This window comes from Photorhabdus sp. S10-54 (assembly GCF_963878145.1).
Classification (GTDB): domain Bacteria; phylum Pseudomonadota; class Gammaproteobacteria; order Enterobacterales; family Enterobacteriaceae; genus Photorhabdus; species Photorhabdus kayaii.
The window spans coordinates 1-51607 of the sequence record NZ_CAWNXG010000036.1 but is presented as its reverse complement, the minus strand read 5'-3'; the positions used below and the strand labels follow the sequence as shown (position 1 = coordinate 51607).

The 51607-nt window shown below is 43.4% G+C and carries 46 protein-coding genes and 3 pseudogenes; 24 read left to right on the top strand and 25 right to left on the bottom strand.

Annotated elements, in window-relative coordinates:
* The first annotated feature begins 546 nt into the window (after positions 1–546).
* A pseudogene (locus AACQ83_RS17630) lies at positions 547–1026 on the top strand (Hcp family type VI secretion system effector).
* A 23-nt stretch (positions 1027–1049) separates the two neighbouring features.
* Here AACQ83_RS17630 and AACQ83_RS17625 read toward each other — a convergent pair.
* From AACQ83_RS17625 to glnA, 6 genes are all read right to left on the bottom strand, one after another.
* Complete coding sequence (locus tag AACQ83_RS17625) at positions 1050–1274, bottom strand: hypothetical protein (protein ID WP_049583998.1); 225 nt, start codon at positions 1272–1274, stop codon at positions 1050–1052.
* A gap of 8 nt (positions 1275–1282) precedes the next feature.
* Complete coding sequence (locus tag AACQ83_RS17620; RefSeq protein ID WP_112878930.1) at positions 1283–2035, bottom strand: hypothetical protein; 753 nt, start codon at positions 2033–2035, stop codon at positions 1283–1285.
* A gap of 526 nt (positions 2036–2561) precedes the next feature.
* Positions 2562–2882, bottom strand: a complete 321-nt coding sequence (locus AACQ83_RS17615) for a hypothetical protein (RefSeq protein WP_240000848.1) — start codon at positions 2880–2882, stop codon at positions 2562–2564.
* Positions 2883–3557: 675 nt separating this feature from the next.
* Positions 3558–5012 carry a nitrogen regulation protein NR(I) gene (gene glnG, locus AACQ83_RS17610; RefSeq protein WP_112878927.1) on the bottom strand — a complete coding sequence of 485 codons (1455 nt, stop codon included), beginning with the start codon at positions 5010–5012 and terminating at the stop codon, positions 3558–3560.
* Between the two features lie 9 nt (positions 5013–5021).
* Positions 5022–6071 carry a nitrogen regulation protein NR(II) gene (glnL, locus tag AACQ83_RS17605; protein ID WP_112878926.1) on the bottom strand — a complete coding sequence of 350 codons (1050 nt, stop codon included), beginning with the start codon at positions 6069–6071 and terminating at the stop codon, positions 5022–5024.
* Between the two features lie 153 nt (positions 6072–6224).
* Positions 6225–7634 (bottom strand): glutamate--ammonia ligase, encoded by a 1410-nt coding sequence (glnA, locus tag AACQ83_RS17600; RefSeq protein WP_112878925.1) that lies wholly within the window; start codon positions 7632–7634, stop codon positions 6225–6227.
* Between the two features lie 560 nt (positions 7635–8194).
* On the opposite strand from glnA, the gene typA reads away from it, so the two are divergent.
* Positions 8195–10033 (top strand): ribosome-dependent GTPase TypA, encoded by a 1839-nt coding sequence (gene typA / locus AACQ83_RS17595; RefSeq protein WP_112878924.1) that lies wholly within the window; start codon positions 8195–8197, stop codon positions 10031–10033.
* Between the two features lie 85 nt (positions 10034–10118).
* On the opposite strand, the gene AACQ83_RS17590 is transcribed toward typA, so the two are convergent.
* The 3 genes from AACQ83_RS17590 to AACQ83_RS17580 all read right to left on the bottom strand — a co-directional run bounded on the left by AACQ83_RS17590 (position 10119) and on the right by AACQ83_RS17580 (position 13061).
* Entirely contained in the window at positions 10119–10688 is a 570-nt protein-coding gene (locus AACQ83_RS17590) for a disulfide bond formation protein B (RefSeq protein WP_112878923.1), read from the bottom strand.
* A 14-nt stretch (positions 10689–10702) separates the two neighbouring features.
* Positions 10703–10855 (bottom strand): DUF5993 family protein, encoded by a 153-nt coding sequence (locus AACQ83_RS17585; protein ID WP_041380504.1) that lies wholly within the window; start codon positions 10853–10855, stop codon positions 10703–10705.
* 751 nt (positions 10856–11606) lie between these two features.
* Positions 11607–13061 carry a carbon starvation CstA family protein gene (locus tag AACQ83_RS17580; protein ID WP_112878922.1) on the bottom strand — a complete coding sequence of 485 codons (1455 nt, stop codon included), beginning with the start codon at positions 13059–13061 and terminating at the stop codon, positions 11607–11609.
* A 156-nt stretch (positions 13062–13217) separates the two neighbouring features.
* Here AACQ83_RS17580 and yihX point away from each other — a divergent pair, with 156 nt between their 5' ends.
* The 3 genes from yihX to fabY all read left to right on the top strand — a co-directional run bounded on the left by yihX (position 13218) and on the right by fabY (position 15315).
* Positions 13218–13844, top strand: coding sequence for a glucose-1-phosphatase (gene yihX, locus AACQ83_RS17575; RefSeq protein WP_112878921.1), 627 nt, complete (start codon positions 13218–13220; stop codon positions 13842–13844).
* A 44-nt stretch (positions 13845–13888) separates the two neighbouring features.
* Positions 13889–14326 (top strand): D-aminoacyl-tRNA deacylase, encoded by a 438-nt coding sequence (gene dtd / locus AACQ83_RS17570; protein WP_112878920.1) that lies wholly within the window; start codon positions 13889–13891, stop codon positions 14324–14326.
* 71 nt (positions 14327–14397) lie between these two features.
* Positions 14398–15315 (top strand): fatty acid biosynthesis protein FabY, encoded by a 918-nt coding sequence (gene fabY, locus AACQ83_RS17565; protein ID WP_112878919.1) that lies wholly within the window; start codon positions 14398–14400, stop codon positions 15313–15315.
* A gap of 301 nt (positions 15316–15616) precedes the next feature.
* On the opposite strand, the gene AACQ83_RS17560 is transcribed toward fabY, so the two are convergent.
* Positions 15617–15832, bottom strand: coding sequence for an NUDIX hydrolase (locus AACQ83_RS17560; protein WP_240000847.1), 216 nt, complete (start codon positions 15830–15832; stop codon positions 15617–15619).
* A 170-nt stretch (positions 15833–16002) separates the two neighbouring features.
* Positions 16003–17712: an AsmA family protein gene (locus AACQ83_RS17555; RefSeq protein ID WP_240000846.1), complete on the bottom strand. Its 1710-nt coding sequence runs from the start codon at positions 17710–17712 to the stop codon at positions 16003–16005.
* Positions 17713–18379: 667 nt separating this feature from the next.
* Between AACQ83_RS17555 and AACQ83_RS17550 the strand changes: the two genes are divergently transcribed.
* On the top strand, positions 18380–19933 hold the full coding sequence (locus AACQ83_RS17550) for a 4-hydroxyphenylacetate 3-hydroxylase family protein (RefSeq protein ID WP_112878917.1): 1554 nt from the start codon (positions 18380–18382) through the stop codon (positions 19931–19933).
* Between the two features lie 90 nt (positions 19934–20023).
* Here AACQ83_RS17550 and AACQ83_RS17545 read toward each other — a convergent pair.
* A pseudogene (locus AACQ83_RS17545) lies at positions 20024–20185 on the bottom strand (xanthine permease XanP); the annotation flags it as partial.
* 350 nt (positions 20186–20535) lie between these two features.
* Between AACQ83_RS17545 and gltS the strand changes: the two are divergent.
* Together gltS and AACQ83_RS17535 are read left to right on the top strand one after the other, a co-directional pair.
* Positions 20536–21744: a sodium/glutamate symporter gene (gene gltS, locus AACQ83_RS17540; RefSeq protein ID WP_112878916.1), complete on the top strand. Its 1209-nt coding sequence runs from the start codon at positions 20536–20538 to the stop codon at positions 21742–21744.
* 513 nt (positions 21745–22257) lie between these two features.
* Positions 22258–22995, top strand: a complete 738-nt coding sequence (locus AACQ83_RS17535; protein ID WP_112878915.1) for a class I SAM-dependent DNA methyltransferase — start codon at positions 22258–22260, stop codon at positions 22993–22995.
* 348 nt (positions 22996–23343) lie between these two features.
* On the opposite strand, the gene AACQ83_RS17530 is transcribed toward AACQ83_RS17535, so the two are convergent.
* A complete protein-coding gene (locus tag AACQ83_RS17530) occupies positions 23344–23637 on the bottom strand; it encodes a type II toxin-antitoxin system RelE/ParE family toxin (RefSeq protein WP_112878914.1) in 294 nt (97 codons plus the stop codon).
* Positions 23638–23639: 2 nt separating this feature from the next.
* Positions 23640–23909, bottom strand: a complete 270-nt coding sequence (locus AACQ83_RS17525) for a type II toxin-antitoxin system Phd/YefM family antitoxin (protein ID WP_112878913.1) — start codon at positions 23907–23909, stop codon at positions 23640–23642.
* 117 nt (positions 23910–24026) lie between these two features.
* Between AACQ83_RS17525 and AACQ83_RS17520 the strand changes: the two genes are divergently transcribed.
* Entirely contained in the window at positions 24027–24428 is a 402-nt protein-coding gene (locus AACQ83_RS17520; RefSeq protein WP_112878912.1) for a hypothetical protein, read from the top strand.
* A 581-nt stretch (positions 24429–25009) separates the two neighbouring features.
* On the opposite strand, the gene AACQ83_RS17515 is transcribed toward AACQ83_RS17520, so the two are convergent.
* From AACQ83_RS17515 to recG, 3 genes are all read right to left on the bottom strand, one after another.
* Positions 25010–25270, bottom strand: a complete 261-nt coding sequence (locus AACQ83_RS17515) for a hypothetical protein (RefSeq protein ID WP_112878911.1) — start codon at positions 25268–25270, stop codon at positions 25010–25012.
* Positions 25271–25367: 97 nt separating this feature from the next.
* Positions 25368–25646, bottom strand: coding sequence for a hypothetical protein (locus AACQ83_RS17510; protein WP_112878910.1), 279 nt, complete (start codon positions 25644–25646; stop codon positions 25368–25370).
* A gap of 636 nt (positions 25647–26282) precedes the next feature.
* Positions 26283–28364, bottom strand: coding sequence for an ATP-dependent DNA helicase RecG (gene recG / locus AACQ83_RS17505; RefSeq protein ID WP_112878909.1), 2082 nt, complete (start codon positions 28362–28364; stop codon positions 26283–26285).
* Between the two features lie 467 nt (positions 28365–28831).
* On the opposite strand from recG, the gene AACQ83_RS17500 reads away from it, so the two are divergent.
* From AACQ83_RS17500 to AACQ83_RS17445, 12 genes are all read left to right on the top strand, one after another.
* The gene (locus tag AACQ83_RS17500; protein ID WP_049584031.1) at positions 28832–29398 is read left to right on the top strand and encodes a tyrosine-type DNA invertase; all 567 of its coding nucleotides are present in this window, start codon (positions 28832–28834) and stop codon (positions 29396–29398) included.
* Between the two features lie 424 nt (positions 29399–29822).
* Positions 29823–30440: a fimbrial protein gene (locus tag AACQ83_RS17495; protein WP_146747917.1), complete on the top strand. Its 618-nt coding sequence runs from the start codon at positions 29823–29825 to the stop codon at positions 30438–30440.
* A 188-nt stretch (positions 30441–30628) separates the two neighbouring features.
* Positions 30629–31309 carry a fimbrial biogenesis chaperone gene (locus AACQ83_RS17490; RefSeq protein ID WP_240000845.1) on the top strand — a complete coding sequence of 227 codons (681 nt, stop codon included), beginning with the start codon at positions 30629–30631 and terminating at the stop codon, positions 31307–31309.
* Complete coding sequence (locus AACQ83_RS17485) at positions 31293–31919, top strand: fimbrial protein (protein ID WP_240000844.1); 627 nt, start codon at positions 31293–31295, stop codon at positions 31917–31919. The genes AACQ83_RS17490 and AACQ83_RS17485 overlap by 17 nt, the downstream gene beginning before the upstream one ends.
* Positions 31920–31986: 67 nt before the next feature.
* The gene (locus tag AACQ83_RS17480) at positions 31987–32700 is read left to right on the top strand and encodes a fimbrial protein (protein ID WP_112878906.1); all 714 of its coding nucleotides are present in this window, start codon (positions 31987–31989) and stop codon (positions 32698–32700) included.
* Positions 32701–32750: 50 nt separating this feature from the next.
* The gene (locus AACQ83_RS17475) at positions 32751–33452 is read left to right on the top strand and encodes a fimbrial protein (RefSeq protein WP_036846193.1); all 702 of its coding nucleotides are present in this window, start codon (positions 32751–32753) and stop codon (positions 33450–33452) included.
* 62 nt (positions 33453–33514) lie between these two features.
* On the top strand, positions 33515–34252 hold the full coding sequence (locus AACQ83_RS17470; protein ID WP_228956793.1) for a fimbrial biogenesis chaperone: 738 nt from the start codon (positions 33515–33517) through the stop codon (positions 34250–34252).
* Positions 34253–34288: 36 nt separating this feature from the next.
* Positions 34289–35083, top strand: coding sequence for a fimbrial biogenesis chaperone (locus AACQ83_RS17465; protein WP_112878905.1), 795 nt, complete (start codon positions 34289–34291; stop codon positions 35081–35083).
* Between the two features lie 75 nt (positions 35084–35158).
* Positions 35159–37897, top strand: coding sequence for a fimbria/pilus outer membrane usher protein (locus AACQ83_RS17460; RefSeq protein ID WP_240000843.1), 2739 nt, complete (start codon positions 35159–35161; stop codon positions 37895–37897).
* Between the two features lie 168 nt (positions 37898–38065).
* A complete protein-coding gene (locus AACQ83_RS17455; protein WP_146747916.1) occupies positions 38066–39367 on the top strand; it encodes a hypothetical protein in 1302 nt (433 codons plus the stop codon).
* Between the two features lie 131 nt (positions 39368–39498).
* Positions 39499–39990 carry a CaiF/GrlA family transcriptional regulator gene (locus tag AACQ83_RS17450; RefSeq protein ID WP_112878902.1) on the top strand — a complete coding sequence of 164 codons (492 nt, stop codon included), beginning with the start codon at positions 39499–39501 and terminating at the stop codon, positions 39988–39990.
* 35 nt (positions 39991–40025) lie between these two features.
* Positions 40026–40487: a hypothetical protein gene (locus AACQ83_RS17445; RefSeq protein WP_146747915.1), complete on the top strand. Its 462-nt coding sequence runs from the start codon at positions 40026–40028 to the stop codon at positions 40485–40487.
* Here AACQ83_RS17445 and spoT read toward each other — a convergent pair.
* The 3 genes from spoT to gmk are packed head-to-tail and all read right to left on the bottom strand — an operon-like array spanning position 40419 to position 43507.
* Entirely contained in the window at positions 40419–42536 is a 2118-nt protein-coding gene (spoT, locus tag AACQ83_RS17440) for a bifunctional GTP diphosphokinase/guanosine-3',5'-bis pyrophosphate 3'-pyrophosphohydrolase (RefSeq protein ID WP_112878900.1), read from the bottom strand. The two genes, AACQ83_RS17445 and spoT, sit on opposite strands and share 69 nt — an antisense overlap.
* A gap of 17 nt (positions 42537–42553) precedes the next feature.
* Complete coding sequence (gene rpoZ, locus AACQ83_RS17435) at positions 42554–42829, bottom strand: DNA-directed RNA polymerase subunit omega (RefSeq protein WP_011144672.1); 276 nt, start codon at positions 42827–42829, stop codon at positions 42554–42556.
* 54 nt (positions 42830–42883) lie between these two features.
* Positions 42884–43507, bottom strand: a complete 624-nt coding sequence (gmk, locus tag AACQ83_RS17430) for a guanylate kinase (protein ID WP_112878899.1) — start codon at positions 43505–43507, stop codon at positions 42884–42886.
* A 278-nt stretch (positions 43508–43785) separates the two neighbouring features.
* Between gmk and AACQ83_RS17425 the strand changes: the two genes are divergently transcribed.
* The 3 genes and pseudogenes from AACQ83_RS17425 to AACQ83_RS17415 all read left to right on the top strand — a co-directional run.
* Positions 43786–43968 carry a type II toxin-antitoxin system HicA family toxin gene (locus AACQ83_RS17425; protein ID WP_036778383.1) on the top strand — a complete coding sequence of 61 codons (183 nt, stop codon included), beginning with the start codon at positions 43786–43788 and terminating at the stop codon, positions 43966–43968.
* Positions 43969–43985: 17 nt separating this feature from the next.
* Positions 43986–44414: a hypothetical protein gene (locus AACQ83_RS17420; protein ID WP_112878898.1), complete on the top strand. Its 429-nt coding sequence runs from the start codon at positions 43986–43988 to the stop codon at positions 44412–44414.
* Positions 44415–44554: 140 nt separating this feature from the next.
* Positions 44555–44716, top strand: a pseudogene (locus AACQ83_RS17415) (zinc ribbon domain-containing protein); the annotation flags it as partial.
* A gap of 78 nt (positions 44717–44794) precedes the next feature.
* On the opposite strand, the gene AACQ83_RS17410 reads toward AACQ83_RS17415, so the two are convergent.
* The 5 genes from AACQ83_RS17410 to AACQ83_RS17390 form a co-directional block, all read right to left on the bottom strand.
* Positions 44795–45970 (bottom strand): RCC1 domain-containing protein, encoded by a 1176-nt coding sequence (locus AACQ83_RS17410; RefSeq protein WP_112878897.1) that lies wholly within the window; start codon positions 45968–45970, stop codon positions 44795–44797.
* A gap of 235 nt (positions 45971–46205) precedes the next feature.
* Complete coding sequence (locus AACQ83_RS17405) at positions 46206–47465, bottom strand: RCC1 domain-containing protein (RefSeq protein ID WP_112878896.1); 1260 nt, start codon at positions 47463–47465, stop codon at positions 46206–46208.
* 604 nt (positions 47466–48069) lie between these two features.
* A complete protein-coding gene (locus AACQ83_RS17400) occupies positions 48070–48759 on the bottom strand; it encodes a hypothetical protein (protein ID WP_112878895.1) in 690 nt (229 codons plus the stop codon).
* A 538-nt stretch (positions 48760–49297) separates the two neighbouring features.
* A complete protein-coding gene (locus AACQ83_RS17395) occupies positions 49298–50191 on the bottom strand; it encodes a hypothetical protein (protein ID WP_240000842.1) in 894 nt (297 codons plus the stop codon).
* 430 nt (positions 50192–50621) lie between these two features.
* The gene (locus AACQ83_RS17390) at positions 50622–51506 is read right to left on the bottom strand and encodes an IS982 family transposase (protein WP_112879929.1); all 885 of its coding nucleotides are present in this window, start codon (positions 51504–51506) and stop codon (positions 50622–50624) included.
* Positions 51507–51607: the final 101 nt, after the last annotated feature.

The following is a 51607-nucleotide window of genomic DNA, read 5'->3' as shown; positions in this document are numbered from 1 at the left end:
TCACGGCAGGTGTGATGGAGGTGTTCAAGTTCGGCTTTTTGTTCATCGGTAATGAATATTTTCATGACGGATACCCTGAACCTCATTTGGGCGAAAATCAAGCAGTTTCAATGAGCACAGGTATATATCTATTTAAATAAAAGGGCAATTATACAAAATCGTAAATAGAGTTCTCCTTGCAAAACATGTTCGAGTGAGCCTCGGAAGAAAACGTCACGTTGTTGAAACAAGTCGATTACTTAAACAATTGTGTGACCGAATGGACAGCGCAGCTCCAACAGTTTGAGAGTTTTTACAAACAGAACAAGCGATAAGGTAGCAGAAGTTAGAGCAACCGGCGCTGAAAAATAAACCTTATCGTAATTATGGGCCGAGTATGTGATTTTAACTGCTCGTGAGCTATGTTTTGGAGGGAAACACAGTTAACTTTTCACTGAAAAAATCCTTCCGGTATTCATAAGTTTTTTTATATGTTAAGTTACTTTTTTCTTTAGCCCAAATATCGAGTTAACATCATTTGAATAAAAAACTAGGATGGTAATCTTTATGTCATACATGATTTATCTAACATTAAATGGTAAGAAACAAGGCTTAATATCAGCTGGATGCTCAACCCTCGATTCTATAGGGAATCGATACCAAAAAGGACATGAAGATCAAATACAGGTACTCAGTCTAAATCACGCAATAACTCGTAACTAGAACGTAAGTCATCATCCCATACAATTTATCAAGCCTATTGATAAATCATCCCCATTGTTGGCTATGGCTATAGATTCTAACGAATCATTGAATGGTGTTTTTATTTTTTATAGGACAAGTCAGACAGGGCAGTCAGAGATTTTTTATGAAGTAAAAATTACAGAAGCAACTATTGTTGATATTTCCTGTACTTATCCAAATTCAATTAATAGTAATGAGTTAATGCCGTATGAGAAAATTTTTCTTAAATATAAATCCATTACATGGAACCATGTAACAGCAGGAACATCAGCCTATAGTATATGGGATGAACGAATTTATTAAAAATTAAAGCTAAGCATATATGCTTAGCTTTTTTTTCTTTCACTTAAATATGTGAGAACAAGAAATAGAACAACAATTACAATACTTCCTATTAAAGATGCAATCCACCATTCATCGGGGAAGAAATACACTGATACAATCCCCCATATAAAAATGGCTACAACGGGCATATTTGACCACAATAATTCTTTAATAAATACATAAAAAAGATTTTTGAACCACCCTTTACTAAATGTTTTATTTTTCATATATAAATTCAATCACCCATCATATGTGCAAGTACACGTGCAACTTCTTCTTCGCTGACCTGCTTATTCCTAAATCCTTCTATTAAATAAATTCCTTTTTCTAATTCAGGTTCAACTATAAAATATAACATTTCCAGTTTTTGAAAATACAAAGCCCAATAGAGTTGTGGACATGTTATTTTAAGTCTATTTGCTGATATTGATGCTTTCTCATAATATCCATAAAATTGGGCAATATTTAATAATCCACTTATAAATCGCTTGGCTACATTTTTCACTATGGTTTTTTTAATTAAATTTAAATATATGGCTTCTGCTATTATAGCTGATACACTTAATTTAATTGATTTACCTATTGTCACTTTAGCGGAAAATTTTAATATTTTTCCATATATTCTTTCTTTTTCCTTTTCTTCATTACCTTTAAATACTTCATCAACATATATTTCTGTTATTCTCGAAATGAATTTTCTTTTATTTTCATTTTTAAGATCCATCAGATTTAATTTCATTCTGTGATCTTCTTCTTTTATCCTTCCGTATACATCTTCATAACCGTCAAAAAAATATGAAAGTTGCCAGAGCTTACGTCTCATACCTAAGCCTATAGTATCTACGACCTCTTCACCTAATTCTATAGTGTCATTTACTGCCCTTTCGAGACTGAGGCCCGCTACACGCTTAGCTTCTTCTATTCTCCAAAGCAAATCATTTTGCCGATCTACCTCTTTCCAGAGGTCATTTTCGATACTAGATTCCATACATAAGCTCCAAATCAATGATTAATTAAATTTTCTTCGAATTTCAGTGTTAATACCCTACCATCAGAGATATGCATATTAACTTCATCTGTATTTGTAGATGATAATAATTGAAAGCAGAATATCATCATTACAGTTAGTTTGTCCTCAGCTATAACTGAGCTATTAACTAGAGCATTATTTATTTGTTGCATTAATGTACCTCTGTCATCCATATGTTATCTTAATTAATAAAAATTAAGATAACATATTTATATAAAAATAACTATATCAATCAAGTAACAAAAATTCACTAAAAAAGTACAATGTCAGATATTGGTTTCCGTAAAATAAAATATAAATTCCAAATATTTTGATTTATTCTATAAAAAATAATCAACATGTGTAATGAAGTTCCGTTATTCTTTGTAGCCAGCTCCAGTGTGAGATTGTATTTTTTCTGATAATTACAATACTGAGAAATAGTATGATTTAAGCTTTTCTATGAATGTATTGTCTGTTGGGAAAGAGAATTATGGTTGTAGTACTAGTCTGATGTATTATATTTCAGGCTTTTGGTTAGTACGCAATAAGACAAGACAACAATAACCGGCCAAATAAGTATAAGGATCGAAATCCATAATGACCAATGCCATACATTTACCACCATAACCAAGCTACATATAAAAATAACAATAATAAGAGGCAAAAACTTAACAAGTAGAACAAAAACGTAAAGAGAGGCTATAGCAGCGGCCACTTTGGCTGGAATTTTCCACCAGCCAAAATAATCATGAAAAACATAAAAATTAAGCGACAATACTTGCATCATACCAACGAAAAGAGAATAAAACAAAATAACTGCCATAATAATCCGACACCATTTCATTATTTTAAACCAACCCTATAATTACTGGTTTGAATCTAAATCACAACCGAGGTTGTGGTTTTTTTAAATTAGGTTATTACTCAATATACCCCTGTAACTTTGGTCAGGGTTAAGTTAGCTGCATATAACTACGTTGGTAGTGCGTCACACATTCTCAATGAGGTACATCAGGATTTCTGAGGTTATTGGGTTTCTCCTTATCAGGAAGCGCTATTCTTTCAGATACGCCGTTTCTTGGACAAAATTGTCGTCTTCAACTGGAAGGTGATAGATACTGCTCAATCTTGCCTTTTGTCGATTCTATTATCTCGATTGATCGTAAATTAATCACGCTTGATACTGGTTTTATCAGATATAATACAGCTAGTCAATCAGTTATAACGATCCCTAAAATTTTATATCAAGTGGTTTTACTGTCTGCATTTCAACACTGGTTTGATTAATCAATCTAAAAACTTTGTCAACGTCGCTTTTTTATTCCAGCGGTATTACCCGTGCCAGGAATAATAGTGACATCGGCTTTAGTGTAGTATTGTGTCCTTGTCTGAATGGATAGTATAAAGTGTGATCGAGATCGGTTATTTAATCCTGCTAATGGGGAATCTGATATATTAAATTCCACAAAATGGTTATAGGGATGGAGATATTATCTCCTTACTCCAACCCAAGTTCTTTTAACTTCCGTGTAATAGTATTGCGTCCCCAACCTAGCAATCGTGCTGCCTCTTGTTTATGGCCTTTGGTATGCTTAAGGGCACAATCAAGTAAGGTACGCTCCAATAACGGTAATGCTTCGGATAGCAGATCCTGCTGACCGTTTTCCAAGGCGCTTGTTGCCCACTGGGCAAGTAGCTGCGGCCAGTTTTCCGGTGTTGTATTTGTAGCTGTCGTATTTGCCGGTACGGTATTTACAGATGTTGTTGTGTCGATTTCGGTATGATGAGTTTCAAATAATTCAGGCGGCAAATCTTGTACCAGTACCTCTTGGCTTGCTGCCATGACTGTCAGCCAACGGCAGATATTTTCCAACTGGCGAACATTGCCCGGCCAGGGTAAGCGCATTAAGGCCATTTCTGCGTCAGGATGGAGAATCTTTGTTTCTACGCCCAACTCTTTGGCGGTCTGTTGTAGGAAATGGCGGGTCAGGCGAGGGATATCCTCTACTCTGTCACGTAAAGGCGGTAATTGCATACGAATAACATTGAGGCGGTGATAGAGATCTTCACGGAATTTACTTTGCTCTACCAAACGTTCCAGATCCTGATGGGTTGCCGCGATAATTCTCACATCCACTTTTACGGGAGCATAACCGCCAACTCGGTAGAACTGGCCTTCCGCCAATACCCGTAACAGACGGGTCTGAATGTCCAGAGGCATATCACCAATTTCATCAAGAAACAGTGAACCGCGATTAGCCTGTTCAAACCGCCCATGACGTACTTGATTAGCGCCGGTGAAAGCCCCTTTTTCATGACCAAACAACTCTGACTCAATTAAATCTTTAGGGATGGCTGCCATGTTAAGGGCAATAAATGGCTCATTGGCCCGTGGGCTGTGACGGTGCAGCGCATGGGCCACCAGCTCTTTTCCGGTACCGGATTCGCCATTAATCAGGACGCTGATAGAGGAACGGGAGAGGCGGCCGATAATGCGGTAAACGTCCTGCATGGCAGGCGCCTCTCCTATCATGTCAGAAACGGGTGTGACGACCTGCGGGTTTTTAGTTGGCTGATTCTGATCGCGGGAGTGGCTAAGTGCTCGTTCCAGCAAGGCAACGGCTTCATCAATATCAAAGGGTTTTGGTAAGTAGTCAAAAGCCCCTTGCTGATAAGCACTGACCGCAGCATCCAGATCAGAATGAGCGGTCATAATGATGACTGGCAGCAACGGGTTGCTCTGTTTGATATTATTCAATAGGTTTAGCCCATTCATTCCCGGCATACGGATATCCGAAATCAGTACATCAGGCGTGTTTTGGGCTAGTGCGGTCAGGGCGCTATCCGCGTCTGCAAAACTGGTACATTCCATCCCCGCGTTACTTAACGCCCGCTCCAGTACCCAGCGGATTGAACTGTCATCATCAACGATCCAGATTTTTCCCTGTTGCATCGTTATCCTCTATTTCTTAATTGGTAAGTAGATAGAAAATGCTGTGTGCCCCGGCCAACTGGTAAATTCTATTTTGCCGGAGTGTTGGTCTATTAAATTGTGAGCAATGGATAGACCAAGACCTGTTCCGCCTTCATGCGCACTGACCATTGGGTAAAACAAGGTGTCCTGAATTTGTGGCGGGATACCTGGCCCGTTATCTTCCACGTCAATTCTGGCAGCCAGACGATAGCGCTTGCCATGCAAGGTAATTTGAAAAGCAGTACGAGTGCGGAGGGTAATGGTTCCCCCCTGTTTTTCTAGCGCTTGTAAGGCGTTACGGGTGATATTTAGCAATACCTGTTCAATTTGATCAGGATAGTGGGCCAGTTCTGGCAAACTGGGATCATAATCTTTTACCAGTGTGACGTTATCCGGCATTTCCAGCGAGACTAATTGGGAGACCCGTTCAGCAACATAATGAATGCTTTGTTTAATTCGTTCACCCGGATGTTGTGGGCCAAGCAATCTGTCTACCAGATGGCGCAATCGGTCGGCTTGTTCAATAATCACTTGGGTGTATTCCTGCAAAGCAGGATCAGGCAGTGCTTTTGACAGTAATTGTGCGGCTCCTCTCAACCCACCAAGGGGGTTTTTGATTTCATGTGCCAGCCCCCGAACCAATTCCCGTGCGGCTATCTGCTGAGCTTGTTGTACCTGCTCTTGGCTTAACCGGCGTTGACTATCCATAGGTGCCAGTTCCAGCAAGATGAACTGCTCGGAAATTGGTTGGGCACTGAGCGACATAATGTGAAAGCGGTTCTCAACCACTAATGTTACTTCGTTATCAGTAAAACTCTGGCCACTGACCAGACTAGAGCGCATCAATTCTGTATCCAGTGAAAAATAGCTGAACAGTACTGGAAGAGGTGTACCGAATAATTTACGGGCACTCTGAGCGAATAATTGTAGTGCTGCGTGGTTGGCATAGCGGATGACGAGATCAGTATCCAGTACCAGTACACTGTTAATGAGCGAATTTAATATTTGCCCGCTATCGGGCAGATTTTCCGTTTTCATCCACACTCCTGCACTTTTTTGGTGCACTGTATCATGTTCGAGCGTAAAACCTAGTCAAAGCCTGAAATTTAGATGGTAGGAAAAGGGCCCATCCGAAGATGGGCTAAAGGTTTCACGGCAACAAAAAATGATCAGCGGAAACGGCGCTGCTAATTACACACTGTAATAGAGTTCAAATTCCAGTGGATGTGGTGTCAGACGGACACGCTCTATTTCACTGTTTTTCAAGTCAATATAAGCATCAATGGCGTCATCGGTGAATACTCCGCCACGGGTCAAGAATTCGCGATCGGCATCCAGCGCTGCCAGTGCTTCATCCAGAGAAGAGGCGACAGTGGGGATCTCTTTGGCTTCTTCCGGTGGTAGGTCATACAGGTTTTTATCCATCGCATCACCGGGATGGATTTTATTGATGATGCCGTCAAGGCCAGCCATCAATTGAGCGGCGAATGCCAGATAAGGGTTAGCTGCCGGATCAGGGAAACGTACTTCAATACGGCGAGCTTTGGTGCTGGCGACAACGGGAATACGGATAGATGCTGAACGGTTACGGGCAGAGTAGGCCAGCATCACCGGTGCTTCATAGCCCGGAACCAAACGTTTATAAGAGTTGGTTGTTGGGTTGGTAAACGCGTTCAGCGCACGAGCATGTTTGATAATACCGCCAATGTAGAATAGCGCTAGTTCAGATAGACCGCCGTATTTGTCACCGGCAAACAAGTTAGTACCGTTTTTAGACAGAGACATATGGCAGTGCATACCGGAGCCATTATCACCAACCAGTGGTTTTGGCATAAAGGTTGCGGTTTTGCCAAAATTGTGCGCGACATTATGTACGACGTATTTATAAATCTGGGTTTCGTCCGCTTTTTTGGTCATAGTGTTAAAGCGGGTAGCGATTTCATTTTGGCCTGCTGTTCCTACTTCATGATGGTGAGCCTCTACAACCAACCCCATCTCTTCCATCGTCAGGCACATCGCTGAACGTAAATCCTGCGAAGAATCAACCGGAGGCAGCGGAGCATAACCGCCTTTTACCGCAGGCCGATGGCCTTTGTTACCGCCTTCGTATTGCGTCCCGGAATTCCATGCAGCTTCGATATCATCGATGTAATAGTAAGAATGAGACATGGCACTGCCGAAGCGCACATCATCAAACAGGAAAAACTCAGGTTCTGGTCCACACAGGACAGTATCGGCAATTCCGCTTGAACGCAGGAAGTTTTCAGCACGTTTGGAGATGGAACGGGGATCACGATCATAACCTTGCATGGTGCCTGGTTCTAGAATGTCACAACGTAGGATCAATGTGGCATCGTCAAAGAAGGGATCAAGCATAGCTGTACTTGAGTCTGGCATCAGTACCATGTCAGATTCGTTAATCCCTTTCCAACCGCTGATTGAAGATCCGTCAAACATTTTGCCATCTTCAAAGAAGTCTGCATTAACCTGATGAGCAGGAATGGTCATATGTTGTTCTTTGCCTTTGGTATCAGTGAAACGCAAATCAATAAACTTCACCTGATGCTCTTCAATCATGGTTAAAACATGTTCAACGGACATACTCGGTTTCTCCTGGTTTGTGTCGGTCTTGATAAAATGGTCGTGGTTAAGACTAAAGAAAACACAGTCACATCGTTTTACCTTAACAAGGCTATTTACACGTTTGCAAACTTATATACGCGTTATCTTTCAAGTTACCTCTTTGTTGGCTGCACTTGCTCACCCCGGTCAAGTTACCTATGCTCCCGGGGATTCGCTCCCTTGCCGTCGCGATGCATCTTGAAATCCATAGGGTATCGTTGTGAAAGTCAAATAGTTGTGAAAATCAATTCAATCACGAAAGCATTTGCGAAAAGCGTGCCAACTTTTTAACGCCTTGCCATATACTGTGTTGTGAGTATACCCGTGATGGGATACCTTGATATTAGGGAATGTTGCACTAAATTGGTGCAATTATGTTACTGCGAAGCACAATATTAGTGCATTTGTGCCGAAAGTGCGTCTGTTTATAGGCGTGAAAGGGATCACAATTTCATTGTTATCAAGTTGTTAAGCATAGATTATTGTGATCCTGTTTAGTCCTTCGACCAATGTGTGTACAATAGCGCGCCATTTATAAAATGCCTGAGGCAAAGTTTGTGATCGAAAAATTGCGTAATATCGCCATCATCGCGCACGTTGACCATGGTAAAACTACCCTGGTTGACAAGCTGCTGCAACAATCCGGTACTTTCGGTGACCGTGCGACAGCGACAGAGCGTGTGATGGACTCCAATGATTTGGAGAAAGAGCGGGGAATTACTATTCTCGCAAAAAATACCGCCATTAAATGGAATGACTACCGTATTAATATCGTAGACACTCCGGGACATGCCGATTTCGGCGGTGAAGTAGAACGTGTTATGTCTATGGTTGACAGTGTACTGTTGCTGGTCGATGCTATGGACGGGCCAATGCCTCAGACCCGTTTTGTGACACAGAAAGCGTTCGCTCATGGTTTGAAACCGATTGTGGTCATTAACAAAGTTGACCGTCCTGGCGCACGTCCTGATTGGGTTGTGGATCAGGTGTTTGACCTGTTTGTCAATCTGGGTGCGACTGATGAGCAACTGGACTTCCCCATTATCTATGCATCGGCATTGATGGGAATTGCCGGTACTGATCATGATGATATGGCGGAAGATATGACGCCGTTGTATCAGGCGATTGTCGATCATGTAGAGCCACCGAAAGTTGACCTTAATGGTTCATTCCAGATGCAGATTTCTCAGCTTGACTATAATAATTATGTCGGTGTTATCGGCATTGGTCGTATCAAGCGCGGTACTGTTAAGCCAAACCAGAACGTTACGATTGTTGATAGCGAAGGTAAAACCCGGAACGGTAAAATCGGTAAGGTACTGGGCCATCTGGGGTTGGAGCGTATTGAGAGTGAGCAAGCGGAAGCGGGCGACATCGTTGCGATTACCGGCTTGGGTGAGCTGAATATCTCCGATACGCTGTGTGATACTAATGCTGTTGAAGCGCTGCCGCCGCTGGCTGTTGATGAGCCGACGGTAAGCATGTATTTCTGTGTTAACACCTCCCCTTTCTGTGGACGTGAAGGCAAATATGTCACTTCACGTCAAATTCTTGAGCGTCTAAAGAAAGAGTTGGTTCACAATGTCGCCCTGCGTGTCGAAGAAACAGAAGATCCGGATGCGTTCCGTGTTTCTGGCCGTGGTGAATTGCACTTATCTGTTCTGATTGAGAACATGCGCCGTGAAGGTTTTGAACTGGCGGTATCCCGTCCGAAAGTTATCTTCCGTGAGATCGATGGCCGTAAGCAAGAACCCTTCGAGCAAGTAACGCTGGATATTGAAGAGCAGCATCAGGGAGATGTGATGCGGGCCTTGGGTGAGCGTAAAGCAGATCTGCGCGATATGCTGCCAGACGGTAAAGGCCGTGTGCGCCTTGATTATGTTATTCCAAGCCGTGGTCTGATTGGCTTCCGTACTGAGTTCCTGACGATGACCTCCGGTACCGGTCTGCTGTATGCAACATTCAGCCACTATGATGATATTCGTCCGGGTGAAATCGGTCGCCGTCAGAACGGCGTGATGATTTCCAATGGTCAGGGTAAAGCGGTTGCTTATGCACTTTACAGCTTACAGGATCGCGGTAAGTTGTTCCTTGGTCATGGTGCAGAAGTGTATGAAGGCCAGGTGATCGGTATTCATTCTCGTTCTAATGACCTGACAGTTAACTGTCTGACAGGTAAGAAACTGACTAACGTCCGTGCATCTGGTACTGACGAAGCGACAACCCTGTCTCCACATATTAAGAAAACCCTGGAGCAGGCTTTGGAGTTTATTGATGATGACGAGCTGGTGGAAGTGACCCCGGTATCTATTCGTCTGCGTAAACGCCATTTGACGGAAAACGAACGCCGTCGTGCGTATCGCAGTAAAGAAGCATAATCTTTCCTGCAATACCAATGCTTAGGGCGCCAATGGCGCCCTGAGTTTTCTGGGATTTGTCTGTTCAAATTGAACAAATCGAAGATTATTTACCGAGCAATTGATAGAACGTTGGGTTGTCATCACACTGCCCACCGCCACACTCCAAAATAGTGGAGATTAAATTTGCGGTAATTAATATGACAAATAATCCGATAACAATCTGACCGATGGCAGACGTCTTTTGCTTTTCTTCGGTTGTTTTTTCCAGGCTTTTCAATATCAGCATGACTGATATGCCGATAATCGCGATAACTGAGCAGATAAGGGCCCAAGTATAGAAATGTATACCAAAAAGCGCGGAACCATAACCGAGATCACCGGGCGTGATATGTAAAAATACTTGTCGGATCGCAACAATGCCAGTTACGACACAGCCGATAAGAGATAAGCCATAGTGCGCGCTTTTGATACCAAAACACAGATTAAACAGAAAACCAAACCCTATCATGATCATGCCTGCTCGCTGTAGCAGACATAATGGACAAGGGAGTTCGGAAAGGACCAATTGATAATAGAAAGCAAGGGTTAGAACAGCACTGATAGCAAATAACCCAATGAGGTTAAATATCATGCCGACGCTGATCTGTTGTTTTGTTGCTAATACCTGATTCATCAGATTGTCTCCCGTTAAAAAGATAGATTTAACGAATCGGTTGCATGATGGATAAACCAAGCTACAGTCGTCACCGAAAGAAGACCCCATAGGGTATAACTCGTTTTATACTTTCCATATAGGGTGGTGATAACCGCAAATAATGCGAGTAAAAAAGGTAAAAACATATACATGGTTGATTCTCCTGTTTTCTAAAAACATTCAAGACCTTTCCCTGTAGTAGATTGCTTTCTTCAGGGTAGGGAATTTATCGAACTCAGTTTAGGATCGTTTACTTCGATACAAGCGATCAATTATCCAAAGACAAGTTGTCCATTAAAAGAAGAGCTTTGGTGCCATTAATGGGTGTCGTTCTCTTTGGTATCGCATTTGAAAACGTACAAACCTACATTTATTAAAGCAAAGTTTTAGTATTCGAATGGTGTATGATTTAACACACTATACGTAGTGTGCTGCGAATAACAATTGTAGTCAATCTTGTTTATGTTTGCCACCATTCAGCAGGATTAGCGTGATTATCATTTGGCGAGAGTTTCAATGAGTTGTTTTTTATTTAATAGTTAAGCAGGAAACGATTAAAAACGACAAATCGTATCTTTGTCTGGAAACTTCCCAATTTAACGACTATTCGTAGGTTTGCTTTTAAATGGCCTAATCTATCCAATTTTCTACAATTAATCCTCTACCCAGATGAATTCTTTTTCATTGTTTGTCACGATAATGAGCCGTGTGCTTCTGGCATAACTTGCAATATGTAGACACTCATTGTTCTGGCTGTAACGCTTAAATTATCAATATCCATGTGATATCTCGTCTGATATTTTCAGGAGGAATAAATGTTTTTTATCACGGGCAATTAAAACCCCTCAACTTTTTATCGTGAGGGGCTGTTGTGATATTTAATCTCTTCTTGGGTTTTTACTCATTTAATGCTTTGGCTTTTATATTATCGGAAGCTAATTGAGAGCGGACTTTTGCAAAGAAAGCAATTGTGACAACCGCCATTGCTGCCAGGCCGATAACAACAGAGATATTCCAGTTTAGCGCAAAACCTTCTGGTGCAAATGCCAGATAGGTGAAGCACACCGCGGTCATAAACATGGCTGGTAGGGTGGTAATCCAATGGAATTTATTACGGCGCAGCAGCCATGCGGAAGCAGCCCATAACATGACCATTGCTGTGGTTTGGTTCGCCCAACCGAAATAACGCCAGATGATATTGAAATCGGTTTTGGTAATCAGATAACCGACAATAAACATTGGCACACTTAATAACAGACGTTTGGTCATTTGTTGCTGAGGGATATTCAGGAATTCAGCAATAATAAGCCGGGCAGAACGGAATGCAGTATCGCCAGAAGTAATTGGCAAAATCACCACACCGAGGATTGCCAGAATACCGCCGACAGTACCTAACAGAGACGTGGACACTTCGTGAACAACCAGAGAGGCCGTACCTTGATCAATCACGGCCTGTAATGCGTTAGTATCTTCATAGAAGCTCAGGCCCAATGTACACCAGATTAGCGCGATAATACCTTCACCAATCATTGCGCCGTAGAAAACGAAACGGCCATTTTTTTCATTCCGCATACAACGTGCCATCAGCGGAGATTGAGTGGCGTGGAAACCTGAAATAGCGCCACAAGCAATCGTGACAAACAGCAATGGCCAGACAGGCAGATCTTTCGGGTTAAAGTTAGTGGTGAAATCTAATCCTTGTGAATAGAAAGGCTTATCGCTCATCGCTAAACCGACCATCAGCGCAACAGACATAAACAGCAGCAATGCACCAAACAGTGGGTAAAGGCGACCGATGATTTTATCAATAGGCACCAGCGTTGCGAGAATATAGTAAGCAAAGATAACACCGACCCAGATAGCAATGTTATCCCAACCCATTGCCTCTTTCAGCAAGTTATTCAGTAAGCCGGCTGGACTCAAAACAAAGACGACTCCAACTAGCATCAGTAGAATAACCGCAAATATGTTCATGAAATGCTTCATCGCTTTGCCCAGTTCGTTACCAACGATAACGGGCACGGATGCACCGCGGGCACGCACACTGAGCATACCGGAGAAGTAATCGTGTACTGCACCGGCAAAGATACAGCCGAATACAATCCACAGCATGGCAAGCGGGCCATAGAGGGCACCAAGAATTGGGCCGAAAATAGGACCAACGCCGGCAATATTTAGTAACTGAATTAACCAAACTTTTGGGGTGGACATAGCAACGTAATCAACACCATCAGCCATAGAAAGAGCAGGGGTTTTTCTTTCTGGTCGAATAGTGAATATCTTTTCGACAATCTTGCCATATATGAAATATCCAGCCAGAAGAAGGCCGATACAGAGGAGGAACCACAACATAACTATAACACCTTACTCGACTTTTTTAATCTGGATGCTACTTTATCGTTTCGTAAGAAAAATACCGTGAAGTAATTCGCTTTTTACTTGTCCGTACTGTTTTCTCATTGAAAATACGATTAAAGTAAAAAGTTATTAATTAGCCAGGGGGTAATTATGTTATATATCTTCGATATGGGTAATGTGATTATTGAGATTGATTTTAAAAGAGTTTTAGCGGTATGGAGTAATTTGAGCGGGACACCTCTTGCGACTTTGACTAAAAGTTTCTCTATGGGAGAAACGTTTGAAAAACATGAGCGTGGTCAAATTACTGATCTGGAATTCGCTGATACTTTATGTCAGGAAATGAATATTTCACTCAGTTTTGAGCAGTTTGCTGCTGGATGGCATGCTATCTTTATTAATATTCGACCTGAAGTCATTCAGATAATGAAGAAATTACGTGAGGAGGGACACCGGGTTGTGGTGTTATCCAACACAAACCGTTTGCACCTGGATTACTGGGCTCATAATTATCCTGAAATTGCAGCATCCGCTGATTACCTCTATTTGTCGCAGGATTTGGCAATGCGTAAACCTGAACCGGATATTTTCAAATATGTGCTTGAGACAGAAAGTTTTTCACCGGATCAGACGGTGTTTTTTGACGATGTGCTGGAAAATGTGGAAGCAGCCAGTGCGTTAGGGATCAATAGCGTTCATGTTGTTAATAGGCAGACAGTGCCAGATTATTTCGAGGCAAGCGGTTTTTCTGAACAAAATGAGGGATTGAACGGATAACAAAGGATAGTGTGCTGATGCTATTATTTGAGTAAAGGAAAAATATGATCGCGTTAATCCAGCGGGTAACACAGGCAAATGTTGTTGTTAAGAACGAAGTGGTTGGGGAAATTGGTCACGGCCTGCTGGTGTTGCTAGGTGTTGAGAAAGGAGATGATCAACAGAAAGCAAAACGGTTGTGTGAGAAGGTGATAGGGTATCGGATATTCAGTGATGAACAGGACAAAATGAACTTGAACGTCCAACAAATCGGAGGCAGTTTGTTAGTTGTCTCCCAGTTTACACTGGCTGCCGATACTCAAAAGGGCATGCGACCCAGTTTTTCCGGTGGCGCCGCCCCAGATAAGGCCGACGAATTATATCGCTATTTTGTTGAACTATGCCGCCAAAGTGGTGTAAAAACAGAAATCGGGCGGTTTGCGGCCGATATGAAAGTCAGCCTGACAAACGATGGGCCAGTCACTTTCTGGTTGCAGGTCTAGCAACCAAAAATAGCCAGTAGAACGCAACCATCCCCGATTAACATCATGAGCAAAAGAAAGGGGCAGTTTCTATGTATCATCTGCGAGTACCTGAAACAGAACAAGAACTGGAAGCATATTATCGATTTCGTTGGGAAATGTTGCGTAAGCCATTGCATCAGCCTGTAGGCTCTGAGAAAGATGGTTACGACACGATGGCTCATCATCAGATGGTTGTGGATGAGAAAGGGAACCCGGTGGCGGTAGGGCGTTTATATATCAATGCGGATAGTGAAGGGGCAATCCGCTTTCTGGCAGTGCATCCCAACATGCAAGGTAGAGGGTTAGGAAAATTAATCGCAATGGCTTTGGAATCTGTTGCCCGTCAGGAGGGTGTTAAACGGGTAGTATGCAGTGCTCGTGAACATGCGGTGGAGTTTTTCAGTAAATTGGGGTTTGAAAACCGTGGGCTAATTGCTAGCCCACAAACGACACCCATTCGCCATTTTCTGATGATAAAGCCGGTTGCAACACTTGATGATATTCTTCACCGGCCAGATTGGTGCAACGAACTGCAACAGGCTTGGTACAAACATATTCCCCTCAGTGAAAAAATGGGGGTACGAATTTCTCAATATACCGGTCAGAGCTTTATTACCACCATGCCGGAAGCTGGTAATCAAAATCCTCACCAAACTATCTTTGCTGGCAGTCTGTTTTCTCTGGCAACCCTGACCGGTTGGGGATTGATCTGGCTGTTGTTACAGGAACGTCAACTAGGTGGTGATATCATTCTGGCTGATGCCGATATCCGTTACAAAAAACCGGTTGTTGGCAGGCCAAAATCTGTTGCCGATCTTAAAAATATGAGCGGCGATTTGGCTCGTTTGGCACAAGGCAGTAAAGCGAGAGTGAAATTGGATGTGATTGTTAGCGGTGATCAGGGAATCGGTGCGGTATTTACGGGTACCTATATGGTATTGCCAAATGCTTATACGGCTATCGCTTAGATTTCTCAGTGGCATTAAATATGCCACTGGGGATTTTTCATATCATCAGTAGCAATAATAAGAGTCGTTTTTATAAAATTAAGCTTCGTTGAGTACACGCAGCATAAAATCATCAAGTTTAGTGCGGAAATTGGCTATATTGCTCCATATATATTGAGTGTGTTCAGGAGAAAGCTTAACTTCACCTGTGCATATGACATTAAAATTTACTTGAAGGCATAGAGTCTGCTTAATAGAATATTCCACCGCGCTGAGAAAACCAATAACATTATCAAGAAGCAGTCCGGTCTCTTCTTCTATTTCACGAGATAGTTATTTCACGAGATAGTGCTTGTAATAGATTTTCTCCTTTTTCTACACCGCCGGAAGGAATTTCCCAGAGATTAGGCGGGGATTCATCAGGCGCTCGTTGTAAGAACAGAATATGGCTATTTTGGTCTCTGATGATGCCGCCGACAACAATACGGTCATAATTTTGCAGTTTGTTTTCAATGGCTTCAGGCAGTATACACGTCATTTTTTGTACCTTGTTACAACTTCATTGGTGAAATTTAATTGCGTTTTTAATGTCATCGATATTAGTGTGGTTTTTCGGCTGATACTGATCGGAGATTTTATTAATGGATTGAAATAGAAAATAACTATTATAAGGTTGAGTCGGGCACATAGGTACCCGAATATTCGTTACTATAGCTTAACAACCGGACAAGTTTCACAGTTTGGTGTGGATATTTGCCCCTTATTAATGACTTGAGTTTCGCTGCCTGATTGTTTATCCGTGGCAGTCAATGAACCATCGATAGTACTTTTAATATCATCAGCAGCAAGATCTCCCTGTATTAACAGCGTGAAATTGCCTTTACCCTGTAATTTCAACGGCACCCACCGCCATTGAGGCAAAATCGCTAAATCTGCATCTATTCCCCGGAAATCTAAAGTAAATGGCTTCTGTACCTGTTGATCTACTGTACCTTTCACTTTTAGTAATCCATCATCAACAGAGGCATCTAATTGGTCGAGGATCAGTTTATTTCCCTCTGTATGTAATTTAAGGTAAGGGCGACGTAATTCAACTTTGTTAAATGTTGCGCTGGTGGCACTTAAGTTCGAAGAGCCACGCCAGATTCCCCATTTCCCTTCTTTCAGTAATTCCATGTCATAGATATAACCACTGAGGGCAGTAAGTTGGAATGGAAAATCGGGGTTAATATCAATCAACAAGCTGTTGTTAATTGTCAGCTCGTTAATGGAGAATCCGGATATCCATTTAGGCAATGATTTTTTCAGCAACTGATGCCAGTTTTGTGGCAAGGTATAAGTTAAACTGGCAACCGTTGCATTGGTGATGTTGAATTGTTTTGTTTGGTGATTCCATTGCCCTTTGACGTGGAATAATCCCTTTTCCCAACGGGAAGTGAGATTGGAAATAGTGAGTTCATTGCCTGTAAGAAGAAGGTGACCAATAACATCGGTGAAATGAAGATCATTTAGCGTAGTATCCATAACGTTGAAATCAATAATGCCCTCTTTTGCCTGCCAGTTGCCGTTAGCCAAACCGACATTTTTTACTGAGATATCCAGATAGTTAGCAGACCAGTTTTTACCTTCCAGCTTGGCATTCGTAAGGTTCAGATCTTTGATGCGAACGGCGGGTAATTTGTCCGTTTTTAGCAATAACTCGTCAAGTGTCATTGGCGTTTGCCAACGAATATTGCTGATAAGTAAATTATCCCACTGCCAGCTGCCATCAGGCAGACGTTGCCCATTACCTGATACCGCACCCTGTGCCAATGTTGCACCAAATGAACGGAGAGTGAGGGTATTTTGCTGGTTATCTCCTCGTATAATGACTTTTTCGAGAGAAATATCATTGAAATTCAGTTTATCAGCGCTGAATTGAAATTCCCCATTCCCTGCCAACGTATTTGATTGTGGGTTCCAGGGGGTGATACCGCCAGTGATGTTTTGCCCTTGAATTTGCCAGCTTGCATTTTCTGACTGAATAGCCATCTGATTAAGTTGTAGAATGTTGGCGCTAAAAGGCAAGGATTGTTGCTGGCCTTTGATTGTTAATTGGCCCTGTTGCAATAACAGACGATGAAAATGACGCGGGGAAGTAAGTTGCTGCCAGTTGAAATCGAATGCGACAACTTGAGCTGCTAAAATGAAAGTCTGTTGCTGATTGCTAATGACAATATTGGAAAATGCCAGGGTGCCCGGTTGTGACCAGTTATGTTCGATATTGCCTATTTGAACCCGATAACGGCTGTGATGACTCAACCATTGACTAAGCTGATGTGTTCCCCAATTTGTTTGCATCACGACATAAACAGTGATTACTGCCAGTATTACCAGTAATAACAGAGTAACCAGCGATTTTCCTAACCATCTCATCATCAGACTCCAATTTAATCGGCTTATAGCTTCCTTTTATGCCGTAATTTTTGTGTTCACTCAAGAGATGGTGAATAAAAGTTATGAGCGAGGAGAAATTATTATTTGTAACATTTGTATAATTTAACAATAGAAATACCAATAAGTCACTATACCCGTCATCCTTCATGGCTGCACTCACTCACCCCGGTCATATAGTTATCTATGCTCCCGGGGATTCATTCCCTTGCCGTCGCGATGCAACTTGAAATCCATAGGGTATATATTAGTTGTTATTTATAATAATTTCAGGATATGAAATGAGGGAAATAATCAATTATTCGTTATCGTTTTATTCTATTAAAATAAACTTCTGGGATTAGTCTTTGATTAATTGTATTTTTGTTTTTTGTGCTAAGTGTTTATTAATGACTTGGCATGTTTGTATTAATTTGTTAATAATTATATTGTGTGATTAATATAATTATTAAATCTATATTTTATTGCATGACAATATAGCCAATGACATCTGAATGAATTAATGTATTAGTGGATGGTTGTAAATGGAATAATGGTATTTTTTTTCGTCATTCCTTTCTATTCCTTTCTCAATTTGATTGATGCTTGAAATAACACTGCATAGTTTATTTTCACCCATCTTCTGGTAAATAAATAATGTAAGGAATCTTCTATGTCAGAAAATATGAAACAAAAATCGTCGGATGAAGGTAATATCCGCACAACCCGCCCACTTAATGGAAAGGAATTTCTGGATGGGCTAAATGATGGTCGGGAAGTCTGGGCTTATGGTGAACGTATTCACGATGTTGTCAACCATCCTGCTTTTCAAAATCCGGCCCGAGCTGTTGCGAAACTCTACGACGCTTTGCACGATCCTGCTTATCGTGACGTACTGACCACGGCGACAGATACGGGGAGTTGTGGTGTAACACATCCTTTTTTCCGTATACCGCGCTCACAGCAAGATTTAATTGCTGATCGTGATGCTATTGCCGCGTGGGCTCGCATGAGTTATGGCTGGTTGGGTAGAAGCCCTGATTATAAGGCTTCGTTTCTTACCTCGCTCGGCGTAAAACCGGAAATTTATGGTGATTTTGCTGATAATGCAAAAAACTGGTATATCCGTTCGCAGGAGAGCGTGTTTTACTGGAATCACTCGATTATTAATCCGCCAATAGATCGTCATTTATCACCTGATGAAATTGGGGATATTTGTATTCATGTTGAAAAAGAATGTGATGATGGATTAATTGTCAGCGGCGCTAAAGTTGTTGCCACAGGATCGGCGATTAGTCACTACAACTTTATTGGTCATTACGGTTTACCAATAAAGAAACGGGAATTTGCGTTGGTCTTTACCTTGCCGATGAATACCCCGGGAGTGAAATTAATTTGTCGTCCTTCTTACGCAATGGCAGCTGATAAAATGGGCAGTCCTTTTGATTATCCGCTCTCGTCCCGATTTGATGAGAACGATACGATAATGATTCTGGATAAAGTGAAGGTTCCTTGGGAAAACATATTTATCTATGGAGATGTGGATAAAGTTTCGTTATTTTTTGCTGAATCGGGTTATTTTCATCGGGCTATGTTGCATGGTGTGACTCGATTGGCGGTTAAACTTGATTTTCTTTCTGGATTGCTTATTAAGGGTGTTGAAGCTACGGGTACGAAGGATTTTCGTGGCGTGCAAGCACGGGTTGGTGAAGTATTGTCATGGCGTAATATGTTTTGGGCGCTCAGTGATGCGATGATTAAATCTCCGGAGCCTTGGCGTGGAGATGCCTTATTGCCTCGGTACGAATATGGGATAGCTTATCGTTGGTTTATGACGTTGGGTTACCCGCGGGTAAAAGAAATTATTGAACAGGATCTGGGCAGTGCCTTGATTTATATTAACTCTCATGCCCGCGATTTTTCCAACCCGGAATTGTCTCCTTATCTTGATAAATACATGCGTGGCTCCAATGGTTATAGTGCAGTTGAGCGAGTCAAGCTCATGAAACTGATTTGGGACTCTATCGGTACGGAATTTGCTGGCAGGCATGAATTATACGAGCGCAATTATTCCGGCAACCATGAAGCTATCAGGGTCGATGTGTTGTTGGCTTCCCAAGCCACGGGCTTAGTGGATCAATTGAAAGGGTTTGCTGAGCAGTGTATGAGTGAATACGATCTTGATGGTTGGGTTGGTAATGATTTTGTTTGGCCTTCCAACCGCTAGGAGATAAATCATCATCACGCGCGATGATGATGAAATATACGTGCGTGATGAGTTGATTATGTGTAACCCGATATCAGATTTATAGGAAGATTATTTCTCCTGAGGAAATACCAGATTAAGAGTGATGGCTGTCAGACCACCGGCAGCAATACCGGAAGAGAGTAAAGTTTTCAGCCAATCAGGAGTGAACTGTAAAATTAGCGGTTGTTGAGCAACGCCCATACCAACCGCTAAAGATAGCGCGATAATCTTCACACCCTCCCCGAAGAGCGGGGTTTTACGGCGCACCGGATAAATCAATTCACTAGCTGGTTTTTTCGGGGGTATTGTTTCAGCCTGTTCAGGGGATGAGGTGAGCATGGTGTGAAATTCCGGACTGACAAAGAACGCATTTTAATGATCAATGGTGTAAAGGCAATCGTTTGCGTAAAAATTCTGTTCGTTGCCATGATTCGCTTTGGTCACATTTTTATATGTTTTAACTTGTGTTTGTTGCAGATTTTTTTTCTAATCCAGCGTTGCCTGCTTTTGGCGTTTTCTAAAGGATGAGTATAACGTCGTAATAACTTACATAATTTTAACAATATAGCTGGGGTACATAGATGTATCATCTTGATGTTTATGGCACGCTTGTGGCGTCCGCATTAGTACTATTACTTGGGCGCAAACTTGTACAATCAGTCCCATTTCTTGAAAAATACACCATTCCTGAGCCGGTCGCCGGTGGCCTGTTAGTTGCTCTGATTCTTTTAGCTGTTAAACAAACAATAGGTTGGGAAATCAGCTTTGATTTGTCTCTTAAAGACCCTTTGATGCTAACTTTCTTTGCCACTATCGGCTTGAATGCCAATCTTGCCAGCCTGAAAGCGGGTGGTAAGGTCTTGCTCACATTTGTCTTCGTCGTTGTTGGCTTGTTGCTGGTTCAGAACACGGTGGGTATCGCCCTGGCTGAACTGTTAGGGCTGGACCCATTAATGGGCTTACTGGCGGGTTCTGTTACCCTATCTGGTGGTCATGGTACCGGTGCCGCTTGGGGTAAACTGTTTAGTGAGCGTTATGGTTTTGAAAATGCAACAGAAGTAGCAATGGCTTGTGCGACTTTCGGTTTAGTACTGGGTGGCTTGATTGGTGGCCCGGTTGCTCGTTTTCTGGTGAGAAATACCAAAACCCCAGGCTTGAGGTCAGATGATACCGAAGTGCCAACAGCATTTGAAAAACCTTATACTGGGCGGATGATCACTGCGTTGGTCATGCTGGAAACGATCGCATTGATTGCTATCTGTCTAATGGCAGGTAATTTTGTATCTGAACTTCTGCAAGGTACATGGTTTGAATTACCGACATTCGTTTGTGTGCTGTTTATCGGAGTTATCCTCAGTAACAGTCTGTCGGTGTTAGGTTTTTACCGAGTCTTTGACCGAGCGGTTTCTGTACTGGGTAACGTAAGCCTTTCCCTGTTTCTGGCAATGGCGCTAATGAGCCTGAAATTGTGGCAGATGGCATCGCTGGCATTACCCATGCTGGTCATTCTCACTATCCAGGCCATCGTCATGGCGTTGTATGCAATTTTTATTACTTATCGGGTGATGGGTAAAAACTATGATGCTGCGGTGCTGGCGGCGGGTCACTGTGGTTTCGGTTTAGGGGCGACACCTACCGCCATTGCGAACATGCAGGCGATTACCGATCGCTTTGGGCCATCCCATGTGGCGTTTCTGGTGGTGCCGATGGTTGGCGCGTTCTTTATCGATATCGTTAACGCGATTGTGATTAAACTCTATCTGCTGTTGCCGGTATTCCCGGCGGTGTAGAGTAAATTAGCAAGATACTGCACCAACTGAATAGCTGGTGCAGTATTGTTGTTGATATACCCGTATAAAATCCGTTGATCGTTCAGGGGAGTCCATATAAAGGCATAACGACGGGTCATTGTCATTTTTCTATTGTTTAACGCTGAGATTATTCTAATTTCAACAATTGATGATACGACATAATTATTATAAGAATAATAGTTTCCACAGAACACATCATAGGTATTTTATATTTATTTTCCTCCTTATATTTATCCGAAAATTAACCAATATTAAAAAATCATATCTAATTCATCACTAACGTATTAATATAGATAACGTTTCATGATTTTGCTATGCGTTATTTTGCTAACCAATTGTTATATATGGAATCGTGAGTGATGTAAGATGTGGTACTATTTTGGAATCTTATTTATAATAAGAGAAAAATTTTCAGTAATTATTAATTCATACTAAGTAATATATCTCTTCGATAAATAAAGTATTTTGGCCTTTAGCTAAGGATAAAAAAACATGAAAGATAACACTTTATATGGCCCTATTGCACATCTTTACGAGAGCTTTTCAGATGCTACTGACCATATCAAAGTAGAAATCAGAACTATCTTCAATCTGGCAGGAGATATACACGGGAAATCAGTGTTAGATTTAGCCTGTGGATATGGCCTCTTTAGTCGAGAATACAAAAATCGTGGTGCGTCAAAAGTCATTGGAGTTGATATATCAGATAACATGATAGCGATTGCGAAAAGCAAATCACAACAATACGGTGACGATATCGAATTTCACGTAAGAGATGTCTGCAAGATGGAGTCATTTGGCAAGTTTGACATAGTTAATGCAGCTTGGTTATTTTGCCATGCAGAATCTATTGAAGACCTTGAAACTATGTTCCGTGTCATTGCTGCTCATCTCAAGCCTTCCGGTAAACTAATTGCGTATACCTTTGAACCTGATTATCGATTAGAGAAAGGGAATTATGAGAATTATTGTATAAAAATTCTGAGTGAAGAGCCGGTGAAAGACACCACTCTCCTGAAAGCTGAATTTCTTACCACACCACCTAGCCCTTTCACTATGTATCGTTGGAGTCGTGAACAATATCAAGCAGCGATCCAAAAGGCAGGGTTCAAACAATTTAAATGGCAAAAACCAATGCTGTTACAAAGCGATATTGAGGCTCATTCCCCAGGTTTTTGGGATGATTATCAACGAAATTGCCTTGATACAGCTCTTGTTTGTCAGGTTTAACGAGATAATCCCCTATATCTGTTGTCTTTCCTATACAAATCCCCCGATGAAAATCGCGGGATTTTTTTGACTTTCCCTCGTCCTGCTAAACAACTCTTCCTGACCTCCAGCCGGGATTCTGGTGAGAAAGTCAGGGTTTGGTAGGAGGCCATGTGCTGAGCTGCATAGCGTACAGAGAGCATAAAATCTGTGGGGTATGTGTCCGGTGAGAACCGGATGAAATAGTTCGACAACTCAGGTTTCTGAGGAAAACGGCGCTCGGGTAATTCACTCAAACATCTGATAAAAAAGTTTAACTGCTTATTTTATTGCGAATTAAATAAAGTATCCCATGTTTTATGCTCTTCATTATAGATGGTTATGTGGATCTTGCGTCTGATGCAACACCGCCAACACTTCAATACCAGTCGGAACTTCCCGGTAGTAAATAATGTGGCTCTCTACGGGGAAACTCAGCACACCAAAATAAAGATCGTCACTGCGATCACGGCCAGGGGATGGGTGACGATCAAGAATTTCCGTCATAGTCACACGTAACGAAGTTGAATAAGCTTCCGCGACATTCGCCCTCCATCGGCGCATAGAATAGAGTTTGATTGCACGAATATGCTCTCTGGCTTTCTTAGTAAACCGGACACTCATCCTTAAGCCTTACCCTCAAGTTCATCAACCGTCAACGGTGCAAATACATCATCAATACTATGCAATTCGCCACGATCAGCTTGTGCAATAGATTCAGCCAGAACGGCTTTTAAATTCTGTAACTTGAGCTGTGCGAACTGATCATACTCTTCAGGAGAGATAACCACGGCCACGCGCTTTCCATGCTTAGTAATTTCCACAGGTTCACGCTGAACTTTCCTAAGCAGATCACCAAACTGGTTCTTAGCTAGTTGTGCGGGAATAATTTCCATACATCACCTACCGTCTAAAAATGGCTCGAATAGCCATTATGGCTAAAAGTGTATGGAGCTACCAGTAATCAAAATAGCCAACCGCCAACCAAGATGACTTTTGGGTACTTTCGGACTATGGCGGGCAAATCCCGCCAGAAATTGCTCAATTGCAGTATTGTCAGTCTAAGTGCAACAGGCTATGCTTTCGCGGCTTTGCGGGCAAATCGTAGCGTAGTCGCCTGGGGGGATAATCTTCGAGGCGGTGAAATCCCTCCCGAAATTGCCGCATTAAAGGATGTCGCCAGTCTGAAAGCAGCAACTTATGCCTTTGCTGTCCTACGGGCAGACCGCAGTGTGGTTTCCTGGGGGGACAATGGCGGGGGTGGTATCAGCGTTCCACCCGGGATAGCCCGATTACAAGATATAGTCAGCTTGAGCGCATCAGGAAGTTCATTCTCAGTCCTGCGGGCGAATGGAGAAAGATTAGCCTGGGATGTTGGTGGCGATAATATAGTACACAGTGAATATGATGATTAATCCATTGTCATTATGAATTACTAAAAAACACGAAAAACAAGGCTGAGCCATAATACCTCGGTTCAGCCTATCGTTTATTTAATTCGAAATGTTAGCTCTCCCGCCCTGTTATTACCAAAACCACTTTTCAAATAAATATCAAAAGAAAATAACTTTACGAAATAGTTTGAAATATAAATTCTAAAAAAACAAAAATAACTCATTTTTTTATAAACAGAAAATATATTACGCCACCCTTGGTGATTCTTATTCTTTGCTTTACAGATAATCATTATAAGATTACGTTATATATTTAAGTTATATATTTAAGTTACATGTTTGCGTATTAATAAGAGTAGCCATAAAGATATACATCCTCTCTAAATACCCAGTCTGGAAATTCTGTCAGCGGAAGTTGATAAAACAACTGATTAATCATAAATAGGCTGGAAATATCTTTATCAGTGAAGCAGGAAAACAAGCATTACGGGCGAAAGTAGCAAACCATTGAATATAAATAGTTCAGGAATGGAGATTCCATTCCTGATGATGGTGATCTAATTGGGTCTAACACTCAATTAAATCAGATGACAAATTCTCATTTATTTCTCTAAATGAGATATATTAGTGCCGCTATCTTGTACATGATCATCAAAAATAATAATAAAACTGTTCTGCGAAGCAGAATATGATTTTTCAATACCTCGCTGTATTACTGAAAATATAAAACCATGCGTATCGGATAGATCCCACACCTTTACATCTTCACAATCAAGAGCTAAATATTCCTCTCTGCCTTCCTCTCCACATTTATTAACCGAAACTTTAACCGGTTCAGTTGAGAGGTTTTTAACATAAATCATAAATCCTCCACTATGTCAATAATTAACATTTGCATTTAATTCAACAATATATGATCTGAAATTAAATTAAGAAAACTAGTGCAATAATAAAATTTTTTTAGACGGATGGTATGGAATATAAAGAATCTATTCGGCTACCGTTATTTTCAACCGAGTTATTATAAATAATTATGTAGCCATTTGATCTTATTGAATACAACAATGTAACACTATCTTTGCGTGCTACTGACATTAAAAAACCGCGCTCATCTGATCTACCCCATTGAGCCACCTCTCCTGGATTAATATCAACATATTCGTCATCACCTTCTTCACTACCCCATTTATTAATTGAAACTTTAACCACCTTATCTGAAATATTTTTAGCATAAATCATATTAAACTCTCCATTATATCAACGTAGATTTATTTAGCTCTAATTTAAAAACACCCTAATGTATACCATAATGAAATTAAGTATAGATAAAAAAACCAAAACAAAACTAATATTTGTGTGACCTCCATCAAAGTTTTATACTTCGAAAAGAAAATATTTAAAATTACATTCATTGGGTTAATAGAAACATTTACTATTTAAACTTAGTAATTCAATATTACATTGATGAAAATTTCCTATCATAGATTTACATCTATTACCATTTTTACCTTTGAGCATAACATTGCGCTAATACCGCATACACTATAACTGAATTTGATGAAAAATGTCGGAACCGCCTGTTACCCCAATTAGCGGGTAAAAGACTTCGGATAGTGAAACGTCGTATCAATTAATCCGAGGTACTGGATTTAATTTTTTAAGAAAATAATGAAAAATAGCAGATTAGAATAAGAATTTTATTTTACTTATCTTTATAATTAGATTTTTAATTCCTTCTGAAATAATACATTGCCAATTAAACGGAATAATTAAAAGAAAGCTCTGTAGCAGAGCATCTTAATTATGGGATAAAACCAGATATCCGTATTTTTGGCGGCGTTGAGAAACGACAAGTCCGCGCCGACATATTCTCAATCACGCATTACCATAATGTGTCCGTTCCGGTAACCAGCGTTCAATCAAGGCACGAGCATGTTCAGGATAGCGTTGGTGAATATGCCGGGCAATACGCTGTACTTCCGGCAACATTCCCTGATCTCTTAGCAAATCAGCCACCTTAAATTCCGCATTTCCAGTTTGGCGTGTTCCTAATAGCTCCCCGGGACCACGAATTTCCAGATCTTTTTGCGCGATAACAAAACCATCGTTACTGTCTCTGAGTACTTGCAGGCGTATTCTGGCAGTACTGCTCAGCGGCGTTTTGTAAAGTAAAACACAATGGGAGGCAATAGCGCCACGGCCGACTCGTCCGCGTAATTGATGTAGTTGCGCCAAGCCAAGCCGTTCCGGGTTATCGATAACCATCAAACTGGCATTTGGCACATCCACTCCAACTTCGATAACCGTTGTGGCGACCAGAAGCTGTAATTCTCCACATTTGAAAGCCTCCATCACTGCCTGTTTTTCTGCGGCTTTCATTCGGCCATGCACTAACCCAACTTTCAGTTCCGGTAAGGCGAGAGTCAGCTCTTCACTGGTGGCTTGCGCGGCTTGAGCTTCCAACACATCAGAATCTTCAATCAGCGTACAAACCCAATAGACTTGTCTGTTTTCATCAAGGCAGGCATTTTTGATCCGTTTAATAACCTCTTCGCGGCGTGTATCCGGGATCGCAACTGTTGTGACCGGCGTTCTCCCCGGTGGCAATTCATCAATAATAGAAGTATCGAGATCGGCATAAGCGGTCATTGCTAAGGTACGGGGAATCGGGGTGGCCGTCATAATCAATTGGTGAGGATGAAAACCTTGTTCACGTCCTTTTTCCCACAAAGCCAGACGTTGATGAACACCAAACCGATGTTGCTCATCAATAATCACCAGCGCCAGACCGGAAAACTTCACCTGTTCCTGAAACATGGCATGTGTACCAACAATCATGGCGACTTGACCGTTGGCAATGGCTTCTTGTTGTTTCTGACGCGCTTTCCCCTTTTGCTTACCCGCTAGCCAGCCGATCTGAATCCCCAAAGGTTCCAGCCATTGCCGGAAGGTATTTGCATGCTGTTCTGCCAGTAGTTCAGTCGGCGCCATCAGGGCAACCTGTTTGCCATGAGCAATAACCCGCAACGCAGCCAATGCGGCAACCAGTGTTTTTCCTGAACCTACATCGCCTTGAATCAGTCGCATCATGGGAACATCTTTTGCCAGATCCTGCTCAATTTCCGAGACAACCCGCTGTTGCGCATGAGTTGGCGAAAATGGCAGGCGATTAAGGAATTGCGGTTTTAACTCGTTTTCCATCGGCAATGGCTGAGCGTGATAGCGTTGTACGCCAGCTCTGACGGCTAACATACTTAAATGATGCGCTAAAAGTTCTTCCAGAACCAGACGGCGATAAGCTGGATGTCTGCCAGTTTCCAGATCCGCCAGAGCAATATCTGGCGTTGGACGGTGCAAGATATGCAATGCTTGCGGCAGACTAATGATAGAGCGGCTAAGTTCTTCCGGCAGGAGTTCATTGATTGCACAGGTATCTAGCAATTTCAGTGCTTGATCAATGAGATTACGCAGCGTCGCTTGACGAACACCTTCCGTTGTGGGGTAAATCGGTGTTAATGTCTCCTGAAGCTGCACATTTCCAGTATGATTTTGAATCTTATACTCAGGATGAATAATTTCGGCGCCTTGACTGCCTCTTCTGATTTCACCGTAGGCAACAACCTGTTTCCCTTTCGCGAGATTGCTTTTCATTGCCATAGAAAAGTTAAAAAAGCGCAGTGTGAGCACACCGGTACCATCACTAATTTTGCAGATCAGGGTTCGACGACGACTAACAACAACATCGGTACGAAGAATTTCACCTGTGACGGTGGCGGAAATACCCGGTAAAAGATCATTAATCGTATAAAGGCGTGTTTGGTCTTCATAACGCAGCGGGAAATGTAGCAGCAGATCCTGCAAATTAACCAGTCCTATTTTTGCTAATTTTGCGGCCTGATTTGCCCCGACGCCATGCAGGGAAGTTAAAGGGATGGCATCAAGCAGTTGGCCTTTCATACGGTTTCTTTATCTCCATTGATTGCATGGCCGTCCGTCATGTTTCACAGACCACGGCCTGATCCTATTTACCATCCATAATAATACAGACGGATTTGACGTAATCAACGGAATATTTTTCCCAGTAACTGATTGAAAATCATATCAATACCTTGAGAGTAAGCTGCTATAACCGAGAAGACGATTTGTAACGACAGGTTCTTGTAGTCTGTTTTGAATAATCCTCCCCGTCAACCAAATGTAAACTAACATTCTTTTGAGGTGAAAAAATAATCAAAAAAGGTGTTTAAATTTTATCCCATATCTGTATAACCTTCTGTAGCCTGGGTAGACAACATGCATCATTTGGGTTTGGTGTGTATTTTATCCTCAGGTTCTGCCTGTTCCTGGTCTGGGTCCCCAGAGTTAGGGTGTTCTAAGCGGGATATAGCCGGGTTGTACTATCAATATATTTTGGAGAAATAATCATGGGCCAAAGAAAATATCTGACTCAATCAGAAGTAGAAAGCATGTTGGAGATGGCAAAAGTTGGGCCTAATCCAGAACGGAATTACTGTCTGGTGTATATGAGCTATATTCACGGCTTTCGTGTTAGCGAAGCCAGGCATTTACGGTTATCTGACATGGAATTAAAAGAAAAATGCTTATATATCAGGCGATTAAAAGGTGGGTTTTGTACTAATCATCCCTTGTTGCAGCGTGAAGTTAAGGCGATTAAGGCATGGCTTAAAGTGCGCAAAACTTTTCAGGGCGCTGATAGTGATTGGCTGTTTTTATCACGTTGTGGGAAACCGCTTACTCGCCAGCGTATTTATCAGATTATTAGCCAATTAGGACAATTGGCTAATATCTCTGTAGATCCGCATCCGCATATGTTGCGCCATGCCTGCGGTTTTGCTCTTGCAGACCGGGGAATAGATACCCGGTTGATACAAGATTACCTTGGACATAAAAACATCCGCCATACAGTGCGCTATACTGCCAGTAATGCTGAACGATTTCAAGGGGTTTGGGGTATAAAGGGTAAACGTTAAGCAATTACAATTAGGACCATTTTGACAATTGAGATACAATTGCCTAGAAATTATACTGAAAGTTTTCTAATAAAAAAAGAGACAGATTTGTATATATTTGTAAATCCCAAACATCCTACCACAAAAACATTTCGATAATCCACTCTTTTTATTCCAATATGTAAAAACATTACACTTCCTTCGTTACTTTAAAGAAATTACTGTTACTAATTTCGGATTAAATAATTAAATATCCTTAAAATTTGCAAAATAACTACAGTTATCTCTATATTACTCTGTTTTTGCACAGAAAAATTTTTGTATCTCAATTGTCAAAATGGTCCTAATTGACAAATTTATGTACAGCTAGATGTCTCTGTTTGTCAAAACATGATACACGAATTTGAATCGGACTTTAGTTAAGTAGTTAAACGAGATTAATGAAATGAAAAGACAGATATTAAAGATAAGCGTCGTGGCGGCGTTGGTTTTGGGGGCAGCTTCGGTTGCTAATGCGAAAAATAATGCTCAAGTGACCATTACCGGTACTGTTTCGGATGTGTCATGTGACATTACCAGTGGCGTAAAAAATGGTGATGTGAGTTTGGGTAACCATAAGCCAGATGACTTCAAGCCTGGGGCTGGTTCGAATAGCTTATTGGAGGGAAAGTTTGTTATTCCTGGATATGAAACTTTTTCTGTCGGTGTCGGTGGCTGTGATGGGACTGTTGCCGCAAAGAAATCACTTAAGCTACTGGTGACAGGGGCTACGATAGCATCAACAACTGATGTATTTAGTGATGGTCAGGGTAATACGCAGGGTTTCGTTCCAAATGCGGGTGTTGCATTAACCTATAAGGTTGGTGATTCCTCTACTGCAACGGAAGAGCTTCTTAAGAAAGACAGCAAGATCGTATTGGCTTCATCAAGTGATAAAGATCCTAAAGTGGAAGCTCTTAATAACAAGTCTGTAACCTTTAAAGCTTATATGGCGTCAGTGGCTGAAAAACCATCTCCTCAGCAGATTCATGCTCCTCTTAACTTTTCCATAGCATATGAGTAATTGTTAATTCGATAAACCAGCCTGAGGAGCCTCTCTTCAGGCTTCTTTAGGTTGCAAGTTCTGGATGATTGAAACGGCGTTTTATAAACCGCTATTGGCTGAGTAACGAGGCGAAAAGAGAAAAAATAATGATCAGTAAACTCCGACTTCCCAACATCATAGTAAAAAGCCTCGTCTTGGGCATATTTTTGTTTGCGTCACAGAGCTGGGCTGAAGGCGGGTTTGGCATCAACGCTACACGCATTGTTTTTTTACAGGATAAAGCTGAAGCAATAGTCTCGGTGCGTAATACGACAACTAATATCCCTTACTTGGTGACGGCTAAAATCAGCTCCACCGTTGATGGCAAGGGTAAAACACCATTTTATGTCTCGCCTCCTTTATTCCGTCTGGACCCTCAAGGGACCAATACGTTGCGCATCTTGGGTGATACCCGTCAGTTGCCGACTGACCGGGAGAGCGTCTTTTATTTTAATGCTTCTGCCATTCCCGGTAGTAATGCTCCGGGCCAGCGCTCTGAAAGCGCTAAGATTTCGGGTGGGCTGGCCTATGCCATCGGCAATACGATCAAACTATTTTATCGGCCAACGGGGTTGGTGGGTACACCAGAGCTGGCATACAAAGCGCTGCGCTTTACCCATGCTCCCGGTGGCGTTCAAGTCAGTAACAATTCGCCTTATCACATCAGCTTTACCCAGATCAAAGTTGATGGGGTGCCGGTGAAGTTTTCTGACAGTCATCCGCAAATGCTGGCGCCTTTCAGCACCCATGTTTATCCCGCTCAGAACAATCAGAACAAAAAGAAAGTGGAATGGGCGGTGATCAACGATCTCGGCGGTGGAGAGAACTTCGATGGTGAAATTCAGTAAAGCCGGTATCTCAAGGGTTCAGCGTATACAGAGATACCTGAGTTACCTAGGCATGGGTGGGGTTCTGTGGCTCTCTTCTGGTCCCTTGTGGGCAGCGAATTCTGCCGGGGCCACATTTAAGGCTGAAATTACTCAAGGCACGTGTGATGTCATTGTGGACAGCAATAATATCGAGCTGGGCATAGTGCAGTTTGCAGACTTGGTATTAGGAAAAGTTAACAGGGAAACTCAGATTACGCTGAGAAATTGCACGAGTGTGGTCAATAGAAACAGTATTACTCCCACGATTACTGTTACCGGAAATCATGTTGGTACGAATGATAAGAGCTTGTTTCGTGATAAAGGAGCAGATGAAAAAAACGAAGCTTCAATGGCAGTGGGCATCACTGTGCAATTGAAGAAGTTTAGTGGAACAGAATGGTCCCCAGATTTAAAGGACGATGAACCTTTTCATCTGGCTAATAAAGGTACAATCGTAAACGATAAAACGCCTACTGTGCCGGTGAAATTTTCACTGGTATGTGCTTTGGCAGGCGGGCAGACGGTAGCGGTCTGCAAAAAGGCAGGAAAAATCAAGGCTACACTGACGTTTACGTTTAATTATCGTTGATGTATCGGCATTGCAGCGTGATATCGCGTTAACAGAAGAGTGATAGGGTTAATTTGAGGTGAGCACGATGTTTGGGACAGCGACAGAACAAAAAAAAAGCAGGCTGAATGACCCGTCGACCTTCCTGACCAAGGGTAGAAACCCGGTATTGCAGGTTGTGATGCGCTGCTTCTGCTGGAGTTCTGTAATGGTTCTGCTGTTCCTGGCAAGCAGCGTCATGGCTGATGACCCCAAGCCCAAGTACCCAGCGACGATCACGAGTGGGGTAAACGTACAGCTGCGTGTAAGTGTTTATCCTGATCCTTGTGACATAGAGATCGGTGGTGGTGATATGAAGGGTTCGGAGCTGAATTTTGGTTCCCTGCTGGCGGCGGAGTTTAGTCATGAAGGGAATGTATCAGCCCCCAAGTCATTTAAGCTGAAATTAACGAATTGTGGCGATCCGGGGAGTCTCGGCCTTATACCCAAGATCACTGTATCTGGAAATACCATCGACGCTGAACATGGTGTGATATTTAGTGATCCTAGTTCCGGTGATTCTGGTACCTCTGAGGGGCTGGGGTTTATTATTTTAATCGAAGAAAATGAGAAGAAGAAAATAGGGCTGAATGATCAGTTGTCAATCAATCATCAGGAAATGGAGTTCCCGTTCCAGGTTGAATTTGATGAGGGCAGTGCTGAGATGTATGTAATGGTAGCAATCGCACGTGGAATAGATAGTAAGGTTATTCAACCCGGGACGCTGATTGCGCACGTCACATTTACATATTCTTATCAGTGAGGTGTGATTTATCACGGATGATAAAAATTGGGAGAGGCGGAAAGAGTTAGATGAAAACGAAAAATAGCAATCTTATAAACAGTGAATTAATGACATATCACAGCAGGGCAAAATATGTGTTGCTCTTCATGATGCTGATTGGATGGACCATCGGTTGTGTGACGACTTTTCCAGTGCAGGCGGATACGGATACGGAGCGTACAATCAATTTCAGAGGCATGTTATTGCCTCCGACCTGTGTGTTGAGTGTGAATGGGTCCAGCTTTGCCGGGTTTTATAATGATGATTTCGCTCCGGTCTATGCCAGTGAACTCAGAAATAGCAAATATATCGCAAGAGATCCCGTGGAACTGAACTTTATGTTTAGTGACTGTGATCTAGGCGAATCAAAACCCGCTTTCTACATATGGAGTGATGTGCCTGCCATAACAGATCGGGAGCTTTTCATGCCTGATGACAGTGATGTTGTTAACAACAGTACTAAAGGAGTAGGGGTTAGGTTATTCGACGAGGGAACTAGCAAGTTTGTAGAGGTAAGGAAGGGGACTGATCCGTATAGGGTAGACCTCTCAGACAGTGTAAAAGGAAATGGTGGGAAATTGGAGGGAACAATGAGGAGGTTCAGGGCGTATGTGGGAGGTCTGGGCGATACAAATAATCCAGTAACCTGCAAAACAGAGAGTAACGATACCAATGTATTATGCGGAGGAGTTGCGGATGTGAAGATACATTTTGAGTTTGTGTATCAGTAGATGGCGTTAAGCCGGGTGTATTCAAGGGATTTTGTCTGATTCTCTGAGATGAAGTGGGATATATGAAAAAGATGATAGTCATGGGAATGCTGGCGATATGGGCGGTTATGGCATCGTCACCAGCACATGCGGGTCTTATGTTGAGGAAGACACGTATTATTTATCATCAGGGCGACAAGGTGCAAAGCATGTCATTGCAGAATTCAGGCGATGAGGTGTATCTAATACAAGCTGCTGTGACTCCGGGAGATAACTCAAATACCCGTTCATCGGAGTTTACCGTGTTGCCTCCGTTGTTTCGCATGGAGGGTAATAGCTTGAACGTGATGCGTGTTATACGTACTGGTGGTGATTTCCCAGCTGATCGAGAGTCTCTGTTTCGTTTTCGTATTAATGCGATCCCGGCGAAGAAAACACTAGATGAGAGCAAGGCCAATGGCAATGGAAAACCAGGAGAGATTGGAGCATCTCTGTCTATTGCGCTGGGGATGAATATTAAACTTATCTACCGGCCAGATAAGCTGCCGATGACACCGGAGCAGGCCTATGGCCGACTGACATTTATACGAGCAGGCAATACTGTCGTAGTGACTAACCCAACACCGTATTACCAGACTTTTGCCCAATTGAAACTTGATGGCAAGGCAGTAGATCTTAACAAAGCCCCGTCAATGTTGGCCCCTTTCGGCCAGATGACTTTTTCCTTGGCAGGTACGGCGGGAAGTAAAGTGACATGGTCGATGATCACCGATGCCGGTGGAGTGAGTAGACTACAGAGCGGTACGTTACGGGCCGACTAAGTATGTTTTTATATTTTGAAATTGGAAGAGCATGACATGGTGGAGCGTAATATTTCAATAAAACAGATCGTTATAACTGTGTCATGTGTTCTGGCAATAATATTACCGGTATTGCCGCTCAGGGCAGCAGAGAGTCTGAAGGGGTTGTATCTCGATGACGCTCGTGTGATTTATCCTGAATCATCCAGCAACGGAGTCTCTTCGACACTCATTAATAACAGCGACAACAATTATCTCATTCAGTCAATCGTACGAGAACTAAACCCAGAGACCGGTTTACCGCTGGGGGTTAAGGCACCATTTATCGTTATTCCGCCGATTGCGAAGGTGGGGGCAGATGAACGGCAGGTGCTGAAAATCCTTCGTACTGGTGGGGTTTTGCCGAAAGATCGAGAATCTCTGTTCTTTCTGAATCTGCTTATGTTGCCTTCTGAGAAACAATTACCAGTATCTAAAGATGACTCTGGCAAGATGAGAATGGTGACAGCTCTGGCGGTGAAATTGTTCTACCGTCCTGAAGGGTTACCAGAAAAGGGGGTTGCCGGTGCGGTGAAACAGTTAAGTGCGTCAGTAAAAGAGGATGTCGTGATGCTGTCTAATCCGTCACCGTTTTGGATAACGTTGCAGACTTTGCATGTAAGTTCGTTTGCCGTACCGGGCAAGGATTTGTTTAGGATGGTGCCACCCTTTGGTCAGCAGAGCTGGTCGCTGCCGGCGGGTAAAGTGTCTCCTGGTAGTCATGTCACTGTATCGTGGCGTGCTATTGATGAGTTTGGGTTAGACACTGATGAAGAGAGTAGATCTATTGCCGTATCCGGCAGTGGTCAATAGCGATGTTGCAAGATATCGACAGAATAGATATGAGCAATGAACCTCTATATGTTAAATAAGAGATGGCAATTAAGAATGAAAGTGTTGATTCCGGCAATAAGCCGTCGTTCAAAACGGCCGTCTACTTGTTGTCGTTGTGTAAATCAAGGTATTTTTACTTCTCTTACCCTATCAAAGCACCAAATGGGGGGGTCTCTCGTTTTTTGTCGGGTGATGCTGGCATTTCTGACGGGATGGAGCGCTCAGGCAACAGCGCGTGATTATTTTGATCCGGCTTTATTGGACTTTGGTTCGAATTCCGGTCAACCGGTAGACTTATCACAGTTTGAGACCGTAGGAGGTCAGGCGCCGGGAACTTACCGTGTTGATATCTACGTGAATGGTACTTTTTTTGATACGCGTGATATTACGTTCCAGCGTCATAGCGAGGGTAATGCCGAGCTGACGCCGGTACTTACCCCAGATTTGTTGGAAGCGGCTGGTGTTAATATCAGCGGTATACCAGCATTGAAAGCATTGCCGGTGGATAAGCCGATAGAGAGTCCGTTGGGTAAATTGATTCCCCAAGCGGCGGCCCGCTTGAACTTTTCCCAGATGCAGCTGAATGTGAGCGTACCCCAAATAGCGATGAAGCCTTCAACGAATGGCCTGGTTGATCCGAAGTTATGGCAGGAGGGCATTCCGGCTTTTTTACTGAACTACAGCATCAATGGCAGCCAGAATCAGCGCTCACAATTTGGTAATAAACAGACTAATCAGAGTCTGTTCGGTAGCTTCAATTCTAGATTGAATCTGGGGGCCTGGCGTCTTCGTAATACGGCTACTTATTCTTATAACACTCAAACTTATAACCGGTATGACTCATTCAATGACGCAGTGAAAAAAACAACCGAATCCCAGCAACGTTGGAACTTTCAGCAAACCTATTTGCAGCGGGACGTGGTGGCGTTACGCAGTGATCTGACGATAGGGGATACCTCGACCGGTAGTGTGGCAGGTCAGGTGTTTGATGGTTTTCCTTATCGTGGTATTGGGCTTGCCACCAGTGACCCGATGATGCCCGGCAGGCTGAGTGGTTTTGCGCCGATTATCAGTGGGATAGCTAAATCTAATGCTCAGATTACGGTGACGCAGAATGGCAGTGTGATTTATCAAACCAACGTGGCACCCGGTCCATTTCGTATCACAGACTTGGTGGGCAGCAGTGTCGGGGGAGACTTACAGGTAACGATAACTGAGGCCGATGGTACTCATCATGGGTTCACTCAGGCCTATTCCAGTCTGCCTATGATGTTGCGGCAGGGGCAATTCAAGTACGAAGTGGCAGCCGGGCGTTATTACAGTAGTGGATATGGCAGCGGCATACGTAAGCCGGTGTTTGGTATGGCCTCGATGATTTACGGTCTGCCTGGTAACGTCACGTTATACGGTGGTGGCCTGGTGGCGCAATCGTACCAATCTGCGGCGCTGGGAACTGGGCTCTCTCTGGGTATGATGGGGGCATTATCTGCGGATATCACGACTTCCCGGACCCGGTTACAAAATACGCCTGACATCCTGCGTGGGGAATCTTACCGCGCTAAATATTCGAAAAGTATGCTGACCACTGGCACGACAGTGGATTTAACCGCGTACCGCTATTCCACACGTAATTACCTGAGTTTTTCGGATGCGAATACTCAAGGCTACAGTGTTTGGGGAGAACTCCCTTCTTGGATGTCTGAGCGGCGACGCAGTAGTTGGCAGATGCGACTGAGCCAGTCATTGCCCGGTAACTATTCTCTGTGGCTCAGTGGTCAGCGGGATAACTACTGGGGAAGCTCTAAAACTAACACCACACTATCGATGGGATTGAATGGTTCTTTCTACCGTGTGGGCTGGGGGCTTAATTACAGCATTGATCGCATGCGCGGTAACGGTGACTGGCCTGAGAACCGGCAAATTTCGTTGAACGTAAACGTTCCACTGAGTCTGTTTGGCTCCTATGCGGCGCTGAATAATGCGTATGCTAACTATAGTTTTTCCCGTGATAGTACGGGACGCAGTAATAACCAGTTGGGCATAGGCGGATCGGTGCTGGATGATAATAGTCTGTCTTGGAACGTATCGCAGAGTCAGGCGAATAAAGGGAGAGGGCGCAGCGGATCAGTGTCAATGGGATATCTTGGTTCCTTTGGGCAAGCCAACTTGGGATACAACTACGATTCATGGGGGGGACGTGGTGTGAACTACGGGTTTAGTGGAGGACTGATTGCACATCAGCATGGCGTTACTTTGGCATCGCGTATTGGTGATGCTGCTGTATTAGTGCGGACATCGGGGGTTGCAGGTATTCGTGTGATGAATTCCAGTTCGGTGACTACTAATCGCTGGGGATATGCGGTTGTGCCTTATGCCCAGACGTACAGCCGTAATAGTATCAGTTTAGATCCGTCATCGCTGCCGGAAGGGGCTGACATGGCACAGGGTAGCAAGAACGTATTCCCGACGAGTGGCGCGGTTGTGATGGTGGATTACCCCGTGCGTATTGGGCAGCAGTTGCTGATGAATTTGACCTATAACGGTAAGCCCGTGCCGTTTGGGGCAATGGCGGGGCTTAAAGGGGATACAGACACAAATCTGGCCGCGATAGTCGGGGAGGGTGGACAAGTGTACCTGAGTGGTATGCCACCCAGCGGGGTACTGAAAGTGAAGTGGGGCAGTACACCGGACAGGCAGTGCGAGGTGGCGTTTAACCTGGGGCCTCCTCCGGTAAAGGCGAAGGCAGATAAAAGCTGGAATCCAATGAGGCAATTGAACGAAACCTGTCGTTAAGATGAGGCAATGTGTTGTGGCTCTGCACTGACAACCTAATGTGGAAAACCATAATTATTAGGAAGAGGACCCTCTGAAAGGCGGATGTGATTTGGTCGGGATGGGGTGTATCAACGAATGAAAATTTCTAACAGGACAACTGGGAAGTTACTCCCGGTTGGGCAGCCGATGAAGACGAATAAGACATTTATTAACAAGATAAAACAGGATATGAGTTGGATGGTGGTTCATTGTCGCTGGTGGCCGATGCCGATATGGGTGGGGATGATATGCCTATCCGTGGGTATCTTTTCTTCTCCCACACTGTTCGCCGCGTCGACAATAAATTGGAATGCTGATCGCGCCATTGAAGCTCTGGGGCCTGCTCGAAAGGTAAAGTGGAGTGACGGAATAATCACTTATCCGGCAACGGGTAAAGCGACCTTAAAAGATGTGTTTCCAACACTGTCTATGAAGTGGGGTAGTAGTAAAACGTTGGATCAGGTCAAGTTCCAGATCAAAGCAGGGCACGGGGAAATTTTTAAAGTCCCGAGAGTGGTTTCAGGCAGTTACGAATGCTCAATTGAAGCCAAATTTACAAATGGTCGTCCAGGAGTAGCCATTGTACACCTTACGGTGAGCCTTAATAAGCCATATCCAGATGCAAATTATTCTGAACTATCAACGCTCAAGGCGAGAACTACTGGTAATCAGGATGATGAAAGTGTAGCAAAGGCAAAACTAAGTGACCTTTCTTTTAATGTGTCTTGTCAAGGGGTAGATTTTTCATGGGAGCGAAAGGCCGATGAAAAAGTTGAATTCGAAACCCAGAATGTTAATGCACCTGTGGGTATTTTAATTGATGGAGGGGATTTTATGTGGTGGTCTAGACCAATTCTTCCGACTATCAAAGACCCTGTAACAGTGATGTCCCCTCCGGCTTGTATTTTTGAAAGTGAGTCTAGTAATAATTTTGATTTCGGAGAGATTCGCCGGGAGCCGTCGGACGCGATATTCCCAATAGAGTTACACCGGAAAACGGTAGGTATATATGATCTATTGATAAGTGTTGCATGCAATACACCCAATGAGGAAGATACAGGCGTAGCCATTGTGAATTTTTCTACCGAGCATCTAGGTGTTGATGGTAAAAGTATAGTGATGGACACTAAGGCGGAGGGGACTAAGGACTTCGGTAACGCGTTGGAGATAAAACTGTTGCCGCGAGTTCTAGGCATACAGACTAAGCTTGTAGGCGGCAACCAGATTGGTCAGCCAGTAACATTTGGTTCTGCAGCTGACCCTAAAAGTGTGCTGGTTTTTACTGTAGATGCTAAGTCAGCCGTGAAAAAAACTAAAAATAATGTAGTGTATTATTCTCATCATTCTCTCAGCAAGTTTCTTGTGCAGCTTTGGCAAACGAAGGCGATAGACCCCAAGATTTCTGGTGAGTTCAAAACGTCTATGAAGGCAACTCTAGTCATGAAATAACGCTGCGCTGGCAAGGTATTTAAATATGGCATGGTGGCTTAGCCGCCATAGGTACTTCGTCTCAATAAATCACACTATTTCATTTCTCATGTGGTAACAAATTGACCCGTTAGTCACCAGTGGAGAGTAAAATGACAATCAATGTTAATGATTCAATGCTGCTTCAGATAAGCGGCAGCCAGACCGATTTGCCTGGAGGTCAGACTATTACCGGCAAACAAAGTAATCATGGGGATTTTCGGCTGCCAGCCTGTTTGTCTCATTTGAAGGATACACCGTTGTACATGGCAGTCGCGTATTGGGGATTATTGAAGGGGCGCGGATTTACCAAAAGTGAAATCAGCCAGGTGTTCCGAGTGACAGAACGCCGGGCAACAGATGTGATGAATTATATCTACAATGAGCGACGTGATGTGATCGCCTGTGAAAAAGTCTTCTTTCGTGAGAAACAGGGAAGTCGTCGCCTGATGCTGATTGTTACGGCAGTCGTTGAACCTATGCCCCAGAAGGGTCAGGCGGCGGTAACGAAAACGGTGAAGTCGACGCGCTCCCGGACATCATCACAAGCTAATCACATGCGTACTTGGTTTTTGCAGCGGGCTTGTGGTCCGTTTATCTCCTGAGTTGTATCACTCATGTGGTTATCTGGCGGGACATGATGGAAGACGGGTTTTTATCGGTTCTGTGTGTGATGCCTTATGGGATGCTGATAAGTCGGATGGTACTGGTTATCGGGATCATATTGTTGGCCGTCTGTGGGTTTTTATTGGGCAACAAAATTCGCTACTCGCGGTATCCCCGTATGCTGCTAGCGTATTGGTGCCGAACATGGATCTTGCCACTGTTATTTATCGCTATCGGGCTGGTATTGATGTTTGGTGTGGATGGGGCGGGTTGGTTAGACCGCATATTGGATGAGGTTGATTCAGTATTGATTGGTCTGTTCTTTGATAACCAGGATGATATGCCGCCAGCCCCATATCCGGCGACGTCATCACCGGTAGATAGCGCTGTTGGCTGTTCACCTGCTGATTTGCACGAGCTATCCGGTTTAGTTTCTGTTACGACTGACTCGCATCACATCCGGCATGATCCGGATTTTGCGCATAATATTCGCTAACTGAATACGGTCTTTAGTCGTGAGCCGGATAAAAGCACAGTAAACCCGGCCGTCTTTCTCTTCGGTATTCATACTCTGAATATTGGAATTGGCTGCATTAATGGCGGCGGTTAGATTTGCCAGCGCCCCTTGATGGTTAAACATGTCCACTTTTATTTCGGCGGTGAAATCGTTATTGATCTCTTGATCCCACTCGACGGCCATAAATTTTTCGGGTTCTTTCTGATAACCACGGATATTACGGCAAGACTCATGGTGGATAACCAACCCTTTGCCGGGGCTGATATGGGCGATGATAGGGTCACCGGGGATGGGCCGGCAACATTTGGCAAACGTAATCAGCACACCGTCAGCGCCTTTGATGGGTAATTTACGGGCGCCATTGTTGTGATAGGTATTGGTGGTATTTTCTGGCGGCGCGCCTAGCAAATTACGGGCGACGACGATACTCATGGTATTGCCAAGCCCGATTTCAGCCAGCAGATCGTCTATTGTCGAGAGTTTCATTCTCGTCAATTCTTTATTGATACTTTCCGGCGGAATATCAACCAGTTTCTTCCCACTACCCAACGCGTGATTTAACAGACGGCGGCCTAGCCCAATGGAGTCTTCTCGTTTAAGGTTTTTTAGCAACTGACGAATTTTAGCGCGGGCTTTTGAACTGACGACAAAGTTCAGCCAGGCCGCATTTGGGCGAGCGCCCGGCGCAGTAATGATCTCAACCGTTTGACCGCTGGTAAGCGGTTGAGATAATGGGTACGGTTGGCGATCAACTCGCGAGCCAACACAGGCGTGACCAATATCGGTGTGTACGGCATAAGCAAAATCGACCGGGGTGGCACCGGCAGGTAATTCCACAATGCGCCCTTTCGGGGTAAAAACGTAAATCTCATCAGGAAACAGATCAGATTTAACGCTTTCGATAAATTCAAAAGAGCTACCGGCACTTTGCTGTAATTCCAGCAGACTTTGCATCCAGCGCTGAGCACGGACTTGTGCGGCTGTACCGGATTCACCTTGTTCTTTGTAAGCCCAGTGTGCTGCGACGCCCATTTCCGCCATTTGATCCATATCTTCGGTGCGAATCTGGACTTCAACTGGCACCCCATGAGGGCCAATCAGGGAAGTGTGCAGGGATTGATAGCCATTGGCCTTAGGGATGGCAATGTAATCTTTGACTCTGCCCGGGCGGGGTTTATACAGGCTGTGCATCTGCCCCAAAACCCGATAGCAGATATCAACATTATTAACGATGACCCGAAAAGCATAGATATCCATAATCGAATGAAAACGTTGCTCTTTGAGGTGCATTTTCTGGTAAATAGAATAGAGATGTTTTTCCCTACCGCTGACTTTGCACTCGATATTTGCTTCAGCCAGCCTGCCTGCGATTTCAGACAAAATTTTCTGGATCATCTCCTTACGGTTACCTCGGGCCGCTTTTACCACTTCTTTGATAACCCGGTAGCGGTTAGGGTGAAGGGCTTCAAACCCTAGCTCTTCTAACTCCGTTTTCAGATGATGGATACCCAAACGATGGGCTAAGGGACTGTAGATCTCTAACGTTTCCCGGGCGATACGGCGGCGCTTATCTGGGCGTAACGCGCCGAGCGTGCGCATATTGTGGGTACGGTCTGCCAGTTTGATCAAAATGACGCGGATATCCTGCACCATTGCCATGACCATTTTGCGGAAATTTTCCGCTTGTGCCTCTTTTTTATCGCGGAAATTCAGCTTATCAAGTTTGGAAACCCCTTCGACTAACCCGGCAACCACAGGGCCGAAAGGCTGGGCGATATCCTGAAAGGTGGCGGGCGTGTCTTCAATAACATCATGCAACAAGGCGGCCATCAGCGTTTCATGGTCGAGACGCATCTCGGCCAAAATACAGGCAACTGCGACAGGATGAGTAATGTAAGGCTCACCGCTGGTACGGGTTTGCCCTTCATGGGCATCTCGCGCAACAGAGTAAGCCTGCTTGAGGAGCTCAATCTGAGCCCCGGGCAGGTATTTCTGGGCAAGCTGATTCAGGCTTTCGAACAGATACAAGGCAGACCTACCGTAGATTAACGACGACTTTCCGCGATAGCGGAAACCGCCTGCATTTCTGCGGCTTCCTGCTCTTGTTGTTCCTGGCGTTCACGCACGTCCAGAATTTTACCGTTGATCAGGCCCTCTTCCACTTCACGCAGAGCGATAACCGTGACTTTATCGTTCTCTTCAGCAACCAGAGGATCTTTACCACCTGTTTGCAGTTGACGTGCTCGACGAGCGGCGACCAACACCAGGTCAAAACGGTTACCAATTTTTTCTACAGCGTCTTGAACAGTTACGCGTGCCATATGTGTGCGACTCCACAGGTAAAGAAATGACTGGGCATCATACTGAAACTTGGTTCAGTCTGCCAATAATTTGCTGATTAAAGCATCATGCCGTTGTGCCTGGCGCTCCCGATGCAGGCGTTCTGAACGGATGATGGTGTGCAGATCGGCCAATGCAGTATTGAAATCATCATTAACGATTAAATAATCATACTCGTTATAGTGAACCATTTCTGCAACGGCTTGATCCATGCGTTTTTCAATAATATCTTCACTATCCTGCCCTCGACCGCGCAGACGGCGACAGAGCTCTTCTTTTGACGGCGGCAGGATAAAAATGCTGCGGGCAAAGGGCATTTGTTTGCGGATCTGCTGCGCTCCTTGCCAATCGATATCAAGAAAAACATCAACGCCACTGGCAAGGGTGTCTTCAATCACTTTTCGGGATGTGCCGTAATAATTACCGAAAACACGGGCGTGTTCCAGAAATTCATGGTTACTGATCATCTGACGAAAGACTTCTTCCGTGACAAAGAAATAGTGCTCACCCTGATTTTCACCGGGACGCATTGCACGTGTGGTATGGGAAACAGAAACCTGAGTATCATACAGAGGTTGAGTCTTTAACAAAGCCTGAATCAGGCTTGATTTACCCGCTCCGCTTGGCGCGGAGACAATATATAACGTGCCTTGGATCATGGTGGTATCTTGGTTGATTGGATAATAATTAAATAAGGCAGAATAAAATTCTTATAACAGTATACACGTACCCATTCACACATGTCGCGTTGCCGATGCATTTCCGCCGAAATTTTCTTAAGGGAAAAATTGCCAATGGATATTTTGTATCGCCAAGGGGTTGACTTCTTTAGTTAAAATTTTGCTCTATGTATTATCACAACTGTTGTTGAATGAAACAAAAATGTTGTATTTGCTGTTTTATGTGTCATCATCGCTTGGTCGAAAAGGAGGCATGGATGAAATACAGTGAGTTCCGCCGATGGCTAATTTCTCAAGGAGTTTTAATTGAGAAGGCTAGAGGTGGAGGAAGCCACCGCAAGGTATCCATAAACGGTAAATCGTCGGTTTTCCCCGATCATGGTTCCAAAGAAATTCCGGAACCATTGAGAAAGAAAATAATGAAGGATCTGGGGCTTTAAATTTCAAGGGAGGTACTATGTTTAATTATCCCATAAAGCTGGAATATGACGAAGAAACGGGAAGTTATGTGGCTAGTTGTCGAGATCTTCCCTTATTCAACTCGGTAGGTGACTCAGTGGATGAAGCGCTTCTCGAATCTATTGATGGGTTGATTACGGCTATTTCTATAGAAATAGGCGAACGTCGGCCTATACCTGAAGCATCAGTGTTGGAGGAAGGTGAATACGTCGTCAGTCTTCCTATTCTCGTCGTAATGAAAGTGGCATTGCATAATGCAATGATAGAAACAGGAACACGCAAAGCAGATCTTGCGCGTCGGTTGGGGCAAAAGGGGCCACAGATTGATAGGCTTCTTGATGTTGAACATTCATCAAAGGTTGAAATAGTTGAACTGGCTTTGCATCAGTTAAATAGAAAGCTGGATATAGCAGTTCATACTGCATGACATCATTAATTTAAGAAGCACTATAATATCCGACGCATTGAGATGAAAAAGCGCGTTATTTTGAGCGTTTTTACTGTCTTAAAAGGGCAGCGCTAACCGCGGCAAGGCCCGATTACGTCTGGCGGCAGTCCATGAGCGGGCGGATCTGGCAATGCCCTTTCTGTCGAGTCGAACATGACCGCGATATCAATGCGGCGATCAACATCCAGCGCAAGGGCATAACAGCATTACAGGCGGCGGGACTCGTCGTTTCTGCCCACGGAGGCCAGCGTAAATCCGTCATAAAGACGGTTGCGGCCTGAGAAGTGGGAAGCCTCGCCGTTTTTTACGGCGGGGAGCAGTCACCGGGTTACAATGAAAGAGTATGGCTTAATCGGCAATTAATCGTATTCACCATGTGCTTTAATATCCCCGCCTCCCCAGCCAACTCGTTTGCCATTTGTTCGCAAAGCCGTAAAGGCGCGCCCCGATGAGTCTAAGCTGACAATATCCTGCAATTTAGCGATTTCGGGCGGAATAAACCCACCGGTACTTGGCTTCCCCCAGGCAACGACACTACGGTCCGCCCGCAGGGCCGCGAAAGCAGAATTTGTTGCACTCAGGCCGACGATATCGTTCAGTTGAGCAATATCGAGTGGGAGTATGCCACCATTATCTATATTTCCCCAAGCAACGACACTACGGTTTGCCCGTAAGGCCGAGAAAGCAGAATTTGTCGAACTTAGGCTGACAATATCATTCAGCCGAGCAATTTTTGATGGGACATCATTCTTATCACTCCTTCCCCAAACAACAACGCTGCGGTTTGCCCGTAGGGCAGCGAAAGCATCATTATTTGCACTTAAACTGACAATATCATTCAGCTGAGCCATGTCTGATGGGACATAATTATAACTACCGGCCCAAGCAATAACGCTGCGGTCGGCTCGCAAGGCGACGAAACTATCATATGCTGAACTTAAACTGACAATATCGTTCAGTTGAGCAATATCAGGTGGGAGTTCGCCACTGTAGTACTCATTGCTCCAAGTAACGACGCTACGGTCGGCTCGCAAGGCGACAAAGGAGTATTGTGTGGTACTTAAACTGACAATATCGTTCAGTTGAGCAATATCAGGTGGGGTTTTGCCATCGTAGAACTCATCCCCCCAATTAACGACGCTACGGTCGGCTCGCAAGGCGGCAAAGGCGTATTGTGTGGCACTTAAACTGACAATATCGTTCAGTTCAGCAATCTCAGGTGGGATTTTGCCACCGTAGCGCGCATCTCCCCAGGCAACGACGCTGAGGTCGGCTCGCAAGGCGGCGAAAGCACCACTTGTTGCACTTAAACTGACAATATCGCTCAGTTGAGCAATTTCAGGTGGGATTTCGCCACCGTAGCGCGTATCCCCCCAGGCAACGATATGGCCATTCTGTAATAATATGGCGGTTCCAAAGTCATTAGAGTCTATGACGTCATTGCTACCATAGCTGATAGTTTTTCTTCCAGATCGTTGTTTGATAAAAGTGTCTTTGGTCTCTGTGCTGAATGAGAACTCGTTATGTTGATTCATATCACTCTCCTGATAGGCTGTGTCGGATTTATTTGTAGGAATTCTGCGCCGCAAAACCTATTTCTTCCCCGTCAAACTGGGTTTCTGCTTAAAGGATGTAAGCACCTGTATTGCGGTATTCGATTTGCTGGCGGTCAACGCAGTGTGTTAACCCGTTCATAACAGGTGAAGAGATTATGAGGATTAACTCAATTTTCAGGCCAGCGTCTCTCCTGCTAAAAGACACATTTACTGATTAATCGTATTCACCATGTGCTTCGGCATCTCCTCCTCCCCAACCTGCCCTGCGGCCATCTGCTCGCAAGGCTGCAAATGCAGAGTTTGATGCGCTCAGGCTAACGATATCCTTCAACTTAGCAATTTCCGGTGGCACATAACCACCGCGACTTGGTTGTCCCCAGGCAACGACGCTGCCATCTGCCCGCAGAGCTGCGAAAGCACTACATGTTACACTCAGGCTGACGATATCGTTCAGTTGAGCAATCTTAAGTGGTAATGTTCCACCCGTGTCGATATTTCCCCAGGCAACCACACTGCGGTTTTCCCGTAGGACTGCAAATGAGCCTGTAAATCGCGATAATGAACCTGTTGTTGAGTGTAGGCTGACGATATCTTTTAATGCGGCAATTTCGGGGGGTGGGATTAGACCACTGCCCATATCATCTTCCCAGGAAACGACGCTGTGGTCTGCCCGTAGGGCTGCGACATAATCATAATTGGTAGTTATGCTAACGATATCTTGTAATTTGGCGATTTCTGGCGGGATAATTTCCACACCCCAAGAGACAACGCTGCCGTTCGCTCGTAGGGCCACGAAAGTATTATTTGTTGAGTGTAGGCTGACAATATCCTTTAATGCGGCAATTTCGGGTGGGGTTGGCAAAAAATCCAATCCCCAGGAGACGACGCTGCCATCTGCCCGTAAGGCGGCAAAAGATTGCTCTGTTGTGCTTAGGCTGATGATATTGTGTAGCGATAATCCACACATTCTTGGCAGAGCCGTGTTTAAAAAATCCACTGCTCCCCAAGAGACTATGCTGCCGTCCGCCCGCAGGCCCGTGAAAACATCTCTTATTGGAATTGAACTCACGCTGACAATATTCTTCATCTTATCCACTGATGCTGAGGGGAGTAGGCCATTGATGAATGGACCCCAGGTAGACACGCGGCCATCTGCCTGCAAGGCTGCAAATGCAGAGTGTGTTGCGCTTAGGCTGACGATACCTTGCGATTCGGCAAATTCGGCAATTGATGGCGGGACTTCCTGTGTATCATACCGGGTTTTTCCCCAAGTGATCACTCTGCCATTTTGCAATAACATGGCGGTTTTCAATTTAATAGAAATGTTATTTTCCGGTAACGAATCGTCTGCCAATTCAATAGAGACGATGGAGGTATTGCCACCAGAGTTACTTTCTCTTCCTGATTTTAGGTTTTGCTTGATAAAACGATCACCGGTAGCCATGTTTGATGAGAGATGGTCATTTTGGTTCATATTGGCTCTCCTAAATAAGGTTAATATTGGGTTTGCTTTTACCTATAAGATAAAATCGGTTTATCGCGAGTTAAGCTAGATTTATATTGCTACTGGATAACATTACCTGTTATTTGAATAAAAAGATAATAGAAAAACACGATCAGTTTATAATTTTGTGGATGTATTCCAGTAAAGAAAATATCACATAAATTGAGGTGTTATACGAATGAAAGTATTGAAAGAATAACATGAAAAGGTAAACGGATAATATGATTGAACGTGAATGATGTGACTCAGAAGAGTTAAACACGACGTAATGATATTAAATAGTTAGTGTAAATATTAACAGTTACAGTAATTGGTTATTTACTTCTCATTTGAAGTGAGAAGTTATCGCTTTTTTAATTTTTATTGGAAAATCAGTATAATAACTTGAATTGAATATTGTGATATTTCAGATTGATAAAAAACAAGGTGAATGATAACTCAGTATATTATCCGTATTCATTGGATATTCAACCGGGGATTGTTCCCCGGTTGTCTGGTTAAAGATTTTCATTGTGTTGCTATCACTTCATCCCAGATAAATGACCTTTACTCTTAGTTTCTGCTGGTTATTATTTTATTCATTGGGTAAAAGGATGGCAGGATCTTTAAAATTGGGATTTAAATCAACGGGTGCAGACCAGAGCACAAGGCTATAGATCACATTTTGGCTATCTTGGCTGTCTTGCATTATAATTAACGGCACCCCATTTTCCCAGTTATTTTCGAATTGAACTTGCTCTTCAGGTTTTCGCTGCCATGAAAAACCCGTTCCTTCGCAAGATACTTCGTAACACAGATCGAGTAGCTTAGACTCCATTACGTTACTGTCCCCTTTGAACCATTGGGGCTCATTATTTTCAACGATTGCATCCGTATAAAGTGTTATGGTGGCCTCTCCTGGCAGGCCATCTTTGCGGGAGGCTATTATCTTACAAGTGTACTTTCCTGTAACAACATGTGGAACAATGAAGATTCGGTTTTTCGTTTTAATCCAGAACATCATATCTTTTAACACTGCGGTATCAGGTAAACGTGTCCCTGGAAAATCGAAATGTGGATCACCTTTAGGAAAGACTAAGGTACTCGTCCCACTTTCCGGATAACGAACCAATTTATCGTTATTCTCTTTCCCATATATCTTCGGGTTTCCGAGAGCTAAAATGGCTTTTTCAGGAACCCAGTCTATGATTTGAGGATTACTCGTGATTTGAGGTCGACTAGGTTGTTTATACTCATGAGCATAATATTCTTTAGAAGTTTTCATTTATTGCTGTAATCCCCTCCCGGTTAAATTATATCGACCTTTCAGAGATTCTCCTTTTTCCGATTATTATTTTCTGTATCCGGGTACCCGTGCAAGCTGTCATTACACGTTACCTCATTGGATTTTAGCTCTTACTGCCGTCAGTTTTTACTGGCGGTATTTCTATCGATAAGGTAAAACCTACTCTTGTGAGTTAAGCCAGATTTATATTGTCGCTGAATAACATTACCTGTTATTTGCATAGAAAGATAGTAGAAAAAAGTGATTGGTTGATAATCTGGCGGATGTATTCCGGTAAAGAAAATATCACATACATTGAGATGTCATACGAATGAAAGTATTGAAAGAGTAACGCGAACGAGTAAATAAATAATAGGGTTAAGCGTGAATGAGGCAGGTCTGGAGGAATTAATGTTCGAATGGTAATATTTAAATGGTTTACGTAAAAACTGACCGTTAATGGAAACGGGTTATCTATTTCCAATGTACTTCGAGTGCTCAACCGGGGATGACTCCCCGGTTGTTCTATTAACGATTTTTATTTATTGCGGCTATCTGCCCTTCTCACCCCGGATAGATTATCTGGGTTATCACAGGGATCTGGCTTCGCTAGGTTAGCACTGCCCGTACTATCCGTACTAGTAGATCTCTGGATGGCTGGGTCTTTAAACCTATTATTCGGATTGTTGTCTGGTGGTGTCCAGAAAGCAACATTATGAATCCAATTGCAGGTGTCTTGCATTTCAATTGAGGGTACCCCGTTTTCCCACTTACTTTCCAATTCAAATTTCTCTTCGGGTTTACGCTCCCATGAAAATCCGGTCCCTAGGCAGTTTACTGTGTAAGTCAGGTCGTTCACGTTAGATTCCATAACATTTTTGTCTCCCTTGAACCAGTAGATGTCTGGATTGACAACGATAGCATCCGTATAGAGGGTCACTGTGGCTTTCCCTGGAGATCTATCTTTACGTTTGGCAACCATCTTACAGGTATACTTACCTGTAACCACATGTGGCACCTTGAAGAGTCTGTATTGTGCTCTAACCCAGAACATGCCGTCTTTTAGCATCATCTCTTTTCCTATCGGTTTTGGAAAATTATGATCTATTACTGTCGGAAAGACATTCAATAAGGTACTGGTACCCACTTCTGGGTAACGAATTGGCTTACCGTTGTTGTCTTTCCCATTTATCACCGGATTCCCGAGAGCTTTGATTGCCCAACTTGGGTTCCAATTGGGTGTAGCAGCGGCAAATACCGAGGTGGAAAAGAGCGCCCCTACAGACACGCACATCATCCATACCGGCCACTGGCGGTAATGTGCCGTTATCCGGCCAATATCCTGCTTCATTCTGTTGATGAATGTGTTACCCGCATTCATGGGATATTCAGATGGGGATAGCTCCCCAGTTGTTACGTGAGAAATTTTCATTTATTGCTGTAATCCCGTCCCGGTCAAATGACATCGACCTTTCAGAGATTCCCCTTTTTCCGGTTATTATTTTCTGCATCGGGTACCCGTGCAGGTCGTTACTACACGTTATCTGTCTTAATGACAGGTTTTGTTCAATTAGCCTCTGGACTCCGGCTCTTATTCACCTCCTGTTTATCGGAGGAAACCCAAGTCAAATACCACTTTGCACTGACTGTCCGCATTACCTTATGTTGCTTTCCGAGCCTTTATACCCGTCATCTTTCAAGTTGCCTCTTTGTTGGCTGCACTCACTCACCCCGGTCACATAGTTATCTATGCTCCCGGGGATTCGCTCCCTTGCCGCCGCGATGCATCTTGAAATCCATAGGGTATAGGTATATTTGCCTACCATTTTCTGCTATTACTATCGCCGCTAGATTTATTAACCTCAACTCTGCTTAAGCATTGCGATTTCCTGAGCACGTAAACCTAAGCTCGGCTTTTTCGGTTGGAACGTATAAGCAATTAAGCCTGATACCACCTCCAACAAAAAGCCGACAATGCTCCGATGCCTTGAATGTTCTATCTGAGAGATATTTTTCAATTGGTCATTCACGGTTTCTATTAAAAACCGTTTTCTTAACATTACCTTATCCCAAAGTGATAAAAATTTCGCTTTCATATTGCGACGAACGTTGGTAATGAGCGTAATGCCTTCTTCTTTCAGTTCATCGCATAACGCCTGTGATAAATACCCTTTGTCACCATACAGATGTCCAGATAATTCTTTCACCAATTCCTTAACGGGTTCGCGATCGTCAGTATTTCCCGGGGTTAATTTGACGGAGACGATCTCACCACAATCGGTAATGATTAAATGAAGTTTAAAACCATAAAACCATCCTGTGCTCGTTTTTCCCCGTTTTGCGACGCCATCAAAAACCTGATTTCGGGGAATACGCGCATTATGGCAAACGGCGATTTTGGTGGAATCAATAAAAGCAATACCCTGTGATTTGACTTTGCGTGAAGAAAGAAAAGCGCACAAAGGAATAATGGCTCTTTTCTTCAATGTTATTATCCGGTTATAACTCACCAATCCGGGAAATTCAGCGGTAAGGAAGGGTTGTACATACTCCGTATAAAACCCTTTGAAATGACGATAATGGCTCATGTGAAATAAAATCAGGATAGTTATCACTTCACTGAGAGACAGTGATGTGGCGCGATGGCGTTTAAGCTGGTTATTTGCGATAAGCTGTTGCTCCCACATTGGCATAAATTTTTGGCAAAAATCATCGACGCAGCAGTAAAGTTCTTCTAAAGTAGTCATAGCCTGAGGATCCCCACGATTTTGTTTTCTAAGCAAAAACTTTGATCGTGCCTCAGGCACTTAGTTCCTTTTTTCTTTTCTTCCTTATCCAGAGTTCAGGT

Excerpts from the sequence above, each read along its gene's own strand:
- AACQ83_RS17555 (WP_240000846.1), bottom strand. The coding sequence starts at position 17,712 with ATGATGAGATGGTTAGGAAAATCGCTGGTTACTCTGTTATTACTGGTA.
- glnA (WP_112878925.1), bottom strand. The coding sequence starts at position 7,634 with ATGTCCGTTGAACATGTTTTAACCATGATTGAAGAGCATCAGGTGAAG.
- gltS (WP_112878916.1), top strand. The coding sequence starts at position 20,536 with ATGTATCATCTTGATGTTTATGGCACGCTTGTGGCGTCCGCATTAGTA.
- AACQ83_RS17560 (WP_240000847.1), bottom strand. The coding sequence starts at position 15,832 with ATGACGTGTATACTGCCTGAAGCCATTGAAAACAAACTGCAAAATTAT.
- yihX (WP_112878921.1), top strand. The coding sequence starts at position 13,218 with ATGTTATATATCTTCGATATGGGTAATGTGATTATTGAGATTGATTTT.
- AACQ83_RS17410 (WP_112878897.1), bottom strand. The coding sequence starts at position 45,970 with ATGAATCAACATAACGAGTTCTCATTCAGCACAGAGACCAAAGACACT.
- AACQ83_RS17465 (WP_112878905.1), top strand. The coding sequence starts at position 34,289 with ATGGTGGAGCGTAATATTTCAATAAAACAGATCGTTATAACTGTGTCA.
- AACQ83_RS17625 (WP_049583998.1), bottom strand. The coding sequence starts at position 1,274 with ATGAAAAATAAAACATTTAGTAAAGGGTGGTTCAAAAATCTTTTTTAT.
- AACQ83_RS17515 (WP_112878911.1), bottom strand. The coding sequence starts at position 25,270 with ATGATTTATGTTAAAAACCTCTCAACTGAACCGGTTAAAGTTTCGGTT.
- AACQ83_RS17425 (WP_036778383.1), top strand. The coding sequence starts at position 43,786 with ATGAAATACAGTGAGTTCCGCCGATGGCTAATTTCTCAAGGAGTTTTA.
- AACQ83_RS17450 (WP_112878902.1), top strand. The coding sequence starts at position 39,499 with ATGACAATCAATGTTAATGATTCAATGCTGCTTCAGATAAGCGGCAGC.
- AACQ83_RS17620 (WP_112878930.1), bottom strand. The coding sequence starts at position 2,035 with ATGGAATCTAGTATCGAAAATGACCTCTGGAAAGAGGTAGATCGGCAA.
- AACQ83_RS17485 (WP_240000844.1), top strand. The coding sequence starts at position 31,293 with ATGGTGAAATTCAGTAAAGCCGGTATCTCAAGGGTTCAGCGTATACAG.
- rpoZ (WP_011144672.1), bottom strand. The coding sequence starts at position 42,829 with ATGGCACGCGTAACTGTTCAAGACGCTGTAGAAAAAATTGGTAACCGT.
- AACQ83_RS17590 (WP_112878923.1), bottom strand. The coding sequence starts at position 10,688 with ATGAATCAGGTATTAGCAACAAAACAACAGATCAGCGTCGGCATGATA.
- typA (WP_112878924.1), top strand. The coding sequence starts at position 8,195 with ATGCCTGAGGCAAAGTTTGTGATCGAAAAATTGCGTAATATCGCCATC.
- AACQ83_RS17405 (WP_112878896.1), bottom strand. The coding sequence starts at position 47,465 with ATGAACCAAAATGACCATCTCTCATCAAACATGGCTACCGGTGATCGT.
- AACQ83_RS17550 (WP_112878917.1), top strand. The coding sequence starts at position 18,380 with ATGTCAGAAAATATGAAACAAAAATCGTCGGATGAAGGTAATATCCGC.
- AACQ83_RS17455 (WP_146747916.1), top strand. The coding sequence starts at position 38,066 with ATGAAGACGAATAAGACATTTATTAACAAGATAAAACAGGATATGAGT.
- gmk (WP_112878899.1), bottom strand. The coding sequence starts at position 43,507 with ATGATCCAAGGCACGTTATATATTGTCTCCGCGCCAAGCGGAGCGGGT.
- AACQ83_RS17510 (WP_112878910.1), bottom strand. The coding sequence starts at position 25,646 with ATGATTTATGCTAAAAATATTTCAGATAAGGTGGTTAAAGTTTCAATT.
- AACQ83_RS17470 (WP_228956793.1), top strand. The coding sequence starts at position 33,515 with ATGAAAAAGATGATAGTCATGGGAATGCTGGCGATATGGGCGGTTATG.
- AACQ83_RS17520 (WP_112878912.1), top strand. The coding sequence starts at position 24,027 with ATGGCGGGCAAATCCCGCCAGAAATTGCTCAATTGCAGTATTGTCAGT.
- AACQ83_RS17390 (WP_112879929.1), bottom strand. The coding sequence starts at position 51,506 with ATGACTACTTTAGAAGAACTTTACTGCTGCGTCGATGATTTTTGCCAA.
- AACQ83_RS17615 (WP_240000848.1), bottom strand. The coding sequence starts at position 2,882 with ATGGCAGTTATTTTGTTTTATTCTCTTTTCGTTGGTATGATGCAAGTA.
- AACQ83_RS17530 (WP_112878914.1), bottom strand. The coding sequence starts at position 23,637 with ATGAGTGTCCGGTTTACTAAGAAAGCCAGAGAGCATATTCGTGCAATC.
- AACQ83_RS17445 (WP_146747915.1), top strand. The coding sequence starts at position 40,026 with ATGGAAGACGGGTTTTTATCGGTTCTGTGTGTGATGCCTTATGGGATG.
- AACQ83_RS17395 (WP_240000842.1), bottom strand. The coding sequence starts at position 50,191 with ATGAAAATTTCTCACGTAACAACTGGGGAGCTATCCCCATCTGAATAT.
- AACQ83_RS17585 (WP_041380504.1), bottom strand. The coding sequence starts at position 10,855 with ATGTTTTTACCTTTTTTACTCGCATTATTTGCGGTTATCACCACCCTA.
- AACQ83_RS17535 (WP_112878915.1), top strand. The coding sequence starts at position 22,258 with ATGAAAGATAACACTTTATATGGCCCTATTGCACATCTTTACGAGAGC.
- AACQ83_RS17460 (WP_240000843.1), top strand. The coding sequence starts at position 35,159 with ATGAAAGTGTTGATTCCGGCAATAAGCCGTCGTTCAAAACGGCCGTCT.
- glnL (WP_112878926.1), bottom strand. The coding sequence starts at position 6,071 with ATGAAAACGGAAAATCTGCCCGATAGCGGGCAAATATTAAATTCGCTC.
- glnG (WP_112878927.1), bottom strand. The coding sequence starts at position 5,012 with ATGCAACAGGGAAAAATCTGGATCGTTGATGATGACAGTTCAATCCGC.
- fabY (WP_112878919.1), top strand. The coding sequence starts at position 14,398 with ATGTATCATCTGCGAGTACCTGAAACAGAACAAGAACTGGAAGCATAT.
- AACQ83_RS17480 (WP_112878906.1), top strand. The coding sequence starts at position 31,987 with ATGTTTGGGACAGCGACAGAACAAAAAAAAAGCAGGCTGAATGACCCG.
- AACQ83_RS17400 (WP_112878895.1), bottom strand. The coding sequence starts at position 48,759 with ATGAAAACTTCTAAAGAATATTATGCTCATGAGTATAAACAACCTAGT.
- AACQ83_RS17525 (WP_112878913.1), bottom strand. The coding sequence starts at position 23,909 with ATGGAAATTATTCCCGCACAACTAGCTAAGAACCAGTTTGGTGATCTG.
- dtd (WP_112878920.1), top strand. The coding sequence starts at position 13,889 with ATGATCGCGTTAATCCAGCGGGTAACACAGGCAAATGTTGTTGTTAAG.
- AACQ83_RS17495 (WP_146747917.1), top strand. The coding sequence starts at position 29,823 with ATGAAAAGACAGATATTAAAGATAAGCGTCGTGGCGGCGTTGGTTTTG.
- AACQ83_RS17420 (WP_112878898.1), top strand. The coding sequence starts at position 43,986 with ATGTTTAATTATCCCATAAAGCTGGAATATGACGAAGAAACGGGAAGT.
- recG (WP_112878909.1), bottom strand. The coding sequence starts at position 28,364 with ATGAAAGGCCAACTGCTTGATGCCATCCCTTTAACTTCCCTGCATGGC.
- AACQ83_RS17500 (WP_049584031.1), top strand. The coding sequence starts at position 28,832 with ATGGGCCAAAGAAAATATCTGACTCAATCAGAAGTAGAAAGCATGTTG.
- AACQ83_RS17580 (WP_112878922.1), bottom strand. The coding sequence starts at position 13,061 with ATGTTGTGGTTCCTCCTCTGTATCGGCCTTCTTCTGGCTGGATATTTC.
- AACQ83_RS17475 (WP_036846193.1), top strand. The coding sequence starts at position 32,751 with ATGAAAACGAAAAATAGCAATCTTATAAACAGTGAATTAATGACATAT.